A 56,561-nucleotide genomic window follows, 5' to 3' on the forward strand; every position below is an offset into this window, starting at 1 on the left:
TCGGCCCCAAGGGCAAGATGATCAACCAGATCCAGGAGGACACCGGCGCCGACATCTCCATCGAGGACGACGGCACGGTCTTCATCGGCGCCACGGACGGCCCGTCCGCCGAGGCGGCCCGTCAGGCGATCAACGCCATCGCGAACCCGCAGATGCCCGAGGTGGGCGAGCGGTTCGTCGGCACGGTCGTGAAGACCACCTCCTTCGGCGCCTTCGTCTCGCTGACCCCGGGCAAGGACGGGCTGCTGCACATCTCGCAGATCCGTCGGCTCGTGGGCGGCAAGCGGGTCGAGGCCGTCGAGGACGTCCTGGGGGTCGGTGACAAGGTGCAGGTCGAGCTCGCCGAGATCGACCAGCGCGGCAAGCTGTCGCTGCACGCCGTGGTCGACGACGAGGACGAGGGCGCGGCGGCCGACTCCGGCGCCGACTCCGGCGACGGCGAGGCCGGTGCCCGTGAGGACCAGCCGCGCCGCGAGGGTGGCCGGCGTCGCCAGCGCACCCGCACCCGGCGGGGTGGCTCGGACGACGACGCCGCGGTCGGTGAGACCTCCGGTGGCGGCGACGCCTGAGGGATGCCGCATCCGCTGACCCTGGGCCCGGCCGGCACGCCGGGCACGGAGCTGCGCGCCGAGCAGGACGGCAGCGTCGTACGACGCTCCGTCCTGCCCGGCGGCATCCGGGTGCTGACCGAGGCCATGCCCGGTCAGCGCTCGACCGCCGTCGGGGCGTGGGTGGCGGTCGGCTCGCGTGACGAGACCGACGGCCACCACGGCTCCACCCACTTCCTCGAGCACCTGCTCTTCAAGGGCACGCCGAACCGGTCCGCGCTGGACATCGCCGAGGCGTTCGACGCCGTCGGCGGGGAGGCCAACGCGGCCACCGGCAAGGAGCACACGGCCTACTACGCACGCGTGCTCGACGACGACCTGCCGATGGCCACCGAGGTCATCCTGGACATGGTCACCTCGGCACTCCTGGACCCCGCCGAGCTCGAGACCGAGCGCGGCGTGATCCTCGAGGAGCTCGCCATGAACGACGACGACCCGACGGACGTCGCCCACGAGCGGTTCGCGCTCGCCGTGCTCGGGGACCATCCGCTCGGTCGCCCGATCGGCGGAACCCCGGAGACCATCCGCGCCGTGCCGCGGGACGCCGTCCTCGAGCACTACCGGCGGACCTACGTCCCCTCCGAGCTGGTCGTCACGGCAGCGGGCAGCGTCGACCACGAGAGGCTCTGCGCCCAGGTCCTCGACGCCGTCCGGCAGGGCGGGTGGGAGCTCGACCCGCAGGCCGCGCCGGTGCCGCGCCGCCTCGGCGCCGCCGACGCGCACGCCCGCGGCGTGGACGTGCCCGGGTCCGGTGCCGTGGTGCTGCCGGGGCCGGAGTCGGTGCTGTTGCCGACGACCGGTTCCGCGGTCACCGTGCACCGGCCCATCGAGCAGGCCAACGTGCTGCTGGGCGGGCCGGGTCTGGCGGCCGGCGACGAGCGGCGCTACGTGCTCTCCGTGCTGACGACCGTGCTCGGCGGCGGGATGAGCTCCCGGCTGTTCCAGGAGGTTCGCGAGAAGCGCGGCCTGGCGTACGCCACCTATGCGTTCGCGTCCTCCTACGCCGAGGCCGGCACCTTCGGCCTGTACGCCGGCTGCGCGCCGGACAAGGTCGAGGAGGTCACCACCTTGCTCGGCACCGAGTGGCAACGCCTCGCCGAGGAGGGGATCTCCGAGGAGGAGCTGCGCCGGGGGATCGGTCAGCTCCGGGGCAACATCGTCCTCGGGCTCGAGGACAACGGGTCGCGCATGTCCCGGCTCGGCCGCGCCGAGATCGTGCACGGCGAGCTCGTCGGGCTCGACGAGCTGATCGCACGCATCTCCGCCGTCACCGCGGACCAGGTGCGCGAGCTCGCGGCAGAGCTGGCCGCCACGCCGCGCTCGCTCGTCATCGTGGGGCCGTACGAGGAGGACGTCGCCGCTCGGCTGCTGGGCTGAGACGCGGCGGCGTCGGTCGGGTCGGGGAACCTCGTCGCACCTCTTGCCGTCCGGCTGATCCTTTCGGGGTGTCAGCCGGCCCGGCCGACCACCGTGGGCAACCACGCCTCGATGGTCGCGCGGATGCGCGCCATGTCCTTCTTCAGCGAGTGGTCCCCGTCCACCACGACCACCTGGCGTCCCGGTGCCTCGGGCGGCATCCCGAAGGTGTCCCTCTCGCCCTGGACCACGAGAGTAGGCACCCCGGCGCCGTCGAGCTCCTCCAGCCTGGACGGCTTCGGTTGTCCGTCCTTCGTCCGGCCCGGGGGACGCAGCGGGAACGCCAGGCAGAGCACGGCGACGGCGCCGACACCGATCGCCGTGCGGCAGGCGACGCGAGCGCCGGACGAACGCCCGCCGGTGACGATGTCGAGGCCCTTCATCGGTCCCGCCCGAAGCTGCTCGACGACGGCGTGCCAGGCGGCGTCGAGCTGCTTGGCGGGGGCGGGGGAGCGGCGACCCGCCACGCGGTAGGGCTGCTCCACCAGGGCGACCACCAGCCCCAGACCGGTCGCGACCTTGGCGGCGGCCTGGAGGTCGGGCGCCGTGACCCCGCCACCGGCGCCGTGGCCGAGCACAAGAGCACCGATCGGCTCGTCCACGGTGGTCAGGTGCACCCGGGCCGGTCCGTGCGGGGTTTCGACGGTCTCCTCCTCCATGGTTCGGAGCCTACTGGCGGGGCGGCACCGACCTGCCTCTGCTGGGAGGCCATGTGCCTGAGCGTCGCGTGCTCGGTGAGCACCCAGGTGCCACGGTGTCCACAGGCCAGAGGCGCTCGCCCGTCCGTGTCAGGCCCTCGGTCTAGAGTCGTACGCATGTTCGACACCGAGGGTCGGGGTTCCGATGGCGGGCACGCGCGCCGTGCCCGACCTGCCGGTGAGCAGGCCGGGAGCTTCGGACTGGTGGACGCCACCGCACGGCACCTGGAGAGCCTGCCGGGCGGACCCGAGCTGGCGAACCAGCTGTTCGCGGTGGAGCTGTCGGAGGTCTCGGACCAGGCTTTGATCGAGGTGGTGGCGGGGTTCGAGCGGGTGGCCTCGGCCGCGCAGGCCGGCCAGGGCCGCGCGATCTCGGAGTTGCTGGCGCGGCGGGGCTCGTCCAGCTGGGCGTTCGACGATGTGGTCGACGAGCTGAGGGCCCGGCTGGCGATCACCGGGCGGGCCGCGGAGGCCAAGGTCGGGCTCGCCGCGGCGTGCGAGTCCTACCCGGAGGTCGCCGACGCGTTGGCGGTGGGCAGGATCGACGTGCGCAAGGCCACCGTGCTGAGCCAGCGTCAGCCCGGGGTGAGCGAGGCCCAGCACCGGGACCTGACCCGAGAGCTGCTCGCCATCCCCACGAGCACCGGTGTTCCTGGCGGAGACGACGGCGACGCTGCTGCAGCCGACGCTGGGGATGCGGTCACGGATGGTCAACCGGACACGGCTGGCGCGGACGACGATCCCGCTGCCGGTGCGGATGCGGGCGAGGCCGGCCCGGCGGCCGGTGCTGTCGGTGTCGGTGAGGTGGAGCGGACCGCGCCGCAGCTCAAGGCGGACGTGCGGCGGCACGCGTTGCAGGTGGATCCCGAGGCCGGTGCGCTGCGACGGGAGGCTGAGTACGGCGAGCGGCACGTGCGCTTCGAACCGTTGGCTGACGCGATGGCCAGGGTCACGGCGTATCTGCGGGCGGACGACGCCCGCACGGTGGCCTCGTGCCTGGACGTGCTGGTCGACGGGACGCGGACCCCGACTGACCGGCGCACCATCGACCAGCGACGCGCGGACGCGTTCGTGGATCTGTTCGCCACCACCTTGGACGGCAGCCGGACCACCGCAGCCGCCGCGGCCGCTCCGGCCCGGACGACCGGCACTCACCGACCGCGCGACGGCGCCGAGGTGCCCGGCTCGACCGGGGGCGCCGCGGGCGGCGACACGCACGCCGCGGGCGGCGGCGCGCACGGTGCGGGCTCGACGCGTCGGCGGGCCCGGGCCCAGGTGCACGTGACGGTCGCGGCGGGAACCCTGCTCGGCCTCGACGACGAGCCCGCCGAGATGGCCGGATACGGGCCGATCCCGGCCGAGCTCGCGCGCCGGATCGCCCAGGACGCGACCTGGAGGGGCCTGTTCACCGACGCCCGCGGGGAGTTCGTCGCGCTGGGCACCAAGGCCTACCGGCCCGGAGCGGTCCTGTCGCGTGCCGTACGTGCCCGGGACGTCCGGTGCACCTTTCCGGGTTGCCGCCAACCCGCGGTCTACTGCGACCTGGACCATCTCGACGCCTACGACCCGGCCCTGGCGGACCGGGCCCAGCAGACCACCGAGTCGAACCTGCATCCGCTGTGCCGGCGCCACCACAACCTCAAGACCAACGGCACCTGGGCCGTGCGCCGCCAGGACGGTGGAGGCCGGGTCTGGATCGCGCCGACCAATCACACCTACACGCGGCGCCCCGAGCCGCCGACCGGTGCACCGCGGAGGCGCTCCGGCGGCAGCATCAGCCGCGGCAGCGCCCCACCATCGAGTCCGAACCGCAGAGCAAAACGGGGGAGCGGAGATCCTGGGCCACGCCCGAGCCCCACGGCCGGTGACGACGACCAACCCTCCTGACCCAGATCCAGCGAGGTGCCAGCGAGCACACCCCCGCCCGCACCAGGCACCGGACCGGCAGATCTCGCCCGCACCAGGCACGGGAGGGGCCGATCTCGCCCGCACCAGGCACCGGGGTCGCGGATCCCACGCGCCCGGCAGCTACCGGTGCCGACAGCCCTCCCTCCGTCGTCCGCCGCGGGACGCACCGGTCCGTCGGTACAGTGCCCGTCGTGAGTGCGATCGGCGTTGCGGTGATCGGTGCCTTCGGGCGCATGGGGCGGACGGTGTGCGAGGCGGTCGATGCGGCCGAGGACCTCGAGCTCGTCGCGCGGGTCGGCGAGGAGGACGACGTCGAGGCGCTCGCCAGCACCGGTGCGCGGGTCGGCGTCGACTTCACGGTGCCGGCGGTGACCGAGGCGAACGTCCATGCCCTGCTCGACGCCGGACTGCACGCCGTCGTCGGGACCACGGGCTGGACCGAGGAGTCGCTCGGTCGCGTCCGGGAGCACCTCGAGCAGGTCAACGCCCACCGCAGCGAGCCGCTCGGCGTCGTCGTCGCGCCCAACTTCGCCCTCTCCGCAGTGCTCGCGATGCACTTCGCCGCGCAGGCCGCGCGCTACTTCACCTCCGCCGAGGTGATCGAGATGCACCACCCCGACAAGGTCGACGCCCCGTCCGGCACCGCCCTGGCCACGGCGCGCCATATCGCCGCCGCACGCCAGGAGGCGGGCCTCGGGCCGGTGCCTGACGCGACCGAGACCCAGGTCGACGGTGCACGGGGCGCCGTCGTCGACGGCGTCCACGTGCACGCGGTGCGGCTGCGAGGACTCGTCGCGCACGAGGAGATCCTCCTCGGCAACCCCGGCGAGCAGCTGACCATCCGGACCGACTCCTTCCAGCGAGACAGCTTCATGCCGGGCGTGCTGCTCGCGGTCCGGCAGGTGCTCGGCCGCCCGGGGCTGACGATCGGGCTCGAGCACCTGCTCGACCTGTAACCGCCGTCACCCGGCTCCGGATGCACCCGGTCAGGTCGGCTGGTTAGGCTCGCCCGCGTCCCACCGCCGTCCATGGGGGAAACGCGTGAGCCTGCTCAACCGCGTGCACGACCGGCTCGGTCTGCGCACCAGCCCGACGATCTTCTTCGGGGCCGCCGCGGTCATCGTCCTCTTCGTCGTCCTGACCATCACGTTCACCGAGGCGGTGGACGCCGCCTTCAAGGTGGCGTCGGGCTGGGTGCTGGCCAACCTGGGCTGGTTCTACATCGCCGGCGTGACGATCTTCCTCATCTTCCTAGTCGCCCTGGCCACCAGCCGGTTCGGCAGGGTCCGGCTCGGCCCGGAGGACGAGGCGCCCGAGCACTCGGGCGCCTCGTGGTTCGGGATGCTCTTCGCCGCCGGCATCGGGACGATCCTCATGTTCTGGGGTGTCGCAGAGCCGGTCAACCACTTCGCGAACCCGCCGATGCAGGACGTCGAGCCCCGCAGTGCCGCGGCCTTCCAGGAGGCGATGGCGTTCACCTTCTACCACTTCGGCCTGCACACCTGGACCATCTTCAGCCTGCCCGCCCTGGCGTTCGCGTACTTCATGTACAAGCGCAACCTGCCGCCGAGGGTCAGCTCCGTCTTCCACCCCATCCTCGGTGACCGCATCCACGGGCGGCTGGGGGCGACCATCGACACCGTCGCCGTCGTCGGGACGATGTTCGGCGTCGCCGTGTCCGTCGGGCTCGGCACGCTCCAGATCAACGGAGGCCTCACGCGGCTGTGGGGGATCGAGGCCTCGCGCGGCGTTCAGGTGCTGCTCATCGCGGTCGTCACGTGCGTCGCCCTGGTCTCCGTCATCGTCGGCCTCGACCGTGGCATCAAGCGGCTCTCGAACCTCAACATCCTGGTCGCCGTCGGCCTGCTCGTCTTCATCCTGGTCACCGGCCCCACGCTGCTGCTCCTCAAGGGCACCATCGAGTCCGTCGGGCACTACGTGTCGGCCCTGCCCGAGCTGGCGTTCTGGAACGACACGATCAACGACAGCGGCTGGCAGAGCACCTGGACCGTCTTCTACTGGGCGTGGACGATCTCCTGGTCGCCGTTCGTCGGCATCTTCATCGCCCGGATCTCCCGCGGTCGCTCGATCCGGCAGTTCGTCATCGGCGTGCTGGCCATCCCGGTGAGCTTCTCCGTGATCTGGTTCGGGGTCTTCGGCTGGGCGTCGTTCGACATCGAGCGGAACGCCCCGGGGACGCTGGTCGATCCCGTCGTCGAGCAGGAGGACGTACCCGGAGCGCTCTTCGTCTTCCTCGAGAGCTTCCCCCTCAGCAGCATCGTGTCCGTCGTCGCGATCCTGCTCGTCGTCATCTTCTTCACCACCTCGGTGGACTCCAGCGCCCTGGTGATGGACATGATCAGCAACGGCCACGAGGAGCAGGCGCCGACGCGGCAACGCGTGTTCTGGGGCCTCGGCGTCGGCGTGGTGGCGGCGACCCTCCTCGGGGCGACCGGCGAGGGCGGGCTCACGGCGCTCCAGGAGGTCATCATCGTCGTCGGCCTGCCGTTCTTCGTCCTCGGGTACTTCATGATGTTCAGCCTGCTGCGGGCGCTGAAGGAGGACGCCGGCGAGCGTCCGCCGGTCCGCACAAGACGCTGGAAGAAGGTCCTGCCGCCCGAGGAGGCGCAACGGCGCGTGGAGGAGGCCGGCGGCACCCCGGAGCAGGCGGCCCTGCTCACGAAGACCGGCACCGTCCCGATGTCGCAGCCCTCACCCCAGCGCGGCTCGCTCGTGGGCCCGCCGACGGCGGAACCAGGGCGGACGGAACCGGGTGCGGACCCGTTGACGGGCGGCGATCCGGTGACCGGTGAGCCCACCGCGGCCGAACCGCACGCGGGCGAGGACGGCGATCGGCGCTGAGAGCTCGGCCGGCGGGTTCGGCGGGCCGCTCGCACGGCGGCCGGCTGCCGGATGGCTACAGGTCGGCGTACCAGCAGACCTCGGCGACCTCCTCGCCCGCCACATCGAGCGTGCGGCGCAGCCCGGCCGGGGCGAACCCGGCCTGGGCGAGGAAGCGGGTCCGTGCCTCGTCCGCCTGGACGACCCAGGCCTGCACGCGTCCGGTGCCCTGCTGGCGCAGCAGGTCGGCGCAGGCTGCGAGCAGGCGTGACCCGTGGCCCCGGCGCCCCTCCGCCGCCGGGACCTCGAGGGCGAGGATCTCGGCGACGTCGCCCGGTTCCGGCTCTCGTGACGCATCCGCGCCGCCGCCGGGTCCCTCGCCGCCGTCCCCACGGACGTCCACGGGCACCTCGGCCGGGGCGAACGCGGCGAAGCCGACCACCCGGGCCCCGTCCAACGCCGTCAGCACCCGATGACGAGGGGACGGCGGTGCGGTGATCGCCGCACTCCACTGCTCGGCGAGGGCCACCGCGTCGATCGCCCGCGCGACCGCGTCCCCGAGGTCGTGGCCCACCCCGGCGGCGAGCGTGGCGCGCAGGGTGCGGGCGTGGACGTCCCCGAGCGTGGCCGCGTCCTCCGGGAGCGCCGGTCGCACCGAGACGTCTGGCCGGTCATGGGCATGCCCGGTGCCCGGGTACGCGGAGCTCACCGCCCCAGGCTAACGGCGCACGCGACCGCGACACGGGCCCGCGGAACGCGGATGCAGTGCACCGGAGGCCTGTCCGGGGCTACCGTCTGGGCATGAGTACCAGCCCGCGCCTCCCGTCGCGCACCTTCGGCTCGGTCGCCGTCGCCATGGTGACCCCGTTCCGCGAGGACAGGACAGTCGACGTCGACGCCGGCGTCGCGGTCGCCGTCAAGCTGGTCGAGGACGGCTGCGACGCGCTGGTCATCCATGGCACCACCGGGGAGTCCTCCACCACGCACCAGCCCGAGAAGGACGAGCTGATGCGCGCCGTCGTCGACGCGGTGGGCGACAAGGCGATGATCATCGGCGGCGCGGGCTCCAACGACACCGCCCACGCGGTTCGCATCGCGCAGGGTGCCCAGCGGTGCGGTGCCCAGGGCCTACTCGTCGTCTCCCCGTACTACAACCGGCCCTCGCAGGAGGGCGTCTACCAGCACGTCCGAGCTGTCACCGACGCCGTCGACCTGCCTGTCATGCTGTACGACATCCCCGGCCGCACCGGGGTCGCCTTCGGTGACGAGACCCTCGACCGGCTGGCGCAGCACCCACGGATCCTCGCCGTCAAGGACGCCACCGGCGACGTGCCCACCGGCTTCGAGCGGATCGCCCGCACCGGTCTCGAGTACTACTCGGGCGACGACGCGCTCAACTTCGACTGGCTCGCCCACGGGGCTTCCGGCGTGGTCTCGGTGGTCGGGCACGTCACGGCGGCCGACTACGTCGAGATGGTCCGGGCGGTCGACGACGGTGACCTGCCCGGCGCCCGTGACGTCGCCGCCCGGCTGCGCCCGGTGGTGGCCGCGCTCATGGGCACCGGCCAAGGGGCCGTGATGGCCAAGCACGCGCTCCACCTCCAGGGCGTCATCCCGACGCCGGCCGTCCGCCTCCCGCTCGTCACGGCCCCGGAGGCGGACGTCGCCGAGCTGGCGGCCGCCCTGCGCGAGCACGGCTACCTCGAGCGCGCGCCGCTGCCCGCCTGAGGACTTCACCGGCGTCGGGGCCTGGCAGGATGGGGGCGTGAGTCACCCGCATCCCGATCTGTCCGTGCCCGGTCCCGTCCCGCAGGGAGGGCTGCGCGTCGTCCCGCTCGGCGGTCTCGGCGAGGTCGGCCGGAACATGACCGTCTTCGAGCACGCGGGCAAGCTCCTCATCGTCGACTGCGGCGTGCTCTTCCCGGAGGACCACCAGCCCGGCGTCGACCTGATCCTGCCGGACTTCGACTACATCGAGGACCGCCTCGACGACGTCGTCGCCCTGGTGCTCACCCACGGCCACGAGGACCACATCGGCGGCGTCCCCTACCTGCTCCGCCGGCGCCCCGACATCCCGCTCCTCGGCTCCCAGCTCACCCTTGCGTTCATCGAGGCGAAGCTCAAGGAGCACCGCATCACACCGACCTCCGTCGCCGTCCGCGAGGGGCAGACCGAGCAATACGGCCCGTTCGGGCTCGAGTTCGTCGCGGTCAACCACTCGATCCCGGACGCCCTGGCCGTGATGATCCGCACCGGTGCCGGCAACATCCTGCACACGGGTGACTTCAAGATGGACCAGCTTCCGCTGGACCACCGCATCACCGACCTGCGGGCCTTCGGAAAGCTGGGCGAGGAGGGCGTCGACCTGGCTCTCGTCGACTCGACCAACGCCGAGGTGCCGGGCTTCACCGCGCACGAGCGGGACATCGGTCCGGTGCTCGACAACGTCTTCGCCCAGGCCGACGGTCAGATCGTCGTGGCGTCCTTCGCCTCGCACGTCCACCGTGTCCAACAGGTGCTCGACGCCGCGGCGCTGCACGAGCGCAAGGTCGCTCTCGTGGGCCGGTCGATGATCCGCAACATGGGCATCGCGGCCGACCTCGGCTACCTCAAGGTGCCCCCGGGCACGCTGATCGACGTCAAGTCGATCGACGAGTTCCCGCCGTCGCGGACGGTCCTCATGGCGACCGGCTCGCAGGGCGAGCCCATGGCGGCCCTGAGCCGCATCGCCAACCGGGACCACCGGGTCTCCGTCGGCCCCGGCGACACCGTGATCTTCGCGAGCTCGCTGATCCCGGGCAACGAGAACTCGGTCTTCCGCGTGATCAACGGCCTCATGCGCCTCGGCGCCAAGGTCGTCCACCAGGGCAACGCCCGCGTCCACGTCTCGGGACACGCGTCGGCCGGTGAGCTGCTGTACGTCTACAACATCCTCCGGCCCCGCAACGTCATGCCGGTGCACGGCGAGATCCGGCACCTGGTGGCGAACGGCGCGCTCGCCGTCCAGACCGGGGTGCCCGCCGAGCGGGTCGTGCTGGCCGAGGACGGTGTGGTGGTCGACCTGGTCGACGGGCGGGCGCGTATCGCCGGCGCCGTGCCGTGCGGCTACGTCTACGTGGACGGCTCGTCCGTCGGCGAGATCACCGACGCCGAGCTGAAGGACCGGCGCATCCTCGGTGAGGAGGGCTTCATCGCCATCTTCGCGGCGGTCGACGCCTCGTCCGGCAAGGTCATCACGGGCCCGCACATCCAGGCGCGTGGCATGGCCGAGGACGACTCGGTGTTCGACGACATCCTCCCGGACGTCACGGCTGCGCTGAACGAGGTCGTCGCGCGCGGCAACGCGGACACCCACCAGATGCAGCAGGCCATGCGCCGCGTGGTCGGCCGATGGGCCGCCAAGCGGCTGCGTCGCAGCCCGATGATCATCCCTACGGTTGTGGAGGCCTGACGACGGCGCTGCCGAGCCGGGGTCGACCGGCGGGCGGGGCCGAGCGGAGGCGGGCCGAGGGCCCGCGTCAGGCGCGCGGGCGGTGCGTCTGCGCGGCGCGCGGGCGGATCTCCGGCTCCCCGCGCAGCGCCCGGACGTACGCCTCCTCGCGCTGCTCCGCCGGCCCGGGCAGCAGCCCGGCCAGCTCGAGGCTGACCAGGCCGTGGGCGAGTGCCCACAACCGCACGGCCACCGCGGTCGCCTCCTCGTCCCCGCCCCCGGTGGCGCGCACGACCGCCTCGCGAAGGACGCCGAACGTCGGGTTCCGCACACCCCGGTCGCCGTCACCGACGGCCCGGTCGGGCTGGAACAGCACACGGTAGAAGTGCGGGTTCTCGACGGCGTTCCGCCGGTACGCGAGTCCGAGCGCCAGGAGGTCCGCGAGCGGCTCGTCGGTGCGCGGCGCGGCAGCGAGGTGGGCGGCGAAGCGCCGGAAGCCCTCGGCGACGACGGCGTCGACCAACCCCTTGCGACCACCGAACAGGGTGTAGACCGCCGCGGTCGTGGTGCCGGCGGCGGTGGCCACGGCCCGCAGGGACAGCCCGCCGCCCCCGCCCTCGGCCAGGGCGGTGGACGCCGCCTCGAGGAGGCGTTGCCGCAGGGCGTCGTCGTAGCTGCGCGGACGGGGCATCCGGTCATCGTAAGGCCTTGTGGCGCGTTCGCTGACGGTGTTAGATAACACTGTTAGGAAACTGGTCGGAGCGAGCGCCCCGGCCGACGCCGGACGGAGACCACCCATGCTCGAGCTCTCGGAGGCCGCCCGCACCACCGCGGGCCTCGTCGTCCTCGCCGCGATCACCGTGACCACCGGCGGGCACTTCCTCACCCGTGTGGTGCGCGGCGCCGTCCCCGCCACGGACTTCCAGATGTCCTTCTTCCGGGCCGGTCACGCGCACGCCGGCGTCCTCATCGTCTTCGGCCTGGTCTGCCTCCTGCTCACCGAGTCCACCGCGCTCACCGGACCGTGGCAGTGGCTCGCCCGCACCGGCGTGCTCATCGCCGCGATCCTCATGCCGGCCGTGTTCTTCCTCTCGGCGCTGGGCCGCGACCGGACACGCCCGAACGGGCTCGTGGCGCTGCTGTGGGTGGGCGCCGGCTTCCTCGTCGCGGGCCTGGCCACCCTGGGCGTGGGCCTGCTCACCGCCTGAGCGCGCGCCTCCCGGCGGCGCGCCGGGCCCGCCGTCCGCGCGGATCCGCCCGTCCGCCGCTAGGTTGGGTGTGACATGGCTACCCGTACGACTTCCCCCGGACGGTCGGCCTCGACGGCACGTGGCTCCCGGAACAGCAAGCGCAGCAACCTCCGGACACGTGGCGGCGGGCGGTCGGCGGCATCCGCGCGCCCGAAGCAGGCGAAGCGATCTCCGCTCCCGGTGCGCGTGGTCAGAAGCATCTGGATGACAGGAGCGCACCTGGTGGGCGGCACCGCACGCAGCGTCGGCAAGAACACCCGGGACGCGGCGAAGGACATGGATCCGGCGCTGCGTCGGGACGGGGTCGCCTTCCTGCTGCTCGGCCTCGCCATCGTCATCGCCCTTCGCGAGTGGTTCGGCCTGTCCGGCGTGGCCGGTGCCGTCATCCACCACGTCGCGGCCGGCGTGGTCGGCGTGCTCGGCGTGCTGCTCCCGGTGGTCCTCGTCGTCATGGCCGTCCGGATGATGCGCCATCCCGAGCGTGTCCAGGCCGACGTCCGCGTCTTCGTCGGCGGCACCGCGGTCATCGCGGCGGTCTGCGGCCTCATCCACATCGCCTCGGCGTTGCCGGACCCGACCGCCGACTTCGCCGCAGTCGAGCGTGCGGGCGGCCTCCTCGGCTGGCTCTTCGGCACCCCGCTGACGATCCTGCTCAGCGCGTGGGGGGCCGTCCCGATCCTCGTGCTCTTCGGCCTCTTCGGCGTCCTCGTCGTGACCGCGACGCCGGTCGCCGCCGTCCCGCAGCGCCTGCGCGCCGGCGCCGACTGGCTGCTCGGCCGCTCCGGCGGCGAGGACGAGCCCACCGAGGAGCTCGTCGCGGCCGACGGCACCCAGCGTCCCCCGGCGCCACGTCGTCGCCGGAAGAAGCGCGACGAGTCCGCGGAGGCCGTCGTGCCCGGCGAGTACACGGGTGACGAGGCGTTCGCGCGCGCCGCCGAACGGGCGCCCGCGGACGAACCTGGCGCGAAGCCGGGGCGCAAGAAGGGCAAGGGCACCGCGGCCACCGCCGCGTCGGCGGACTCGGCGGCGGAGGAGAAGCAGGAGAAGTCGGAGGCGCAGCTCACCGCCCCGCCGACCCAGCCGCTGCCCGCCCGAGCCGAGCAGCTCGAGCTGGCCCCCGACGTCGTCTACACCCTGCCGTCGGACGACGTCCTCGTGAAGGGTGCTCCGCACAAGGTCCGGTCCGCGACCAACGACCGCGTCGTCGAGGCGCTCACGCAGGTCCTCACCGACTTCTCCGTGAACGCCACCGTGACCGGCTTCTCCCGCGGACCGACGGTCACCCGCTACGAGCTCGAGCTGGGCGCCGGCGTGAAGGTCGAGCGCATCACGGCGCTGAGCAAGAACATCGCGTACGCCGTCGCCAGCGCCGACGTGCGCATCCTCTCGCCGATCCCGGGCAAGTCGGCGATCGGCGTGGAGATCCCGAACGCGGACCGCGAGACGGTGGTGCTCGGGGACGTCCTGCGCTCCTCCGTGGCACGCCGCACCGAGCACCCGCTCGTCGTGGGCGTCGGGAAGGACGTCGAGGGCGGGTACGTCGTCGCGAACCTCGCGAAGATGCCGCACCTGCTGGTGGCCGGCGCCACGGGCGCCGGTAAGTCCAGCTTCGTGAACTCGATGATCACCTCGGTCATGATGCGCTCCACCCCCGAAGAGGTGCGCATGGTGCTCGTCGACCCCAAACGGGTCGAGCTGTCGATCTACGAGGGCATCCCGCACCTCATCACGCCGATCATCACGAACCCGAAGAAGGCTGCCGAGGCGCTGGAGTGGGTCGTGCGCGAGATGGATGCCCGCTACGACGACCTGTCGACCTTCGGCTTCAAGCACATCGACGACTTCAACACCGCCGTGCGCGCCGGGAAGGTCAAGCCGCCGCCCGGCAGCGAGCGGAAGATCGCGGCCTACCCGTACCTGCTGGTGATCGTCGACGAGCTGGCCGACCTCATGATGGTCGCCCCGCGCGACGTCGAGGCATCCATCCAGCGCATCACCCAGCTGGCCCGCGCGGCCGGGATCCACCTGGTGCTCGCCACCCAGCGGCCGTCCGTGGACGTCGTCACCGGGCTCATCAAGGCCAACGTGCCCTCGCGGCTGGCGTTCGCGACGTCCTCGCTGGCCGACTCCCGCGTCGTGCTCGACCAGCCGGGGGCGGAGAAGCTCATCGGGCAGGGTGACGCGCTGTTCCTGCCCATGGGCGCGGCCAAGCCGATGCGTGTCCAGGGCGCCTGGGTCACCGAGTCGGAGATCCACGCCGTCGTCAGCCACGTCAAGGACCAGCTGCAGCCGGTCTACCGCGAGGACGTCATCGCGCCGACGCAGAAGAAGCAGATCGACGAGGACATCGGCGACGACCTGGACCTCCTGCTGCAGGCCGCCGAGCTCGTCGTCACGACCCAGTTCGGCTCGACCTCCATGCTGCAGCGCAAGCTGCGGGTCGGCTTCGCCAAGGCCGGACGGCTGATGGACCTGCTGGAGTCTCGTGAGGTGGTGGGTCCGTCCGAGGGCTCGAAGGCCCGCGACGTGCTCGTGCAGCCGGACGACCTCGCCGCGACGCTCGCCCGTATCCGCGGCGACGACCCGCCTCCGGCCGACGGCGACGACGTCCCGTACGACGGCGAGGCGGAGGAGGACCGCTACGCCGACGGGATCGAGGGGCACCTTCCCGCCGCGGCCGAGTCGTACGACGACGAGGACGGCGGCGAGGTCGACGACGGCGAGGACGCCTGGCAGCTCACCGGCCGCTGACCCGCTCCCCGGACGCGGTCACCGCTCACGCGGCACGACCGTCGGCTCCGGTCCCGTCGGTCGCGGCGGCCCCTGGCGCTCCCGCCCGGTGCCCATCACCTCGGTCACCCGGGCGCGGCGCTCGGCGAGCGTGGCGTCGTCGAGCGTGAGCCCCTCCGGACGGTTCCCGCCGAGCAGGTCCTCGAGCGGCCAGATGCGCTGACCGCCCGCCCGGTCCACGGTGACCGGGGCCCAGTCCAGCCCCGTGACCCGGGCAGGGGCGCCGGCCGGTGCCGCGACGGTCGCGTTCACCATGACGCCGGTGCCGGTCTCCATCGTGCAGCACTGGTCGTCCTGGTTCGAGAGGAAGTTGCCCATGGACCAGGCCACCCACATCCCCGTGCCCGCCGGCCCGCCGTCGAGCCGCTCGAGCGGCTGCGGCGTGTGCGAGTGGTTGCCGAAGATCACGTCGATCTGGCCGCCCTCGGCCAGGGCGTCGGCGATCTCGAGCTGCTCCTCGATCGGCTCGTGCACGTACTCGGTGCCCCAGTGGATGGAGGCCACCACGATGTCGGCGCCGGCCTCCCGCGCGGCGCGCGCCTGCCGGTTCAGGGCCTCGGGGTCCGCTGCCGTCACCGCCCACGGTGTCGCGGCGGGCGGCGGCAGGCCGTTGTCCACCGTCGTCGCGGCGAGGTGAGCCACGGTCAGCTCGCGACCGCCGCGCTGAAGCGTGTACAGCTGGGGCTGGGCGGACTCCCGCTGCGTGCGGGCCGTGCCCACGTGCCCCATGCCCGCCTCGTCGAGCACGTCGAGGGTGTGCTCGAGACCGGCCACCCCACGATCCATCGAGTGGTTGGTCGCCAGGTTGCAGCCGTCCCACCCGAGCTCGCCCAGACCGGCCACGAGCTCCTCGGGGGCTCCGAAGACCGGGTACGCGCTGATCTCCTCGCCCGGTGGGGCGAGCGGCACCTCGAGGCTGCACAGCGCCAGGTCGGCACCGGCGGTCCACTCCTCGACACCGGACATCAACGGCACGAAGTCCCACCCGCCACCGGGTAGCTCGGCCGCCCGGTTGACCGACTCGTGCGGCAGGACGTCGCCCGCGGAGAGGATCGTGAAGGTCGCGTCGCTCACCGTCGGGGTCGGACGAGGCGTCGGGCTGCCCCCGCCCGCCGTGCCCGACGGACCGGTCGGCTCGGTGGGGGCGGGCGTGGGGTCCGGGTCGAAGGGCTCAGCACCGAGCGCGAGCCCACCGACGACGGCGCCGACGGTCAGCGCGGCACCACCGAGTGCCAGGGCGGCCCTGCGGCGTGAGCGTCGTGCTCGCAGCTCGCGCCGGGTGGTCATGGGAGCAGGGTACGGCGCGCGTGCGCGCAGGCCCGGTCCCGTCCGGCCTCTATGGTGGTGCCGTGACGACCGAGACGACGCGGGACGCCGCCGGACCCTCACCGGTGCCGCTGTGGAACATCGCCAACGTCCTGACGATGATCCGTATCGTCCTCGTGCCGGTCTTCATCGTGCTGTTCCTCCAGGACACGACGGCGATGCGGGTCGCGGCCGCGGTGGTCTTCGCCGTCGCCGCGGCGACGGACAAGCTCGACGGCACACTCGCGCGGCGCCGCGGCCTGGTGACCAACTTCGGCAAGCTCACGGACCCGATCGCGGACAAGGCCCTCGTCATCTCGGCGCTCGTCCTGCTCTCCGCGGACGGTCTCCTGCCCTGGTGGGCGACCATCGTCATCATCGTGCGTGAGCTCGGCATCACGCTGCTGCGGTTCCTCATGGTCCGGCGCGCCGTCATGGCGGCGAGCCGGGGCGGGAAGCTCAAGACCGTCCTGCAGATCATCTTCATCCTCATGCTGCTCCTGCCCTGGCAGGGGTTCCTCCCGAACGCCGTCGTGGACGCGATCCTCCTGGTCGCGTTCCTCGTCGTCCTGCTCGCCGTCGCCGTGACCGTGGTGACGGGCCTCGACTACGTCGTCAAGGCTCTGCGCATCGTCCGGGGCCAGGGCCGGGAGCGGGACGGCGCAGCCTGAGCACGCCAGGTGCGCCGCACGCCCCCGCGCCGCAGGCCGGCGCGGAGGGGGCTGTCGCAGCCCTGGCGGCGCGCGGCGGGACCCTCGCCGTCGCGGAGTCCCTCTCCGGCGGTGCCCTCACCGCGGCCCTCGTCGCCGTGCCGGGGGTCAGCGCCGTGCTGCGCGGAGGTCTCGTCGCCTACGCCACCGAGCTGAAGCGGGAGCTGCTCGGCGTGGACGCGGACCTGCTGGCCCGGCACGGCCCGGTCCACCCCGAGGTGGCGCGTCAGATGGCCGCCGGCGCCGCCCGGCTGCTCGGCGCCGACCACGCCCTCGCCACCACCGGCGTCGCCGGGCCCGGGCCGGCGGACGGGCACCCCGCCGGCACCGCGCACGTCGCCGCCCTCGGGCCGCGCGGCGTCGTCGTCCGGTCCCTCCTGCTGGCCGGTACCCGGCCGGCCGTACGGTCGGCGACGGTCGACGTCGCCCTGGCGCTGCTGATCCAGGTTCTCGACGACCCGGCGTGAAGCCACGCACACGGGGAACAACCCCGGCGACGGCGGCGTTGACCGAAGTGATGATGACGACCAGGTACATCGACAGCGGCGGGGAGCGCAGCCTGCGCCGCCCGCACGGACGTCCCACCCTTCGGTCCGCGACCCCGTCCGTGGGGCGCCCGACCCCTCGGCCGGGGTACGGTAGGACGACATCGCCCAGCAGGGCAGGGGAGGAGGGCAGCACGATGATCCTGCTTCGCCGCGAGATCGGTGACGTTCTTCGCGAGGCGCGCCAGCGTCAGGGCCGCACCCTGCGCGAGGTCTCGTCCGCCGCCCGTGTCTCCCTCGGCTACCTCAGCGAGGTCGAGCGCGGCCAGAAGGAAGCCTCCTCCGAGCTGCTCGCCTCCATCTGCGAGGCCCTCAACGTGCCGCTCAGCTTCGTGCTGCGCGCCGTCTCCGAACGCATCGCCGTCGCGGAGGGCGTGCACGTCCCGGACACCGTCCCGGACGAGCTGCTCCACCGCGAGCAGGAGCTGCTCTCTCCGGTCGGCTGAACGGATCGACCACCTGCCGAGCCCCGGACCTGCGTCCGGGGCTCGCGCACGTCATCCGGGCGGCTGGCAGGCCGGGCAGAAGAACATCTGCCGCTCGCGGGTGCCCGACGCTGCCGTGCCGCGCTCGACGGGTGTGCCGCAGCGCGGGCAGGGCCGGTGCTCCCGGCCGTGCACGTTGCTCGTGCGGCGCAGGTCACCGGTCGCGGTCGGTGTCCGGGCCCGGGCGGAGCGCAGCATGAGGTGCCGCGCCGTGCGCACCAGCTCGGGCGCGAGACCGCCGAGCGCGGACGCCGGCGTCCACGGCCAGGTCCGGTGCGCCCACAGCGTCTCCGCGGTGTAGATCGTCCCGAGACCGGCCACCACCGTCTGGTCCAGGAGCACCTCGGCCACCGGCCGGTCGCGCTGGGCCAGGATCCGCGCGGCGGCATCCGCCACGTCGAGGTCCTCGGCGAGGACGTCCGGGCCCAGGTGCCCGATCACCCGGTGCTCCTCGGCCGTGGCGACCAGGTCCACCATGCCCAGGTCGCGGCCCAGCGCCGTCCAGGACGGGGTCGCGAGCACGACCCGCACCTGCGGGGCGCGGTCGGCACGAGTCCGGCCGGCGCGCAGCTCGGCCGTCCGCACCAGGCGCCACGTGCCTTCCATCCGCAGGTGCGTGTGCATGGTCCGCCCGTCCTCCAGACGGGTCAGCAGGTGCTTGCCGTACGTGGCGTTCTCCGTGACGAGGCAGCCCGCCAGGTCCACGCCGCCCAGGTCGCCCCAGCGCAGCTCGCCCCGGGTGAGCCGGCGCCCGGCGAACGCCGCGTCCAGACGGCGGGCCACCCGCAGCAGGATGTCCCCCTCGGGCACCTCAGCCCCCGGCCGGGCCCGTGACCCGGGCGACGGCGTCCAGGACGGCCCGCAGGTCGGCGAGGTCCGGCTGCCCCGGGGCCGAGGCCCGGCCGGCCGTCGCGAACGTCGCGACCGACCCGAAGAGGTGACCGACGAGCCGTGTGACGACACCGAGCCGCCCCATCGCCATGGTGATCGCGGGCGGGCCGGGTTCTGCCGCGAAGGTGGCCGTCGCCTCCAGCAGCGCGACGACGTCGGCCGTGCGGTGCGGGGTGACGGCGAGCTTGACGACGTCGCCGCCCGCCGCACGCATGGCACGCAGCAGGTCTGTCATCGCCTCGGCCGAGGGTGTGCCGACGACGTCGTGCGCGCTGAGGACCACGGGCAGGCCCGAGGCGCGCGCCGCCGCGATCGCCTCCCCGGCGGACGCCCGGCCGTGCTCGACGTCCAGCAGGTCGGCCGCACCGGACCGGGCCAGCGCGGAGATCACGGTGCCGTACTCGGTGTCCGTCAGCTCGGCCGCCCCGCCCTCGACGGCGGTCCGGACCGTGGCGAGCAGCGGGCGCCCGGTCAGCCGGTCCACGTCCGCGCGGACGGCGGCCAGGTCGGCGACGACGTCGCGCAGGTCGGCGAGGTGGTCGACGCGCCACTCGAGCAGATCCACCGGGAGGCCGGCGACGCCCGCGACCTGCCCACGCACCTCGGCCGTCGTGCGCCCCAGGACGGGCACGATCACGGCCGGTGACGCCGGCGGAGGACCGAGGACGAGCTCCTTGACGGTGACGGGGCGCGTGCTGCTCACCTCGGCAGGGTAGAGCAGCGCTGCAGCCGAGCGGACGGGTTAGGTGAACCTAAGCGAAATACACTAAGGTGCGCTTGACTAAATCGATCATCGGGTCGGTACCCGCTCCCGCCGCCCGGTCACGAGAGGAAGACGCCCGTGCGTTCACGACTCCTCGCCACCGCGCTCGCGGCAGCCGCGGCACTGCTGCTCACCGCCTGCGGCGCCGAGCCCGACGCGGGGGCCACGCCCCCGCCCGCGACCGGGGGTTCCGCCCCGGACGGTGACTTCCCGCTGACGATCGAGCACGCGCTCGGCACCACCACCATCGAGGCCCGGCCCGAGCGGGTGGCGACCGTGAACTGGGCCAACCACGAGGTCCCGCTGGCCCTCGGCGTGGTGCCGGTGGGCATGGCCGCAGCGAACTTCGGCGACGACGACGGCGACGGTGTGCTGCCGTGGGTCCAGGAGCGGCTCGACGAGCTCGGCGCCGAGACGCCGGTGCTCTTCGACGAGACCGACGGCATCGACTTCGAGGCCGTCTCCGACACCGCTCCGGACGTCATCCTGGCCGCCTACTCCGGCCTGACCCAGGAGGACTACGACACCCTCAGCCAGATCGCGCCGGTCGTGCCGTACGAGACGTCGCCCTGGGCGACGCCGTGGCGCGAGATGATCCGCCTCAACAGCGAGGCGATGGGCATGGCCGAGGAGGGCGAGGAGCTGATCGGCGACATCGAGGGGCAGATCGAGGCGGTGGTCGGGCAGCACCCGCAGCTCGAGGGCCGCGCCACCATGTTCCTCACCCACGTGGACCCGACCGACCTGAGCCAGGTCAGCTTCTACACCGCGAACGACACGCGCTCGATGTTCTTCGAGGACCTCGGCCTGACGACGCCGGGCAGCATCGCGGAGGCCTCCGAGCCGGGCCAGTTCTCCGGGACCATCAGCGCCGAACGCGTCGACACCTTCGACGACGTCGAGATCATCGTCACCTACGGCGGTGAGGAGCTCGTCGACGTCCTGGGGTCGGACCCACGGCTGTCGCAGATGCCCGCGGTGGCCGACGGCGCCATCGTCTCCCTCCCCGACAGCCCGCTCGGGACCGCCGCCAACCCGACCCCGCTGGCGATCCCGTGGGTGCTCGAGGACTACGTCGGCATGCTCGCCGAGGCGGCCGACGCGGCACGGTGACCACGCTCGAGGCGCCGGCGGGAGCCGCCGTCCTGCGCCGTCCGAGACGGCTCCGCGCCGTCTGGCTGGTGCTGGTGCTGGCCGCCTTGGTCGGCCTCATGGCGCTGTCGGTCGGGACCGGGTCCCGCGAGGTCGGGTGGACCGACGTCCAGGCCCTGCTGGGCGGTCCGGTCGAGAACCTCGACGAGGCGGCCGTCGTCACCCGCCTGCCGCGGACGCTGCTGGCCGTCGCCGTGGGCGCCGCGCTCGGGCTGGCCGGCGCCGTCATGCAGGGGGTGACCCGCAACCCGCTGGCCGACCCCGGCATCCTCGGCGTGAACATGGGTGCCTCGCTCGCCGTCGTCGCCGGGATGGCGTTCTTCGGGCTGCGCTCGGCGACCGGCTTCATCTGGACGGCGATCGCCGGGGCCGCCGTGGCAGCCGTGTTCGTCTACGCCGTCGGGTCCCTGGGTCGAGGCGGCGCCACCCCGCTGAAGCTCGCGCTCGCCGGCGCCGCCACGTCGGCCGCGCTGTCCTGCTTCGTCACCGCGATCGTGCTGCCCCGCAACGACATCGCCGGCGGCGCGCGGTCCTGGCAGGTCGGTGGCGTGGGCGGGGGAACCTACGCCTCGCTCGGACACCTCCTGCCGTTCCTCGCGGTCGGGCTCGTCGTCTGCCTGCTCTCGGCCCGTGGCCTCAACTCGCTGGCCCTCGGCGACGAGGTCGCGGCCGGCCTCGGCGAGCGCGTCGCGCTGACGCGCGCGGTGGCCGCCCTGGGCGCGGTCCTGCTGTGCGGGGCCTCGACCGCGGTGGCCGGCCCCGTCGGCTTCGTCGGGCTCGTCGTGCCACACGTGTGCCGGCTCCTCGTGGGCGTCGACCACCGGTGGCTCCTGCCGTTCTCCGCGCTCACCGGGGCGTGCCTGCTGACCGGATCGGACGTCGTCGGCCGGGTGGTGGCGCGGCCGGCCGAGCTCGAGGTCGGGATCGTGACCGCGCTGATCGGTGCGCCCTTCTTCATCGTCATCGTCCGCCGCCAGAAGGTGCGGGCACTGTGAGCGTCGCGACCCTGGCGGCCGTCAGCGAGGCTCGCCACCGCCGGGCGGGGCACCGCAGACTCGTCATCGCGGTGCTCTCGGTCGCGACCGTCGTGACCTTCGTGACCACGCTCATGGTCGGTCAGACCTTCTACCCGCCCGGTGACGTGGTCCGCGTGATCCTCGGCCAGGAGGTGCCGGGGGCGTCCTTCACGGTCGGCACCCTTCGGCTGCCGCGGGCGGCGCTCGCCGTCGTGGCGGGAGTGTGCTTCGGGCTCGGCGGCACGACGTTCCAGACGATGCTGCGCAACCCGCTGGCGAGTCCCGACGTCATCGGGATCAGCTCGGGCGCCAGCGCCGCGGCCGCCCTGTCGATCGTGCTGATCTCCCTGGACGGGCCCCAGGTCTCCGCGGTCGCGATCGCCGCGAGCCTCGCCGTCGCGATGCTGATCTACACGCTGTCCTTCCGTGACGGCGTGGTCGGCACCCGCTTGATCCTCATCGGGATCGGGATCGCGGCCATGCTGGAGAGCGTCACCGCCTACGCGCTGAGCCGGGCGCCGGAGTGGGAGCTGCAGGACGCGATGCGATGGCTCACCGGCAGCCTCAACGGCACCCGGTGGGGCGACGTGGTGCCGGTGGTGCTGGCACTCGTCGTCCTGGGGCCGGTGCTGCTGAGCCAGGCGCGCAACCTGTCGGTGATGCAGCTGGGCGACGACGCCGCCGCGGCCCTCGGCGTCCGCCTGGAGCGCACCCGCCGGTCCGTCATCGTGGTCGCCGTCTGTCTCATCGCGTTCGCGACGGCGGCCTCCGGACCGATCGCGTTCGTCGCATTCCTCGCCGGCCCGCTCGCCGCGCGGCTGGTCGGCCCGCGGGGCTCGCTCCTCGTCCCGGCTGCGCTCGTCGGGGCCCTGCTGGTCCTCGTCGCCGACCTTGCCGCCCAGTTCGCCTTCGGCTCCCGCTACCCGGTCGGCGTCGTGACCGGGGTGCTCGGTGCGCCGTACCTCGTCTACCTCATCGTCCGCACGAACCGCGCGGGAGCCTCCCTATGACCAGCTCGCAGACCGGCCCGCACACGCTCACCACCGAGGACCTCGCCCTCGGCTACGGCGACCGGGAGGTGTTCGCCGCGCTCGACCTCGATGTCCCGAGCGGCCGGATCACCGCGATCGTCGGGGCCAACGCGTGTGGCAAGTCCACCCTGCTGCGATCGATGTCGCGCCTGCTCACCCCGCGCCGGGGGCACGTGCTGCTCGACGGGAGGCAGGTGCACCGCATGCCGGCGAAGGCGCTCGCCCGCACGCTGGGCCTGCTGCCGCAGTCCCCGATCGCGCCGGAGGGCATCACGGTGGCCGACCTGGTCGGACGCGGGCGCCACCCGCACCAGCGGCTGCTGTCGCGGTGGAGCAAGGAGGACGACGTCGCGGTCGCGGCCGCCCTGGACGCCACGGCGACGGCGGACCTCGCCGACCGGCCGGTCGACGAGCTGTCCGGCGGGCAGCGCCAGCGGGTGTGGATCGCCATGGCGCTCGCCCAGCAGACCGACGTGCTGCTGCTGGACGAGCCCACCACGTTCCTCGACGTGAGCCACCAGATCGAGGTGCTCGACCTGCTGACCGACCTCAACCGGCAGCGCGGCACCACCATCGTCATGGTGCTGCACGACCTCAACCTCGCCGCCCGGTACGCGGACCATCTGGTGGCGCTCGCCGGCGGCGGCCTGCACGCGGCGGGGGCCCCTGGTGAGGTGCTCACCGCCGAGTGCGTCCGCGCGGTGTTCGGTCTGGACAGCGAGATCATCGTCGACCCGGTTTCGGGACGTCCGCTGATGCTGCCGCTCGGCCGCCATCACACCCTCGACGACGCCCGGGAGCGGCACAGGACCTGACGCCGGACCGGCTCGAAGCGGTCCGGCTCGGTCATGAGGTAGCCCTCGCCGCGCGTCAGCCCGGGCAACCGGGTCTGCAGCTCGGTGATGCTGCGGGCCGGGAGGTCCCCGGTGACGACCGCGATCGCACGGTCCACCCGCGTCTGCAGTGGCACGCCGCCGAGCGTGACGACGGCGCCCGACACCGGTCCCAGGCTGTCCTCCGGCACCTCGAGCGTGAAGGTGTGGATCGGCTCGCACACCGCCGTCCCGGCCTCCGCCAGCGCGGTGGCCAGGACACGTGGGGTGAGCCCTCGGAAGTCCGCGCCGGTGGAGGACATCGCCTTGTTGAACTTCTGGTGCCGGTGGCTCTGGCGTGGCGAGTAGCCCGAGTGGGTCATGGTCACCACGACGTCCGGGACCGGCCAGCCGTGCGGCCCGCGCCCCAGGGAGCGGCGGACGGTGTCCTCGACCGCGACGAAGAAGGCGCGCGGCATGGCCCCTGGCTCGACCTCCAGCGCGAAGGTCACCCCCGCACCGGCCGGCGCAGGCTCGACACGGAGCCCCACGGTGGCCAGGAACTCGTTCGGGGCGACCTTGTTGAACTCGACGGCGTGCCCGGTGCCGGTGAGCCGTTCGACATGTGCCGTGGTCACCGGCGCGAAGGCCACCTCGAGGTCGTACTCCCGGCGGAGGGTCTCCTCGAGCACCTCGCGCTGCACGTCCCCGTACAGGGCGACCGTGACGGCCGGCGGGTCGTCATCGCGTGGCTCGACGACGTGCACCGCGATGAGGGGATCCTGCTCGGCGAGCTCGGTCAGCGCGGCGTAGACGGCGCCGCGCCGCTCCGGCGCCGAGTCGACGACCGACGTGAACGGCGGGTGGGGGAGGTGCGAGGTCGGCCGGGCGGGGTCGTCCTCGGCACCGACGACGTCGCCGACACGGACCGAGTCGAGCCCGCGGAGCTGCGCGATCTGCCCCGCGGCGACCGACCGTGCCGGAGTCGTGCCGCCGCCGGCGAAGGTCCGGATGCCGGTGACCCGTTCGGGCGCGCCGCGCACGTCGACCCGGTCCCGCACCCGCAGCGTCCCGCGGCGCATCCGCACGTACGCGAGGCGGCGGCGGCCGTCGTCGCGCTCCACCTTGAAGATCACGCCCGACGGCGGGCCCGTCTCGACCCCGGGAGCCGGAGGCAGGTGCGTCGTCAGCGCCGCCATGAGCTGGGGCACGCCGGCGCCGGTCACTGCGGAGCCCAGATGGACCGGGTGCACGGTCCCGGCTCGCGCGCCCTCGACGACGTACGCCTCGAGGTCGGCGTCGCCCGGCGGCTGGCGCACCACGGCGGCGTCACGACCACCCTCGCGCTCCACTCTCGCCATCGGGACGGCGTCGGGCGTGAGGCGCCGGGTGATCTCCTCGACGACCTCCGCGGAGCGGGCACCCCGCCGGTCCACCTTGTTCACGAAGATCAGGGTCGGCATGGCCAGCCGCTGCAGTGCCCGCATGAGCACCAGCGTCTGGGCCTGCACGCCCTCGACCGCCGAGACCACGAGCACCACGCCATCGAGCACGGCCAAGGCCCGGTCCACCTCCGCGATGAAGTCGGGGTGGCCGGGGGTGTCGATCAGGTTGATCGTCCGGTCCCCGACGTCGAAGGAGACGACGGCGGAGCGGATGGTGATGCCGCGTTCACGCTCCAGCTCGAGCGTGTCGGTGACGGTGGTACCGGCGTCGACCGCGCCGGCACGGTCGAGGGCGCCCGACTCGACGAGGAGCCGCTCCGTCAGGCTGGTCTTACCGGCGTCGACGTGCGCGACGATTCCGAGATTGAGATACGACACGATTCCTCACGTCCATGGGCTGGTTCAGGGCACAGGTGGGCGTGGGGTTGCGCCGCATCTCGGTTCCTCCTCTCGGCTGCTCGCGCGGTCGGTCCGCCGAAGTCAACCGCACGTCCCCGTGCCGGGCGAACGAATTTCTGCCCGACCGGATGACCTGTCGATCGTGCTGTTCCCCGGCCGTCATCCAGGTGCCACACTCTGACCACCCCGGCGCAAGGAGATGCCATGTCCGACACGACCAGTGCGCAGCCACCCGTCAACACCGTGACCTGGTGGGAGATCCCGGTGCGCGACATCGCTGCCGGCAAGACGTTCTACTCCGCCGTCTTCGGCTGGACGTACGCCAGCTTCGGCGACGACGCCGCCTACACCGGCATCGTCAACGACGGCGGTCTGATCGGCGGCCTGTACCGCGCCGAGCCGGACACGCCGACCCAGGCCTCCGTCCGCGTCTACGTCAACGTGGACGACCTCGAAGCGGCGCTCGACGCCGCGGTGGAGGCCGGCGGCGCGGTGGCAGTGGGACGGACCGAGATCGGTGGCGACATGGGCTGGTGGGCGGAGATCACCGACCCGGACGGACGCTGGCTCGGCCTGTGCACCGGGAACCCGCCGCCGGCCGCCTGACCGGCCCGTCGCCTACCGCCGTGCCGGCGGGGTGCGCAGCCGCAGGCCCTGCGGCACCGGTCCGAAGCCGGCGTCACGCAGGGCGGAGGCGAGCGCACCCTCGTGCCGCAGGGCCTCCTCGCCGTCGAGCCGTCGCAGGGTGAGCGGGCCGAGCCGGCCCGCGGCGCCGGCCTCCGCGAGGGCGGCGGCAGCGGCCGCCAGCACCACCGGGGAGTCCTCGAAGGACAGCAACGTCCGCCCGCCGCGCTCCACGTACAGCACGAGCGCGCCGTCCACCAGCACGACGACGGACCCCGCCTTGCGGCCGGGACGGTGCCCCTCACCCTCGCGCGCCGGCGGCCAGGTGAGCGCCGCGCCGTACGGGTTCGCCGGATCCGTGGCCGCGAGCAGGTGGACCCGTGGCTCGCCACCGGCCTCGCGGCGCGCTGCCAGCGCCGCCGCGTCGGACCGCAGCCGGTCGACGACCTCGGGCAGTGCGAACTGCGCGGCCCCGAGCCCTTCGACGAGGTAGCCGCGCCGGACCTGACCGGACTCCTCGAGCCGCCGGAGGACCTGGTAGGCCGCGCCGAAGCCGACGTCCTCCAGCCCGGCCGCGCCGCGCACGAGCAGGCCGTGCCGCTCCAGGAGCGCCGCCGTCGCCGCGGCCACCCGATGGGTGCGCGTCTCGGGCGTGCCCGCACCGTCCGCGGCCGCTACCGGCAGGTCGGGCACGGGAAGCAGCGACCACCGGCCCGCCGCGGCCGGCGGCGTGACCGACGACGGACGCACCCCGGTCGTGAGTCCCGCCCGCGTCAGCGCACCGCGGCGCAGGCCCGATCGCACTGACCGGGGCCGCGCGGACGGCGTGCGCGAGGCATGCGTGGGACGGCCGGCTCCCAGCCGCGCCCGTGCCGGGGCCAGGGTGTCGTTGGTGACGAGGCCCGCCCACACGAGATCCCACAGCGCCTCGAGGACCTCCTCCGGCCGGGTGCGGTCCGGGCGGCCCTCGGAGGTCACCTGATCGGGCGGCAGCAGGTCACGGAAGAACCGGCCACCGCCGGAGCGCAGGGCGGCGAGCAGGTGCTGGTGGAGCGGGGTGTCCGGTGCGTCGGTCACCGGCGGGGCGAGATCGGGCACGGCGTCGGCGGGCAGCAGCGTCACCAGTCCGTCGACGCCCGGCAGGGCCCCGCCGCCGGCCCACACGACCTCGCCGGCCGCGGTGAGCTCGTCGAGCATCTCGGGCCGGTAGTCACGCACCCGCGCCGGCAGCACCAGTGACTCCAGCGCCGAGGCGGGCAGCAGGGCGCCCGCGAGCTGATCGACGACGGTCAGCAGGCCGTCGGACCCGCGCAGCTCCGGTGCCGAGCCTGCCGCGGCCACGTGCTGCCAGCGCGGCGCGAACACCCCGAGCGTGGCGGGTGGCACCGGCTCCACCTCGCTGCGCAGCCGGGAGAGGGACCGACGGCGGATGCGGCGCATGACCTCGGCGTCGCAGTACTCGACGCCCTCACCGCTGCCGGCCGGGTCGAGGCGCCCCTCCACCAGCAGGCCGGTCCGGACGAGCTCGGCGAGCGGCGCGTGGACGGCCCCGACCCCCACGCCGAACCGGTCGGCCACCTGCTGGGCCGTGAACGGCCCGTTCGTGCGGGCGTGCCGTCGCAGCAGGTCTCCGAGCGGGTCCGGGACGGGCTCCAGCACCGCCTCCGGGAGGCCGGGAGGCAGCGCCGTGCCCAGCGCGTCCCGCAGCCGTGCGGCGTCCTCCAGCACCGCCCACTGCTCGTGCCCGGCCACCCGCACGGGGAGGATCCGCCGGCGGGCGGTGAGGTCGTCGAGCCAGGCCGGCACCTGCTGCGGCTCGGTGCACCGTTCGGCGAGCTCCGCCGTCGGGAGGGGACCGAGGCGCCGCACGAGGTCCACGACGCCCTCGTCGTCACTCACCCGGGACGCCTCGGTGCGCAGCCCGACGCTCGCGGCGACCTCGGTCACCGCCTCGGGGTCGAGGAGGTCCGCCAGGTCACCCAGGTCGGAGCCGACCAGCTCGGCGAGCAGGGCGGGGTCCAGCGCCAGGGCGGCGGCGCGCCGTTCGGCGAGCGGAGCGTCGTCGTCGTACAGGAACTGGGCCATGTAGCCCATCAGCAGCGTGCGGGCGTAGGGCGACGGCGCGTTGGTCGTCACCTCCACGAGCCGGATCTCGCGACGGCCGATCGCCGTCATGAGGTCCGTCAGGGCCGGCACGTCGAAGTCGTCCTGCAGGCACTCGCGCACCGCCTCGAGCACCACGGGGAAGTCGGGGTGGGCGGAGGCGACCGAAAGCAGCTGGGCGCTGCGGTGCCGCTGCTGCCACAGCGGCTGACGCCGGTCGGGGCGGCGGCGGGGCAGGAGCAGGGCCCGGGCCGCGGCCTCGCGGAACCGGGCGGCGAAGTGTGCTGAGCCGGCCAGTGCCTCGACCACCAGGCCGGAGACCTCGCTCGGCTCGAGGACCAGCGCGGCGGGGTCGAGCGGGCCGGAGTCCTCCCCGGTGTCCGGCATCCGCAGCACGATGCCGTCGTCGCTCGGTGCGGCCTGCACGTCCATACCGGTCTGCTCACGCAGCCGGGCGGCGAGCACCATCGCCCACGGGGCATGGACCGGGGCGCCGAACGGGGAGTGGAGCACCACGCGCCAGTCGCCCAGCTCGTCCCGGAACCGTTCGAGCACGATGGTGCGATCGTCCGGGAGACGGCCCGTGGCCTCGCGCTGCGACGCGAGGTACCCGAGCAGGTTGGCCGTGGCCCAGTCGTCCAGGCCGGCGTCGCGCAGTGCCGCGGCCGCGCCGGAGGGTGCACCGTCTTCCCGCGCCGCCTCTTCGTCTCCCGCGCCGTCGCCCCGCCCGTCTTCGGGCAGCCTCGCGAGAAGCTCGCGCGTCGTCGCCCCGAGCGCCCGGCCCAGCTCGACCGGCCGCCCGGGTGCGTCCCCCTTCCAGAACGGCAGCCGTCCCGGTTGGCCGGGGGCGGGACTGACGAGCACCCGGTCCGGGGTGATCTCCTCGATGCGCCACGTCGAGGTGCCCAGCGTGAAGGTGTCCCCGACCCGCGACTCGTAGACCATCTCCTCGTCGAGCTCACCCACCCGACGTCCGCCACGGCCGCGGGAGGCGGCCGTGACCGCGCCCGTGCGCGCCGCGGCGAGCCCGTCCCGGTCTCCATCGGACGTGACCGGGCCACCGGCCAGGAAGACCCCGTACATGCCGCGGTCCGGGATCGTGCCACCGGACGTCGTGGCCAGGCGCAGGGCACCGGGCCGTGCGCTGAGCCGGTCGGTACTGCGGTCCCACACGATGCGCGGCCGTAGCTCGGCGAAGTCCTCGCTCGGATAGCGGCCCGCCAGCATGTCCAGCACCGCGGTCAGGGACCGCTCGCCGAGCGAGACGTACGGCGCGGCCCGCCGGACCCGTGCGGAGAGCTCCGCGACCGTCAGGTCCTCCACGGCGAGCATCGCCACGACCTGCTGGGCGAGGACGTCGAGCGGGTTGGCCGGGATGCGGACCTCCTCGATGAGGCCCTCCCTGGCACGCACCGCGGCGACGGCGGAGGGCAGCAGGTCGCCCCGGTGCGTCGGCAGGACCACGCCGTGGCTCACCGCGCCCACCTGGTGGCCCGCCCGCCCGATGCGCTGCAGTGCGGCGGCGACCGACGGCGGGGACCCGACCTGGACCACGAGGTCGACGGCGCCCATGTCGATGCCGAGCTCGAGCGAGGACGTGGCGATCACGGCACGCAGGCCTCCGGTCTTCAGAGCCGACTCGGTGCGGACGCGCTCCTCCCGGCTCATGGAGCCGTGGTGGGCGCGTGCCACGGCGGCGTCGTCGACACCCAGCCCGGTGCCGGACTGGCCGGGGATCGCGGCCGCCCAGGCCGAGCCCGCCGCGTCCAGGACCGCGGCTGCGGAGGTCTCGGCGGAGCGCGCCTGCCACTCCTCGTTGATGCGGGAGGTGAGCCGCTCGGCGGTGCGCCGTCCGTTGGTGAAGACGATCGTCGAGCGATGCTGCTCGATGAGGTCGACGAGGCGCTCGGTCAGGTGCGGCCACACCGAGGGCTGGCGGTGCCCCTCGTCGTCGGCCAGAGCGCCGGCGGCGTCCCCGGAGAGGTCGGGCCCCTCGTCCGCGGCGGGGCGTTCGCGGCCGACGGCGCGCAGCGGCGTCGCGGACGGGTCGGCGAGGTCCTCGACGGGCACGACGACGTCGACCCGCAGCTCCTTGCTGGAGGGCGGCTGCACCACGCGGACGTGCCGTCCGCCGTCGGCCGGTGGGCGGTGGCCGGCAAGGAACGTGGCGACCGTCGGGACGGGGCGGACGGTGGCCGAGAGCCCGACCCGCTGCGCCGGCCGGGGGAGCTGGGCGTCCAGCCGTTCGAGGCTGACCGCGAGGTGCGCGCCGCGCTTGGTGCCGGCCACCGCGTGCACCTCGTCGACGATGACGGTGGTGACGCCACGCAGCCCCTCCCGGGCGGCCGACGTCAGCACCAGGTAGAGCGACTCGGGGGTGGTGATGAGGATGTCGGGCGGGTGGGTCGCCATGCGGCGCCGCTCGCTCGCGGGAGTGTCCCCGGTGCGGACCCCCACCCGGACGTCGTTGACCGCCGCGCCGAGCCGTCCGGCGGCCTGCGTGATGCCGACCAGCGGGGAGCGCAGGTTCCGTTCGACGTCGGCGGCGAGGGCCTTGAGCGGGGAGACGTAGACCACCCGGCAGCGCTCCTCGGGCTGTGGGACCTCGCCGGTGAGCATCTGGTCCACCGCCCACAGGAAGGCGGCGAGGGTCTTGCCGGACCCCGTCGGGGCGACGACGAGGGCGTGCTCACCCGAGGCGACCGCGTCCCAGGCACCCGCCTGGGCGGCCGTCGGCTCGGCGAAGGCGTTCTGAAACCACGCCGTGGTCGCCTCGGAGAACGGGAGCACCCGGCCATTGTGCCGTCGGGGGCCGACATGGTGACGTCTCGGCAGTCTCGGCCGGGCCCGGCCGGCTCGTCAGGGCCCGACCGGGACCTCCACCTGCCAGGTCGCGGTGACCGATCCGGGCTCACCGCTGTCCGGGCGCTGGACGGGCAGGTCGTACTGCAGCTCCGCATGCGGCCGTTCCGCGTCCTCGGGGATCGGGACGACGATGACCCACTCGGACGACCAGGGATCGGCCTGCATGCCCCAGTCCTGCGCCGTGGCGGTGGCGAACACGGTCGCGTCCTCGCCGCCGGTCCGTGCCCGCACCTCGCCCGACTCGTCGTCCACGATCTCCCACTGCACCGAGCGGTCGTCGGCGTCGACGAGCTGGTCGTCGGCGATGTCGAGACGCAGCCCCATCGTCAGCCACCTGCTGCCCTCGGGCGCCCAGCCGAGGCCGGCCACCCACGGTTCGGTGTCGATGCCGTTGAGGAAGCAGTTGCCGAGCCCGCGGTCGTACGGGCTGCCGTAGAAGAAGACCCCGGAGTCCTCGGGGATGTACGTGACGAGACCGTCGAGCGGCTGCTCACCCCTCTCGCAGCCGGACGAGCGAGGCTCCACGGACGGATCGATCGTCTCGAAGCGACCCGCCTCGAGCGTGCCGTCGGCACGGAGGGTCTGGCTCTCGCCGTCGAAGGTCACGGTCACGGTGGCGTCCGAGCCCGGCCCGTCCACAGCAAGGTAGACGCCGAGGACCGGCAGGATCGGGACGAGCAGCCCGGTGGAGCGTGCCGGCAGCACCCGTGCGACCTGCGACGACAGGTCGAAGCGCTGCCCGCCGGACTCGATCACGACCTCCGGCAGCACCTGCTCGGCTCCGGGCATCCATGCCGAGGGGACCATGCTCTCGGTGCCGATCACGACGGGCAGGTAGGCACCGCCCTCCGGGGCCAGGAGCGGCCCGGCGTCCTCCGACGCCCCCGCCGCGTCCGCCGGCAGCTGCTGGACGGGTTCGCCGAGGTGGATCCCGAGCTGCGCCGTGGGCAGCGTGACGATCTCGGCGTCCCCCGGGACCTGCGTGGTGTAGACCTGGAAGACCTGCCCGGCCTCCGCCCTCGGTTCGGGTGTGACCGCCTCGACGATGTCCTCGCGCCACACCAGCGCCGCCACCAGGGCCACCGCCACGAGTGCAACGGCGAGCGACCAGTACCGCCTCCGGGGCGAGGTCGTCGTGCCGGTCGGGGTCACGCTCTGCGTCATCGCGTCTCCAGGTCGAGGGTCCAGGTCGCCGGGACGTCGAGGCTCGGGTCGGCGAACGGGGTGGGGTAGGTCACGGACAGCTCGGGCATCGGCGCGTCCTCGCGCACCAGGTGGACGGCCCGCCACGGGTCGTCCACGTGCCGGATCGTATGGGTGCCGGCGGCGTCGTTGAGACGGTGCACGTTCGTCGCCTCCGTGCCGCCTACGGTGACCGTCGGCGGCGGTTCGTCCTCGGCGCCGATCTGCGGGTGCAGCTCGACGCCGCCGGGTCCCCGCAGCCGCCACGCCGGCTCCAGCACCAGGCTGAGGACCAGCCAGGTGCTGCCCTCGGGCGCCCAGCCGAGCCCGCCGACCCAGGGCAGGGTGGCCGGGGTGCTCACCCGGCACGTGTACCGCCCGTCCGGGGGCAGGCTCGGGTCGACGTGAACGCCGTCCGGCAGGGTGGGCGGCCCGCAGTCGTGCTGCCGTGCCGGCGCCGGTTCGCCCAGAACCGCGAAGCGGCCGTCCTCGAGCGTGCCGTCGGGACGAAGCGTCTGAGACTCGCCGTCGAAGGACACGGTGATCGCCGCGCCGTCCGGCTCGTCGTCGACCGCGAGGTAGAAGCCGCGCTCCTCGAGGACGAGCGTGCCGTCGGCGCCGAAGGACCGCTCGAGCTCGTCGGTGAGGTCGAAGCGGGTGCCGGCGGCCTCGACGACGAGGCCCGGTTCCACCTGGTCCGCGCCCGGCAGGAGGGTGGCGTGGAGCGTCTGAGGCATGAACGTCTCGATGCTCACCGGCAGGTAGGACCCGCCGCGGGGTGGGGGCGGCGGACGGTCCTCGGCGTCGCCGTCGCCGATCCAGTGGTCCGGTGCCACGGTGACGGGATCCCCGACGACGACCCGGAGCCCGGCGAGCGGCAGCAGCAGCTCGGTGGGCTCGCCGGTGACCAGGTTCGCCGGCACGGCGACGACGTCACCAGCGTCCGCGAGCTCCTCCCACGGCCGCATCCAGGCCAGTACGCCCGCCACGACGACGACCGCGACGACACCGGTGAGAACGGCAGGTCTCATCGCAGCACCTCCAGGGGCACTGTCCAGGAGGCGTGCTCGTGCTCGTCGAAGTCGTCGACCGGGAAGGGACCACGGGGTTCTTCCACCGGGAAGCCGTAGGTGATCTCGGCGTCCGGAAGTGGCTCGTCCGCGTCGACCGCGGCGACGAAGCGCCAGGGGTTGCCGGCCGAGGTGAGCGGGTCACCGAGGGTGTCGTCGGCCGGGAACACCGTCTGCGCCTCCGTCCGGCCCAGGTGGACGATGGGAGGCGGAGTGTCGTTCGCGTCCAACCGGTCGCGTGCGATCTGCACCGCCGCCTCCCACGTGACCGGCGCCAGGGGGCCGGCGGAGGTCACCTCGCGGAAGTAGAAGCTTCCCCGCACGGTGGGGTCGACGTCGCCGACCAACCAGGCCTGACCGGCGGGTGCCCAGCCCAGCCCGTGCACCCACGGTGAGAGGCGCGCGGCGAGCACGGTGCAGTCGAAGGGTGGCGGCTCGACGACGTCCGGGGCGCCGCCCCGGACGCTCTCGGCCACCCGCGCGTCCCCGCACTCGAACGTGCGTTCCTCGAGCGTCCCCTCCAGCGCGTTGCCGACGTCGGCGAACCGGCGCGCGTCGACCTCGGTGCCGTCCGCACCGACGGTCAGCGTCTGGGACTCGCCGTCGAACCTGACCGTGATCGTGACGTCGCTCGACCGGTCGCCGGTCACCAGGTAGTAGGCGCCGTCGTCCGAGCCCGACAGGGTGAACCGCGAGCCACCGGCCGAGACGCCGACGCGGGCCGCCGGTACCTCGCCCGCCCCCGGCACCGAGAGCACGGCTCGGGCCGACGCCGAGATGGACACCGGGACGAAGGACCCACCCAGCGGCGGGAGGGCCCCGTCGTCGGGGAGACGGTTCCGGGGCTGCCCGACCCGGATCTCGATCTCCCCGGTGGGGAGGGTGAGCGTGGTGCCGCGTCCGTCCACGTCCGAAGGATCGCCCCGCAGCACCTCCCCGGTGGCTGCCCGGTTCCAGGGCTGCCACCACGCGAGGCCCCCGACGACGGTGACGAGGAGCACGGCGACGGCGACGACGGCCGTGGTGCGCCCACGGCGCGGTCGTCGGGGCGACTCGGCCGTCATCGCATGTCCTCCAGCGGTTCGGTCCAGGTGGCCCGCAGGTACCCGTCCCGGTCGCCGCCGGCGCCCATGATGGGGAAGCCGTAGGTGATCTCGGCCTCGGGCAAGGGCTGCGCGGCGTCGACCGCGGCGACGAAGCGCCACGGCAGGTCGGAGTCGGCGTTCAGCTCGTCGTCCCGGGTCGCGAAGGCGGCGGCGTCGGCGCCGGCGACGCGGACCTCGGGCGGCGGGGTGTCGGTGCCCTCCACCGCGTCCCAGTCGAGGGTCACCGCCTCCGTCCTCGCGCCGTTCCGCCGCTCGAGCTGCGCGCTGAGGGCGTGGAAGTCCACGTGCCCGACCGCCCACACCTGCCCGTCCGGTGCCCAACCGAGCCGGTTGACCCACGGCGTCCGGTACACCTCGGCCAGGCGGCAGGCGAGGACGGCCGGACCGCCGTCCTCGACGCGGTGGTAGGTGCCGTCCAGCTCGGGCTCGCCGCAGTCGTGGTCGAGGTCGTCCTCCCACGCCTCGAGCTCGACGTCGGGTGTCACCTCGGCGAACCTCCCGGCGTCGACGCTCACCCTGCCCGCGCCGTCCCAGATGGCCGTCTGGGACTCACCGTCGAACGTGACTGTGACGCTGGCTCCGCCCGAGGCACCCGCGACCGCCACGTAGTACAGCTGACCGTCCCGGGGGACCGGGACCGGGACGTCACCTGCCGTCACCCGCACCTCGAGCGACGGCGTGCCGCCGTCCGGCACGTCGAGCTGCCCGGTGGTGAGGTGTGGTTCGAGGGGAAGGCCCACACTGATCGGGAGGAAAGAACCGCCGCGGGGCGGCGCCTCGTCCCCGGCATGTTCCGGAAGGCGTTCCTGCCGCCGGCCGACCTCGGCGTCGACGGTCGCGCCGCTGGGAAGGACGAGCTCCACGCGGTCTCCGAGCGCCTCGCTGACCTCGGCCGACCCGGACGCGACGTCGAACACCTGGCCCGGCTCGGCCCGCTCCACCCACGGCTGCCACCAGGCCAGCGCGGCCACCAGCGGCACCAGGACCACGAGCACGACCACGGTGGTCGTGCGTCCTCGTGAGGTCCCGGTGCGGCTCATGGTCGAGGAGAGTAAGGAGCGGCGACGGCGCGGGGTAGGGGCAGAGCTCCCCATCCGGACGCCGTCCGCCACCAGGTGGCAGGCTGGGCACGTGAGGCACTCGGAGTTCTGGCAGGTGGTCGACGAGGTGCTGGGCGAGACCTACGGGCGGTCGGTGGCGCAGGACCTCGTGCTCCCGGGTGCCGGAGGCCGGACGGCGGTCGAGGCGCTCGACGCCGGTGTCCCGCCACGCCGCGTGTGGGACGCGGTGTGCGACGAGCTGGAGCTCGGCGAGACCGCGCGGTGGCACCACCGCATCGATCCGCGGCGACGTCGCTGAGTCTCTTCACCCGACCGACGTTCTCGATCGCGGCGTGTCGCACCCGTGATCGAACATCCGTTCGTCGTAGTGTCGTCCACAGGTGACGACGTCGGCACCTCCTCGTCCACAGCGGCGAGAGAGTGCCCGGCGGATGTCTGTGGTCGGGCATAGCGTCACCTGCAGGTAGCCGTCCGGAGAGGGCGGGCCCTGCCAAGAGACCAGCCCTGTCCGTCCGAAGGGCCGCGCGGCGGCCCAGGGAGAAGATGATCCACATGTCCGTTGCCGCGTCTCAGACCGCCGACCGCAGCAAGGCCCTCGAGGCCGCCCTCACCCAGATCGACCGTCAGTTCGGCAAGGGGTCGATCATGCGCCTGGGGGACGACTCCGCCCGTCCCAAGGTCCAGGTGATCCCCACCGGCGCCGTCGCGCTCGACGCCGCCCTCGGCATCGGCGGCCTGCCGCGCGGCCGGGTCGTCGAGATCTACGGGCCGGAGTCCTCCGGCAAGACCACCGTGGCGCTGCACGCCGTCGCCAACGCGCAGAAGGCGGGCGGCATCGCCGCATTCATCGACGCCGAGCACGCGCTGGACCCGGAGTACGCCAAGAAGCTGGGCGTGGACATCGATGCGCTGCTCGTGTCCCAGCCGGACACCGGTGAGCAGGCGCTGGAGATCATGGACATGCTGATCCGCTCCGGCGCGCTGGACATCGTCGTCATCGACTCCGTCGCCGCACTCGTGCCGAAGGCCGAGATCGAGGGCGAGATGGGCGACTCGCACGTCGGCCTGCAGGCCCGGCTGATGTCCCAGGCGCTGCGCAAGATCACCGGTGCGCTCTCCGCGGCCGGCACCACCGCGATCTTTATCAACCAGCTGCGCGAGAAGGTGGGCGTGTTCTTCGGATCCCCGGAGACCACCTCCGGCGGCAAGGCCCTGAAGTTCTACGCCTCCGTCCGGCTCGACGTCCGCCGGATCGAGACCCTCAAGGAGGGGGCCGACTCCGTCGGCAACCGGACCCGCGTCAAGGTCGTCAAGAACAAGATGGCCCCGCCGTTCAAGCAGGCGGAGTTCGACATCCTCTACGGCCAGGGCATCTCCCGCGAGGGTGGCCTCATCGACCTCGGCGTCGAGAACGGCATCGTGCGCAAGTCCGGTGCCTGGTACACCTACGAGGGCGACCAGCTCGGCCAGGGCAAGGAGAAGGCCCGGCAGTTCCTCAAGGACAACCCGGAGCTGGCCGAGGAGATCGAGCGGAAGCTCCTCACCCGCCTCGGTGTGCTCCAGGACCCCGCGGAGGAGCCGGCCGACGTCACGGTGCCCGACGAGGTCCCGGTCGACTTCTGACATGACCACCCGAGGACCCGGGCGGCGGCGCAGCGGGCGCCGCCGCCCGGACCTGGAGCCACCGGAGGCGGGCGCCGCTGCGGAGGACGAGGAGCCCGACCACGAGCAGGTCGCCCGGACGATCGCGCTGAACCAGCTGAACGCGGCGCCCCGCAGCCGCGCCCAGCTCGAGGAGGCCCTCGCCCGGCGGGACGTCCCCGACGACGTCGCCGCCGAGGTGCTCGACCGCTTCACCGAGGTCGGGCTGGTCGACGACCAGGCCTACGCGGACATGCTCGTGCGCACCCGGCACGGCGAGCGCGGGCTCGCCCGGCGTGCGCTAGCGGTGGAGCTGCGCCGGAAGGGCATCGCCCCCGAGGTCGCCGAGGTCGCCCTGGAGCAGGTCGACGGCGACGACGAGCGGGACGCCGCGCGGCGGCTCGTGGAGAAGAAGGCCCGCTCGACGCGCGGGCTCGCCCCGCAGGTCCGGCGCCGTCGCATGGCCGGCATGCTCGCCCGCAAGGGCTTCGGCGCGGGTGTCGCCATGCGCGTCATCGACGAGGTGCTCGCCGAGGACGGCGTCGACCCGGCTGCCGAACCGGGGGAGTGGGACGCGCTCGACTGAGCTCGCGTTACGGTCGCGCGGCCTCGGGTCCGGCACTGCCGCCCAGACCGGCGGCCGCCGTCCCGACCGCGGCCGGACGAGTCGTCCCCGCCGTGCGGCGGTCCAGGCGCCGGGCCAGCCGTCCGGCGAACGACGTCAGCCCGAAGTTGATGACGATGTAGATCAGCGCCGCCACGATGAAGGCCGGGATGACGTTGCTGAAGGCCGTCGAGGCGATCTGGGTGGACCGGAGCAGCTCGCTGTAGCTGATAATCTGGCCCAGAGCGGTGTCCTTGAGGATGACGACGAGCTGGCTCACCAGCGAGGGCATCATGGCGATGAGGGCCTGCGGCAGCTCGACGATCCGCCGGCTGCGGGCGGGGGTCAGCCCGATCGCGAGCCCCGCCTCGCGCTGGCCCTTCGGGAGGTTGTGGACACCGGAGCGCACGAGCTCGGCGATCACGGAGCCGTTGTAGAGGGTCAGGCCGAGCACGACGGCGACGAACGGCGCCTGCGCGGGCTCCACGATGTCGAGGCCGGCCAGGAACCCGTAGAAGAAGATCATCATGACGAGGACCGGGATCGAGCGGAAGAACTCGACGACGACCCCGCAGAGCCAGCGCACCGGCGCCAGGTGCGTGAGCCGTCCCAGCCCGAAGACGAGGCCGAAGACGAGCGAGGTGACGACGGAGATCGCCGCAGCCCGGACGGTGTTCCACAGGCCGAGGGCGAGGTAGTCGAGCCAGATCGACGTCTCGAGGAACGGCTGCCACCGCTGCGGGGTGAACTGGCCCTGCCGTGCCAGCCCCGCGACGACCCATGCGAGGACGCCGAGGACCACGAGGGCGCCGACGAGGTTGACGAGCCGGATCCGCCGTCGCGCCCGCGGACCGGGCGCGTCGAAGAGCACGCTGCTCATCGGGCCACCCCCAGCCGGCGCGAGAGGTAGGTCGTGAGCATCCCGATCGGCAGCACGACGATGACGAACCCGAGTCCGATCACGAGGAAGATCGCGATGCCGGTGTCCGGCCTGATCTCGATCATCTGGCGCATCACCGAGGCGCTCTGCACCACGCCCGCGGCCGTCGCGACCGTGCTGTTCTTCGTCAACGCGATGAGCGTGTTCCCCAGCGGGGTGATCGCGCCGCGGAGGGCCTGCGGAAGGATGATCAGGCCGATCGACTGTCCGAACCCGAGTCCGATGGCCCGTGCGGCCTCGGCCTGACCGACGGGCACCGTGTTGACGCCCGAGCGCAGTGCCTCGCACACGAAGGCCGCGGTGTAGGCGGACAGGCCGATCACCGCGAGCCAGAAGCCGTTCTGCTCGATCGACACCCGCCCGGCCTCGTTGCGGACGAGGATGATGCCCAGCTGTCCCCACAGGACGATCGAGCAGGCGAGGATGATCAGGGTCAGCGGCGTGTTGCGGAAGACGTTGACGTAGGCGGCGCCGGCCCAGCGCAGGCTCGGCGCGGGCGAGACGCGCATGACGGCGAGCACGAGTCCGACGACGAACGACACCACGGCCGCCCAGAACGTCAGCTGGATGTTGACCCAGAACGCGCCGATGACGTCGAACTGCCCCAGGAGGTCGCCTATGTCGGCGAGGTAGCCCACTCGGATCTCCTTCGGTGTGCGGGAGGGACGCGGTCCGCTTTGCGGGCGCGCGGGCGCGCGCGGCCGGGCCCGGCCCGGGGCCGGGTCTCGGCCCCGGGCACTCAGGTCAGGCGCAGGCCTCGGGCGTCGGCGGGTTGAGGTCGGGGTTCGGGGTGTAGTTCTCCCCGAAGTTGTCCGCGACCATCTGCTCCCACGTCCCGTCCTCGATCATCTGCTCGATCGCGGCCGTGATGTCCTCGCACATGTCCGACTCGGGCGGGAGACCGACGCCGTAGTTCTCCTCGGAGAACGGGTTGCCGATCAGCTTGAACTGGCCCGCGTAGGTCTCCTGCGCGGCGTAGCCCGCGAGGATCGCGTCGTCCGTGGTGACGGCGTCGACGGTGCCGGCGGCGAGCAGCTCGACGCACTCGGAGTAGCCGGATGCGGGGTACAGCTCGACGCCCTCGGAGTACTCGTCGCGGATGCGCTCCGCGGACGTGGACCCCTCGGCCGAGCACAGGACCTTCCCGTCCAGCGCGTCCGGGCCGGTGATCTCGTTGTCGTCGGCAGCGACGAGCAGGTCCTGTCCGGCCACGAGGTACGGTCCCGCGAACGTGACGAGCTCGGCCCGCTCCGGGGTGATCGAGTAGCTCGCGACGATCATGTCGACCGTCTCGTTCTGCAGCATCGTCTCCCGCTGGGCGGAGACCGCCTCGACGAACTCGATCTGGTCCGCGGAGTAACCGAGGTGCTCGGCGATGTAGGTCGCGACGTCGACGTCCATGCCGGTGAACTCCGAGCCCTCCTGGAGCCCGACACCCGGCTGGTCGTACTTGATCCCGACGGTCAGGCCTTCGCCGCCTCCGCCGCCGCCGTCACCGCCGCCACCGTCGCCGCCGGCTCCCGGCTCGCCTGCCGAGCAGGCCGTCAGCGCCAGCGCCGCCGCCAGCGTCAGGGCGGCACCTGCTGTACGTGTGCGTCGCATGTCGTTCTCCTTCGAGTGGTCCCCCATGCCGGGAGTGTTGAAAGGTTTCTCAGTGCGTGAGCAGCTTGGACAGGAAGTCCTTCGCGCGGTCCGAGCGAGGTGCCCCGAAGAACTCCTCCGGAGCGTTCTCCTCGACGACCTGCCCCGCATCCATGAAGACGACGCGGTTCGCGGCGCGCCTCGCGAAGCCCATCTCGTGGGTCACGACGATCATGGTCATGCCCTCGCGGGCCAGGGAGGTCATCACGTCGAGGACCTCGTTGATCATCTCCGGGTCCAGCGCCGAGGTCGGCTCGTCGAAGAGCATGACCTTCGGCTGCATCGCCAGCGCACGGGCGATCGCCACGCGCTGCTGCTGTCCGCCGGAGAGCTGGGCAGGGTACTTCTCCGCCTGGTTCGCGACGCCTACCCGCTCGAGCAGCGCCATCGCCTGCTCCTTCGCCTCGGCCGGCCGGACGCCCTTGACCTTGATCGGCCCCAGCGTGACGTTCTCGAGGATCGACTTGTGGGCGAAGAGGTTGAACTGCTGGAACACCATGCCGACCTCGGCCCGCAGCTGCGCCAGCGCCTTGCCCTCCTCGGGCAACTCCTTGCCGTCCACGGTGATCGAGCCGGAGTCGATCGGCTCCAGGCGGTTGATCGCCCGGCACAGGGTCGACTTGCCCGACCCGGACGGGCCGATGACCACGACGACCTCACCGCGCGCGACGGTCAGGTCGATGTCCTGCAGCACGTGCAGCGAGCCGAAGTGCTTGTTGACACGCTCGAGCACCACGAGCGGAGATCCGGGTGCGGCCGTGGCGTAGGCGGCAGCCGGCCCTGACGCCGGTCCGACGGTCTCGTCCGTTTCTGTCATGGAGGTCAACCTAACGTGCTCATGATTTCCGGGTCGCCCACGTCGGTAACAGTGTGGACACAGAGCCGGGTCGGAATCCGCACGGTTCCGGCTGCGGAGGAACGTAGAATTCCGGGCGATGTCCACCACCACGACCGCCGCGTCGGCCGCCCGGGCCGCGGACGGCGCGCACCGCACCTACCTCGTGCGGACCCTCGGGTGCCAGATGAACGTGCACGACTCCGAGCGCCTCGCCGGGCTGCTCGAGGAGCGCGGCTACCGACCGGTCTCCGAGGTCCCCGAGGCGGCCGCACGGGCCACCGACGCCGGTGACGGGGGAGCCGACGTCGTCATCATCAACACCTGCTCGGTGCGGGAGAACGCGGCCACTCGGTTGTTCGGCAACCTCGGTCAGCTCGCCGCGGTGAAGCGAGATCGGCCCGGCATGCAGATCGCCGTCGGCGGCTGCCTCGCGCAGCAGATGCGCAAGGGCATCGTCGACAAGGCGCCCTGGGTCGACGTGGTGCTCGGCACCCACAACCTCGACGCCCTGCCCGCGCTGCTGGACCGCGCCCGGCACAACCGGCGCGCCGAGGTGGAGATCGAGGAGTCCCTCAAGGTCTTCCCGTCGACCCTGCCGACCAAGCGGGAATCCGCCTACGCGGCATGGGTCTCGATCTCGGTCGGCTGCAACAACACGTGCACCTTCTGCATCGTCCCGCACCTGCGGGGCAAGGAGCGCGACCGGCGGCCGGGCGACGTGCTCGCCGAGGTCGAGGCCGTCGTCGCCCAGGGCGCCATCGAGGTGACGCTGCTCGGGCAGAACGTCAACAGCTACGGCGTCGGTTTCGGCGACCGCGGGGCGTTCGCCAAGCTGCTACGCGCGTGCGGCACGATCGAGGGTCTGGAGCGCGTGCGGTTCACCTCGCCTCACCCGGCGGCCTTCACCGACGACGTCATCGCCGCCATGGCGGAGACTGAGAACGTCATGCCCAGCCTGCACATGCCGCTGCAGTCCGGGTCGGACACGATCCTGCGGGCCATGCGCCGCTCATACCGCCGCGCGCGTTACCTCGGGATCATCGACCGGGTGCGCGCGGCGATGCCCGATGCGGCGCTGACCACGGACATCATCGTCGGGTTCCCGGGGGAGACCGAGGCAGACTTCGCCCAGACCCTCGAGGTCGTCGAGGCCTCGCGCTTCTCCTCGGCGTTCACGTTCCAGTACTCCCCGCGGCCCGGCACCCCGGCCGCGGACCTGCCGCAGGTGCCCGCCGACGTCGTCGCCGACCGGTACCAGCGCCTCGTGGCGCTGCAGCAGCGGATCTCCACCGAGGAGAACGAGGCACAGGTCGGCCGGACGGTCGACGTCCTGGTCGCCGAGGGGGAGGGACGCAAGGACGAGGTCACCCACCGGGTCACCGGACGCGCCGCCGACAACCGGCTCGTGCACGTCGCCCTGCCGCCGGACCTTCCCGACGGCGAACGGCCCCGGCCCGGCGACATGGTCTCCGTCGAAGTCACCCACGGCGCCCCGCACCACCTGGTCGCCGACTCGGCCCTCACCGGGGGGACCTACCGGCTGCGCCGGACCCGTGCCGGTGACGCCTGGGCCGCTGCGCAGGCCCCCGACGCCCAGACGCACGGCGCAGCCGAGCAGAGTGCCGGCGGGCCGGTCTCGCTCGGCATGCCGGCCGTGCGGCGGTAGTCAGGGCTCCTCTGCCGCCGGCATGGAGCCCCCGAGCGCCTGGAAGAACTGCACGCCCGCCGTCAGCCCGGCCTCGACCAGCTCCACCAGCTGCCGGTCGGTGGCGCCCGCCCCGACGTCGGCGTGCACCTCGGTCCGGACCGTCGTCCCGGTCGGGTCGGTGACGGTGAAGACCGTGGGCCAGATCTTGTCCCGGTTCCAGTCGTTGACCGCCTGGGCGACGGCCCCGCGCAGCTCGTCCGGCACCGTCCGCCCCCATGTCCCCAGCACGCTGAGGTTGTGCTGCCCCTCGCCCGCGAGGCGCAGCCGGAACGGGTAGCCGTCCCACAGGCCTGTCAGCGACGCGTCCGGCTCCACCCGCACGTGGTAACCGCGGGCGGTCACGATCTCCCGGAGGCGTCGGGAGGTCACCGGCGAGGCGTTCTCCGGACGACGGCGCAGCAGCGAGTTCGCGCGGGTCAGCATCTCGCGCGCGTCCGGTCGCGCCGCGGCGCGACGCCGGACGAACCGCTGCACCCAGCTCACAGCACGTCCCGAGGTGCGTGGGCGGCCGGGTCGGGGTAGCGCTCCTCCAGGGCGCGCATGACGCGCAGCCCGTGCCCCACACCACGCTCGACGAGGCGCATCAGCTGCCGGTCGCTGACCCCGGCCGCGAGCGGCGTCGAGGTCTCCGCGACGACGGACAGGAACCCGTCGTCAAGGACCCGGACGTAGCACTTCGGGCCCATGTAGTCCCGGTTCCACGCGTCGAGCAGCGCCAGCACCTCGCCCAGGCGCTCCAGCGCGAGCCGGCGGTGCCAGGCGCCGCGCACCTGGAGGACCGACTCGTCGTCGCCGAGCAGGTAGACGTGGAAGGCCGCCTGCGACCACAGCACGCCCAGGTCGCCGTTCGCGTCATGGAACAGCGGATACTCCAGCTCCAGGAGGGCGTCGGCCACACGGGCGCGCGTCAGCGGTGCGACGGTGTCGAGCACCTCGTCCTGCGCCGCACGCCCCGTGTGTCGGCGGCCGTCACCGAACGCCCCGGTCCGCGCCATGGCATCGAGACTATCGGTCGGGCCCCACCGCGCCGAAGAGCGGTCCCACCGGTCGGTACCGTGACCGGGTGCGAACGCCGGAGCCACTCGTCGCGGTCGTGGGGATGACCGCCAGCGGGAAGTCCGACCTCGCGCTCGACCTCGCGGACGCCCTCGGTGGCCCGGATGCCGTCGAGATCGTCGGCGCGGACGCCATGCAGCTCTACCGCGGCATGGACATCGGCACGGCCAAGGTGCCCCCCGAGCAGCGCCGCGGCATCGCCCACCACCAGCTCGACGTCCTCGACGTCACCGAGGAGGCCGCCGTCGCCGCGTACCAGCGGCACGCCCGTGCCGACGTCGCGGCGATCCGTGACCGCGGGCGGACCCCGATCCTCGCCGGCGGGTCCGCCCTGTACGTCCGGGCGGTGCTGGACCGGCTCGAGTTTCCGGCGACCGACCCGTCCGTTCGCGCCGAGCTGGAGGATCGCGCCGACCGCCTCGGGGCACGCCACCTGCACGACGAGCTCGCCGTTCGCGACCCCGCGGCGGCGAGCCGGATCGACCCGCGCAACACCCGTCGCGTGATCCGGGCGCTCGAGGTCGTCCGGGTCACCGGCCGCCCCTACGCCGCCTCCATGCCCGAGCAGGTCTACGTCACGCCCACGATCCAGATGGCCATCGACATCCCCCGCGACCAGCTCGACGCCCGGATCGGCGCGAGAGCGCGGACCATGATGGACGGCGGCCTCCTGGAGGAGACCGAACGGCTCCTTCAGGCGGGCCTGGCCCGGGGCGCGACCGCCTCCCGCGCCGTCGGCTACGCGCAGGCGCAGGACGTGCTCGCCGGCCGCATGAGCGCCTCCGAAGCCGTCGAGTCCGTCGCGCGGGCAACGCGCCAGCTCGCCCGTCGCCAGGAGAAGTGGTTCCGTCGCGACCCTCGGATCCACTGGCTGCCGGGCGGGGAGGACGTCGACCCTGCCGACACGCTGGCCGCCGCGCTGCGTACCCTGCGGGCATGACCATCTCGCACGCACTGGCCGGCACCACGCTGACCACGGGGCACGGCACCGAGAACGACTTCGTGCTCGTGCCCGACCCCGACGGCGCCCTGACCATCGCCCCGGAGGACGTGCGCGCCGTCTGCGACCGGCACGCCGGCGTCGGCGCCGACGGCATCCTGCGCGTCGTCCGGTCCCGGGAGATCACGGCGGGCGCCGAGGTGCTGCGGGAGAGCCCCGAGGCCGAGTGGTTCATGGACTACCGGAACGCCGACGGCTCCTACGCCGAGATGTGCGGCAACGGCATCCGCGTCTTCGTGCACTACCTGCGTGCCGCGGGCCTCGTCGACCTGCCCGACGGCGAGTCCGTGGTCGTCGGCACCCGTGGCGGTGCCCGGCGGGTCACCCGCGAGGGCGAGCAGTACACCGTCGACATGGGCACCTGGTGGCTGCCCGGCGGCGCGCGGGCCGCGGCCGAGGGCCACGACGTCGTCGTCGAGATCCCCGGCCTGGACGGGCCGCGCGGGGGGCTACGGGTCGCCGTGCCCAACCCGCACACCGTCGTCGCCCTGCCCGACGAGGCGTCGCTCGGCACCGCCCACCTCACGCTGGACGGGCCGCTCGCCCCCACCTACGAACCGGTGCCGCCCGAGGGGACGAACCTCGAGCTCGTCGTGCCGCTCGGCGAGGGCGTCCAGGACGGGGCGCCGGTCGGCACCGTGCGCATGCGGGTGCTGGAGCGCGGAGTGGGAGAGACCCGCTCCTGCGGGACCGGGACGTGCGCGGCCGCGCTCGCCGTCCGGACCTGGGGCGGCACCGGCTCGCCGAATCTCTGGCGGGTCCTCGTGCCCGGCGGCGAGGTGCGGGTCCGCGTGGAGCCCGACACCGACGGCGGTGAGCGGGTCTTCCTCACCGGGCCCGCCGAGCTGACCGCCGACGTCGTCCTGCGCTGAAGCGGGCCGGTCCTCGGTCTGCCGGGCCCTGCGGGGACTCAGCGCGTGGCGGAGCCCTGGACGCTCAGCACCCGATAGCCCTTCGAGCTGGCCGTGCGGGTCACCTCGAACCCCTCGTCGGCGAGCCAGCGGTGAAGCGAGTCCGCGCCGAGGTTGCGCTGCACGACCAGGTGCGCCCTCCCGGTCGGTGCCAGCCGCCCCAGCCACGTGGTCAGCAGCGCGTGCAGCGGGCCCTTGCCGATCCGGATCGGCGGGTTCGACCAGATCTCGTCGATGCCGCCCGGGCCGCCCGCGGGATCCCCGAGGCGTTCCAGCGCCTGCTCGGGCGACATCGTTGTGACGTTCGTCAAGCCCAGTCCCGCCGCATTCCGGGACGTCAGGTCCCGGGCGCGGGCGTTGACGTCCACGGCGAGCACGTCCGCGCCGGGGGAGGCCTGCGCCATCGCCAGTGCGAGCGGCCCCCACCCGCAGCCGACGTCGACCAGGGTGCCCTCGGGCGGCGGGTCCTCGACCGCGTCGAGCAGCACCCGCGTCCCCGGGTCCAGCCGGTCCCCGGAGAAGACCCCGGACGCGGTGTGCACCGCGACCTCGCGGCCGCGGAGCCGCACCCGGAGCGGCCGCAGGTCGCCGGTGGAGGCGGGCTCGCCGGAGAAGTAGTGCTCCTGGGTGCTCACGCACGCAACGCTAGCGCGGGGAGGGGCTCGCGCCGGCTGTGCAAAGGGATGGCAACGCCACAGCCGACGTGGGATCCTTGGGGCAGGCGACGGAAGGACACCATGGCACGCACCGACCACCATCTGCCCACCAGGGACGGCGGCGTCTCGCCCGCCGACCAGCAGGCGGCGGAGGACGTGGTCGCTCGCATCCTCGCGCGTGCCCCGTCGGTGACGTCGGCCGACGGCACGGCGCTGCAGGGACGTGAGGCCGACGGGTCCGAGCTCGACGGCGACCAGCTCGACCGGGAGGAGCGCGCGGCCCTGCGGCGCGTCGGCGGACTGTCCACCGAGCTGCAGGACGTCACGGAGGTCGAGTACCGGCAGCTCCGGCTCGAGCGGGTCGTCCTCGTCGGCCTGTGGTCCACCGGCACCGCCGCGGCCGCCGAGGTCTCCCTGCGCGAGCTCGCCGCGCTCGCCGAGACCGCGGGGTCGCAGGTTCTCGACGGCCTCCTCCAGCGGCGCACGGCACCGGATCCCGGCACCTACCTCGGGTCCGGCAAGGCGGCCGAGCTGGCCGACCTCGTCCGTGCCGTCGGCGCCGACACCGTGATCGTCGACGGCGAGCTCAGCCCGTCCCAGCGGCGTGCCCTGGAGGACATCGTCCAGGTCAAGGTCATCGACCGGACCGCCCTGATCCTCGACATCTTCGCCCAGCACGCCAAGTCCCGCGAAGGCAAGGCACAGGTCGAGCTCGCGCAGCTCGAGTACCTGCTCCCGCGCCTGCGCGGCTGGGGTGAGTCGATGTCGCGGCAGGCGGGCGGACGCGTGGCCGGAGGTGCGGGGATCGGGTCCCGCGGCCCCGGTGAGACCAAGATCGAGCTGGACCGCAGACGCATCCGCACGCGCATGGCCCGGTTGCGTCGGCAGATCAGGGAGATGGCGCCCGCCCGCGAGGCCAAGCGCGGGATGCGGCGGCATCACCAGATCCCGTCCGTCGCGATCGTCGGCTACACCAACGCCGGCAAGTCCTCGCTGCTCAACCGGCTGACGGGGGCCGGCGTGCTCGTGGAGAACGCGCTGTTCGCCACGCTGGACCCGACGGTCCGGCGGGCCTCGACGCCGGACGGGCGGCTCTACACGATCGCCGACACCGTCGGGTTCGTCCGGTCGTTGCCCACCGAGCTCGTCGAGGCCTTCCGGTCGACCCTGGAGGAGGCGGCCGAGGCGGACCTGCTCCTGCACGTGGTGGACGCGTCCCACCCGGACCCGGAGAGCCAGGTCAAGGCGGTCCGGTCCGTCCTCGCCGACCTGCCGGGTGGCGCCGACCTGCCCGAGCTCGTGGTCCTCAACAAGGCCGACCTGGCCGACCCGGAGGACCTCGTCGCCCTGCGCACCCGACTGCCGGACGCGGTCGTCGTCTCCGCGCGGACCGGGCAGGGGGTGGCTCAGCTCCAGGAGCAGATCGCCGAGACGTTGCCGCGCCCCACGGAGGAGATCGACGTCGTCGTGCCGTACGCACGGGGCGACCTCGTCTCCCGCACCCACTCGGTGGGCGAGATCCTCACCGAGGAGTTCCTCGACGTCGGCACCCGCCTGCACGCCCGGGTCGGGCCCGAGCTCGCCGCGGCGCTGCGCGACGTCGACGCGACCGCGGCCGGCAGCGCACGCTCGGCGTCCTGAGGCCCGGGTGGGCAGCGCACAGGTCGAGGGCGTCCTCGGCGACGCCGTCACCGCGGTCGGGGGCGCGCCGCGCGAGGGACAGGAGCGGATGGCCCGGGCGGTCGCCGACGCGCTCGAGAAGGGCAGCCACCTCCTCGTCCAGGCCGGGACGGGCACGGGCAAGTCCCTGGCTTACCTCGCGCCGGTCCTCACCGACGCGGTCGAGTCGGGGCGTCGGGCGGTCATCTCGACCGCCACCCTGGCGCTGCAGCGGCAGGTCCTCACGCATGACGCACCCGTCGTGGCGGAGGCGGTGCGGGCGCGCACCGGGACACGGCCCGACGTCGCCCTGCTCAAGGGCTGGAACAACTATCTCTGCAAGCACAAGGTCGCCGGCGGCTACCCGGCGGAGGAGGAGCCCGGCCTCTTCGAGGTCTCCGCGGCAACCGGCGGCCTGGCGGGTGGCGAGCCGCCCGCCGTCGGCGAGCGCGGCAGCCTCGGCGAGCAGATCCTCCGCCTGCGCGGCTGGGCCGAGGAGACCGACACCGGAGACCGGGACGATCTCGTCCCCGGCGTGAGCGAGCGTGCCTGGCGGCAGGTCTCGGTGACCAAGCTCGAGTGCCTCGGCGGACGCTGCCCGATGCTCGAGGAGTGCTTCCCGGAGCAGGCCCGTCGTGCGGCGCACGGCGCGGACGTGGTGGTGACCAACCACGCGATGCTCGGCATCGCTGCAGCCGGTTCGCCGAACGTCCTGCCCGAGCACGACGTCCTCGTCGTCGACGAGGCGCACGAGCTCGCGGACCGCGTGACCGCCCAGGCGACCGGTGAGCTGAGCGCCGGCGTGGTCGAGCGCACGACGCGTCTCGCCCGGCGGCACCTCTCGGGTGCGTCGGACGCACTGGAACGGCTCGACGCAGCCACGGAGGCACTCCGCGGCCGGCTCGAGGTGGTCCCGGACGGGCGGCTCGCCGACGGGCTGCCCGCCGCGCTGCGCGACGCCGTCGTGCTCCTCGAGGCGGGCACGCGTGAGGCGATGAGCGCCATGAAGGGCGAGCCCGGCGGGACCGAGGAGGCGGGCGCCGTCGCCACCGCCCGGTCCGCGATGCTGACGCTGCACGAGGTCGCCGAGCGGCTGCTGGGCGACGGGGTGCCCGCACGGCGCGACGTGCTCTGGTGCGAGCGACCCCGCGGTGGCCTGGAGCAGCCCCGGCTGCGCATCGCGCCCCTGGACGTCGCCGGACCCGTCGCCAACCACCTGCTCACCGGCCGCACCGCCGTGCTCACCTCGGCCACCCTCGCTCTCGGCGGCACCTTCGACCCGATGGCCCGGTCCCTCGGCCTGACGCTCGGCGATGACGGCGGGTGGACCGGTCTCGACGTCGGCTCCCCGTTCGACTACCCGCGCCAGGGCATCCTCTACCTCGCCCGCCACCTGCCACCGCCGGGGCGGGACGGCCCGTCGGAGGAGGCCCTGGGGGAGCTCGTCGAGCTGGTCCGTGCGGCGGGAGGGGCGACCCTCGGCCTCTTCTCCTCCCGCCGGGCCGCGGAGGTCGCCGCCGAGCGTCTGCGGGCGGAGCTGGACACGCCTGTGCTGTGCCAGGGCGAGGACCAGCTCCCGTCGCTGGTGCGTGCCTTCGCCGAGGACGAGGCCACGAGCCTCATGGGAACGCTGTCCCTGTGGCAGGGCGTGGACGTGCCCGGCCCGACGTGCCGGCTCGTCGTCATCGACCGGATCCCCTTCCCGCGGCCCGACGACCCGGTCCGTTCCGCCCGGTCCGAGGTGGTCGCGGCGGCCGGCGGCAACGGCTTCATGACCGTCGCCGCCACGCACGCCGCGCTCCTGCTGGCGCAGGGGTCGGGCCGGCTGGTACGGACCACGCAGGACCGGGGCGTCGTCGCCGTGCTCGACCCGCGTCTGGCCACGGCGAGGTACGGCAGCTTCCTCGTCCGTTCCATGCCGCCCCTGTGGCGCACGCACGACGGCGAGGTCACCCGGGCGGCGCTGCGCCGCCTCGGCGCGACGGCGGATAGCGCGCCGCCGCAGCCGGCGCGGTCGTAGCCTGGGCGCCATGACCGAGCCGACCGACGCCCACGTGCCCGGCCCCCGCCCGCCCGGCGGGGATCGGCGCCGCAGCAAGGTCGCCGTGGTCGGGGCCGGCGCCGTCGGCTCGACCCTGGCCTACGCGTGCCTCGTGCGCGGTGCCGCCCGCGAGGTCGTCCTCTACGACGTCGACCGGGCTCGGGTCGAGGCCGAGGCCCTCGACATCGCGCACGGGGTCGCGTTCACCCCGATGGGCACGGTCGACGGGTCGGACGACGTGGAGATCTGCCGGGACGCGGACGTCGTGGCGATCACGGCCGGTGCCAAGCAGAAGCCGGGGCAGTCGCGCCTCGACCTCGCCGGCGCCACGATCGGGATCATGCGCGACCTGGTGCCCAGGCTCGTGGCGGTCGCGCCCGAGGCCACCGTCGTCATGGTCGCCAACCCCGTGGACGTCGTGACCTACGCGGGTCTGCAGATCTCCGGCCTGCCCGCCACGCGCTTCTTCGGCTCGGGCACCGTGCTGGACAGCTCACGACTGCGGTACCTGGTCGCCCGGGAGTGCGGGGTCGCGGTCCAGAACGTCCACGCCTACATCGCCGGTGAGCACGGGGACTCCGAGGTGCCGCTGTGGTCCTCCGCCGTCATCGGGGCGGTCCCGCTGCTGGAGTGGGGGAGGCGGACAGGTGCCGAGGGCGTCCTCGACCGGGCGGTGCGGGAGCGGATCACCGAGGAGGTGGTCAGCTCCGCCTACCGGATCATCGAGGGCAAGGGTGCGACCAACTACGCGATCGGACTCGCGGTGACACGGATCATCGAGGCCGTCCTGCGCGACGAGCGCAGCATCCTGCCGGTCTCGACCCGGCTGGAGGACTACCTCGGGATCTCCGGGGTGTGCCTGTCCGTCCCCTGCATCGTGGGCAAGGACGGCGTGCTGCGCAGGCTGGAGCCCGACGTGAGCGACGACGAGCTCGCCGCCCTGCGCCGCAGCGCCGAGAAGGTTCGCGCCGTCAGCGCGCAGTTCGGATTCTGACCGGCTCCGGCTCCGGGGCCGTCACAGGCTGCGCAGGACCGTGACGACGCGGCCCAGCACCTGCGCGTGGTCGCCCGGGATCGGCTCGAACGCCGGGTTCTCCGGCAGCAGCCAGACGTGCCCGTCCTTGCGCTGGAACGTCTTCACCGTGGCCTCGCCGTCGATCATGGCCGCCACGATCTGACCGTTCTCGGCGACGTTCTGCTGCCGCACGACGACCCAGTCACCGTCGCAGATCGCGGCGTCGACCATCGACTCTCCGACCACCCGGAGCAGGAACAGCTCGCCGTCGCCGACGAGCTGTCGCGGCAACGCGAAGACGTCCTCGACCGTCTGCTCGGCGAGGATCGGGCCGCCGGCGGCGATCCGGCCGACGACAGGCACGAAGGTCGGTGCGTCGCCCGAGCGACTCTCGGTCGTGGGTGTCTCGCCGGTCTCGAGGGGACCGGCCTCCGCGTGGGTCAGCTCGATCGCGCGGGGTCGGTTCGGGTCGCGCCGGAGATAGCCCTTCCGCTCGAGCGCGCCGAGCTGGTGCTTCACGGAGGACGGGCTGGTCAGGCCGACCGCCTCGCCGATCTCCCGCATGCTCGGCGGGTATCCACGGCTGGCCACCGCCTCGCGGATGGTCACGAGAATCAGGCTCTGCCGCTCGGTCAGGTGGTGGGGGCCCGGGAGCCCACCGCTCTTGTCGGGCCTGGAGACGGTGCTCACGGCTGGGTCCCTTCGTCGAGAAGTCCGGCGCCGGGGTCCTCCCGGCCGACGTCCGTGTCAGTGGTCGGTGATGTGCTCTCGAACGTCAGCGTAAGAGGCGCGGACCACAAGATCAAACAGCTGTTCGACGGCGTGTCGGGAACAGATGTTCGACAGATGTGGGCGAGGTCCTCTACGGTGACGCACAGACGTTCGACGAACACGCGTTCGACAAGATCGGAGTTCACGCATGAGCGCACTGACCGTCCACCCGGTGGCGCCCTTCCCGTCGCGCGCTCCGCGGCGCAAGCACCTGCAGCTCGTCGGACCGGGCTTCGTGCCCCGTCCCGCGCCGGCACGGGCCCCGAAGGACCTGGCCGAGCCGGGGCGTGCGCGGTGCGAGGCCCCCTCCACCGGCCTGCGCCTGACCCGCCGCGGCCGCCGTGCCGTCGCCACGCTCGCCCTGCTCGCCGCGGGATCGGTCTCGGTGGCCGTGGGCAGCTGGGCAGCGCTCGCCACGCAGCCGGCCGGTCTCGGCGAGACCGCCACCGTGACGGTGGCGCCGGGCGAGAGCCTGTGGAGCGTCGCCCAGGCCGAGGCGGACCCGGGCGAGGACGTCCGGGACGTCGTCGCCCGGATCGCCGAGCTCAACGGCCTGTCCTCCTCCGGCGTGCACGCCGGGCAGCAGCTGCAGGTGCCGCGGGGCTGATTCGGTTGCGCCCGCGCGGAGTGCCGACCTACCGTGCCTCAGGCGTCCGCACGGCCGGGGACCTTCCGGCCCTGGCGACCGGGAACCACCGGCGGCCACGACGTCCAGGGAGGAGTTCCACGGTGCACTGTCCGTTCTGCCGCCGCGCGGACACGCGTGTGGTGGACTCGCGCACGGCGGACGACGGCTCGGCCATCCGGCGCCGCCGCCAGTGCCCGGCGTGCGGTCGGCGGTTCAGCACGGTCGAGACCGCCAGCCTGACGGTGGTCAAGCGCTCCGGTGCGTCGGAGCCCTTCAGTCGGGACAAGGTGATCGCAGGCGTCCGCAAGGCCTGCCAGGGCAGGCCGGTCTCCGACGACGACCTCGCGCTGCTCGCCCAGCAGGTGGAGGAGAACGTGCGCGCGACCGGCGCCGCGCAGGTCGAGGCGGACGAGATCGGCCGTGCCATCCTCGAGCCGCTCCGCCGGCTCGACGAGGTGGCCTACCTGCGGTTCGCCAGCGTCTACTCGGCGTTCAGCAGCCTCGAGGACTTCGAGGCGGCCATCGCGAACCTCCGCGCCGACCACGCCGAACGGCCGGACGCTGCGCACGGGCCGGCGGTGGACGGATCCGAGCCGTCCGCTACGCTGGACACAGCCGGTCAGGCCGAGGAGGCCACGGCCCACTGACTGCCGTCGGTGGAGGCGGAGGGGAAGCCGCCTCCGCCGACGGCCACCATCTCTCCGATGCCCCGACCGACCTACAGGTCGGAGGATCGCGGCGCCCATATGTTGATGCCGGCCTCGACGGCATGCTCGTCGATCGCGGCCAGCTCGGACTCGCTGAAGTCGAGGTTCTCCAGCGCCGCCACCGAGTCCTCGAGCTGCGCCACGCTGGATGCCCCGACGAGCGCTGTCGTCACCCGTGGGTCGCGCAGCACCCAGGCGAGCGCCATCTGGGCGAGCGACTGGCCACGGCTCCCGGCGATCTCGTTGAGGGCGCGCACTCGGTCGAGGACCTCGGGTGCGAGGAAGTTCCGACGGAGCGAGGCGTCCTGGGCGGCCCGGGAGTTCTCGGGGACGCCCTCGAGGTACTTGTCCGTCAGCATGCCCTGTGCGAGCGGGGAGAAGACCACCGCACCCATCCCGGAGCTCCCCAGGACGTCGAGCACGCTCGGGTCGCCGTCCTCGACCCATCGGTTGAGCAGGGAGTACGAGGGCTGGTGGACGAGGATGTCGAGGCCGATGTCGTCCGCGACCTCGAGCGCCTCGAGGGTGCGCTCGGCCGAGTACGACGAGATGCCTGCGTACAGAGCCCGCCCGGAGTCGACCGCGGTCTTCAGCGCGCCGAGAGTCTCACGCAGCGGCGTTGTCGGGTCGAACCGGTGGCTGTAGAAGATGTCGACGTAGTCCAGTCCCATCCGCTCGAGCGACTGGTCGAGCGAGGCCAGGAGGTACTTCCGCGAACCGCCCTCGCCGTAGGGGCCGGGCCACATGAGGTACCCGGCCTTGGTGGAGATCACCAGCTCGTCGCGCAGGCCCGGCAGGTCCTCGGCGAGCATGCGTCCGAAGTTCTCCTCGGCGGCCCCCGGCGGCGGTCCGTAGTTGTTGGCGAGGTCGATGTGGGTGATCCCGAGGTCGACGGCGCGCAGCACGATCTCGCGCTGGGTGCCGTACGGGGTCGCCCGGCCGAAGTTCTGCCACAGTCCCAGGGCGATCGCAGGGAGGTCCAGGCCGCTGCGGCCGCACCGGCGGTAGGTCATCGACTCGTAGCGGTCGGCGGCGGGGACGAACATCCGGACTCCTTGTGTCGTTGTGCGGGTGGGCTGCGGCCGGCGGGGCCGCCGCCGGGCGGGGCTCGGGCTACCGCTTCGTGCTCGTGCTCTGCGCGGCAGGCGGCCGCAGCACACGCAGACGGATCGTGTCCTCCATCTCCTCGACCGCCGCGACGGCCTCTGCCGGCAGCTCCGAGCCGATGTCGGTGATGACGTAGCCGATCTCGCCCAGCGTCCCGAGGATCTGCCCTTCGATGTTCGCCCCGTGCTCGGCGAACGTCTGGTTGACCAGGGCCAGGACGCCGGGGGTGTTCCGGTGCACGAACGCGATGCGGTAGCGCGCCGCGTCCGAGGGCGGCAGCGTGAGGCGGGGGAGGTTGACCGACAGGTCGCTCGACCCGGCCCGTGCGTAGGACGCGAGCTTGCCGGCCACGAAGTGGCCGATGTTCTCCTGAGCCTCCTGGGTGGAGCCGCCCACGTGCGGGGTGAGGATGACGTTGGGCAGGTTCCGCAGCTCGGACTCGAACGGCTCACCGTTGCGTCGCGGCTCGTCCGGGAACACGTCGACGGCGGCACCCGAGATGGACCCGTCGAGGATCTTCTCGCGCAGCACGCCGTAGTCGACGACGAAACCGCGGGAGAGGTTGAGGAAGGCCGCCCCGTGCTTCATCTGCTCGAACTGCCGTCGACCGAACATGCCGGCGTTCCCGGCGCGACCGTCCACGTGCAGCGTCACCACGTCGGCGACGGCGAGCAGCTCGGCGAGCGAGCCCATCCGCCGGGCGTTGCCCAGCGCGAGCTTCTCCGCGGTGTCGTAGAAGACGACGCGCATGCCGAGCGCCTCGGCCACGACGGACAGCTGGGTGCCGATGTTCCCGTAGCCGATGATCCCGAGGGTCTTGCCCCGGACCTCGCGCGAGCCGGTCGCGGTCTTGTCCCAGGTGCCGCCATGCAGGGCCTTGTCCCGGACGGTGAGCCGCCGGGTCAGCGCGATGATCTCTCCGACCGCGAGCTCGACCACCGAGCGGGTGTTCGAGAAGGGGGCGTTGAAGACCGCGATGCCGTGGCGGGCGGCCGCGCGCAGGTCCACCTGGTTCGTGCCGATGCCGAAGACCCCGACCGCCAGCAGGTCCGGCCGGGCCTCCAGCACGCGCTCGGTGACCTGCGTGCCGGACCGGACGCCGAGGACGTCGACGCCGTCGAGCTCGGCGACGAGCTCCTCCTCCTCGAGGGCCCCGGGGTGCCGAACCACCTCGAACCCGGCGCGGGACAGGATCTCGTCGGCGTCGTTGTGGGGATTCTCGAGGAGTAGAGCGCGCAGCACGGAGCCTATGCTCAGCCCCGCCCGTCGGCGGCGGCAAGTCGGTCCACCTGTCGGTCGCCCCGGTCCGGCGTGCTCACGCCTCGAGGCCCGGCGGAAGCTCCTCGGCGTGGACCACGTGCAACCGGCGCGTCGGCCTGGTCATCGCGACGTACAGGTCGCCGGTGCCCGGCTCGAGGATCGCGGCGGGCTCGACCAGCGCGACGACGTCGTACTCGAGTCCCTTGGCCTCCACCGGGCTGACCACGGCGACGCGCGCCCCGAGCGGATCTCCGTCCGCGTGCTCGGTCGCGGCACGCAGGTCGTCCCGGCCGGCCAGGGCGGCGGCCACCTCGGCGCGAATCTCGTCGGGGACGATGACGGCCAGCCGGCCGGCACCGGCACCCACCTCACCGTCGAGTGCCGCGAGCTCACCGGCCACGACGTCGCAGACCGTCTCGGCGAGCGCGCCCACCGTCGTGGGCGAGCGGTGCAGGGCGTCCGGCAGGTCGCGCGCGGCCCGGACCGGATACGCCGGCTCGGCACCCAGCCGGGTCATCACGGTCGTCGCCGTGTCCATGACGGTCGCCGGGGTGCGGTAGCTGACGGTGAGCACGGCCTCGCGGACGTGCTCGTCCGCCGCCCCGCCGAGCACCTCGGACCAGGACCTGGCCGGGTGCGGACCGCTGCGCTGGGCGAGGTCGCCCACCACGGTCATCGACCTCGACGGGCACCGGCGCAGCAGGGCGCGCCACGCCATGGGGGAGAGCTCCTGGGCCTCGTCCACCACGATGTGCCCGTAGGTCCACGTCCGGTCCGTCGCCGCACGCTCCGCGGTGGTCAGCCGTGGGCCCGTCGCGGCGAAGCGGGCGGCCAGCGTCTCGGCGTCCACGAGACCGTCACCGAGGCCCTGG

51 protein-coding genes (2 of these 51 running past the window's edge) are annotated in these 56,561 nt (G+C 73.4%); 28 read left to right on the forward strand and 23 right to left on the reverse strand.

All coding sequences use genetic code 11. The features are described 5' to 3' along the window. Positions 1–569, forward strand: partial view of a polyribonucleotide nucleotidyltransferase gene (locus tag ACFQQL_RS09265; RefSeq protein WP_382393490.1) — the end only. It extends 1,789 nt beyond the left edge of the window; 569 of the gene's 2,358 nt are visible here — the last part of the coding sequence; its start codon lies off the left edge, out of view; its stop codon occupies positions 567–569. Positions 570–572: 3 nt separating this feature from the next. Next, on the forward strand, positions 573–1,985 hold the full coding sequence (locus ACFQQL_RS09270; RefSeq protein ID WP_382393492.1) for a M16 family metallopeptidase: 1,413 nt from the start codon (positions 573–575) through the stop codon (positions 1,983–1,985). Positions 1,986–2,056: 71 nt separating this feature from the next. Here the strand turns inward: ACFQQL_RS09270 and ACFQQL_RS09275 are convergent, their stop codons facing one another. After that, complete coding sequence (locus ACFQQL_RS09275) at positions 2,057–2,683, reverse strand: alpha/beta hydrolase family protein (protein WP_382393494.1); 627 nt, start codon at positions 2,681–2,683, stop codon at positions 2,057–2,059. A gap of 156 nt (positions 2,684–2,839) precedes the next feature. Here ACFQQL_RS09275 and ACFQQL_RS09280 point away from each other — a divergent pair, with 156 nt between their 5' ends. The 3 genes from ACFQQL_RS09280 (at position 2,840) to ACFQQL_RS09290 (ending at position 7,492) form a co-directional block, all read left to right on the forward strand. Next, positions 2,840–4,609: an HNH endonuclease signature motif containing protein gene (locus tag ACFQQL_RS09280; RefSeq protein ID WP_382393496.1), complete on the forward strand. Its 1,770-nt coding sequence runs from the start codon at positions 2,840–2,842 to the stop codon at positions 4,607–4,609. A 212-nt stretch (positions 4,610–4,821) separates the two neighbouring features. Next, positions 4,822–5,586 carry a 4-hydroxy-tetrahydrodipicolinate reductase gene (gene dapB, locus ACFQQL_RS09285; protein WP_382393498.1) on the forward strand — a complete coding sequence of 255 codons (765 nt, stop codon included), beginning with the start codon at positions 4,822–4,824 and terminating at the stop codon, positions 5,584–5,586. A 91-nt stretch (positions 5,587–5,677) separates the two neighbouring features. Continuing rightward, the gene (locus tag ACFQQL_RS09290) at positions 5,678–7,492 is read left to right on the forward strand and encodes a BCCT family transporter (protein WP_382393828.1); all 1,815 of its coding nucleotides are present in this window, start codon (positions 5,678–5,680) and stop codon (positions 7,490–7,492) included. Between the two features lie 55 nt (positions 7,493–7,547). Here ACFQQL_RS09290 and ACFQQL_RS09295 read toward each other — a convergent pair whose 3' ends face one another. After that, entirely contained in the window at positions 7,548–8,180 is a 633-nt protein-coding gene (locus tag ACFQQL_RS09295) for a GNAT family N-acetyltransferase (RefSeq protein ID WP_382393500.1), read from the reverse strand. 92 nt (positions 8,181–8,272) lie between these two features. Here ACFQQL_RS09295 and dapA point away from each other — a divergent pair, with 92 nt between their 5' ends. Beyond that, on the forward strand, positions 8,273–9,199 hold the full coding sequence (gene dapA, locus ACFQQL_RS09300; RefSeq protein WP_382393502.1) for a 4-hydroxy-tetrahydrodipicolinate synthase: 927 nt from the start codon (positions 8,273–8,275) through the stop codon (positions 9,197–9,199). A 37-nt stretch (positions 9,200–9,236) separates the two neighbouring features. Then, on the forward strand, positions 9,237–10,922 hold the full coding sequence (locus tag ACFQQL_RS09305; RefSeq protein WP_382393504.1) for a ribonuclease J: 1,686 nt from the start codon (positions 9,237–9,239) through the stop codon (positions 10,920–10,922). 67 nt (positions 10,923–10,989) lie between these two features. Here the strand turns inward: ACFQQL_RS09305 and ACFQQL_RS09310 are convergent, their stop codons facing one another. Beyond that, positions 10,990–11,592: a TetR/AcrR family transcriptional regulator gene (locus ACFQQL_RS09310; protein ID WP_382393506.1), complete on the reverse strand. Its 603-nt coding sequence runs from the start codon at positions 11,590–11,592 to the stop codon at positions 10,990–10,992. Between the two features lie 106 nt (positions 11,593–11,698). Between ACFQQL_RS09310 and ACFQQL_RS09315 the strand changes: the two genes are divergently transcribed. Both ACFQQL_RS09315 and ACFQQL_RS09320 read left to right on the forward strand, forming a co-directional pair. Further along, positions 11,699–12,109, forward strand: coding sequence for a hypothetical protein (locus tag ACFQQL_RS09315; RefSeq protein ID WP_382393508.1), 411 nt, complete (start codon positions 11,699–11,701; stop codon positions 12,107–12,109). 246 nt (positions 12,110–12,355) lie between these two features. Then, positions 12,356–14,902, forward strand: coding sequence for a DNA translocase FtsK (locus ACFQQL_RS09320; RefSeq protein WP_382393510.1), 2,547 nt, complete (start codon positions 12,356–12,358; stop codon positions 14,900–14,902). Positions 14,903–14,920: 18 nt separating this feature from the next. Here ACFQQL_RS09320 and ACFQQL_RS09325 read toward each other — a convergent pair whose 3' ends face one another. Further along, positions 14,921–16,228, reverse strand: a complete 1,308-nt coding sequence (locus tag ACFQQL_RS09325) for a CapA family protein (protein ID WP_382393512.1) — start codon at positions 16,226–16,228, stop codon at positions 14,921–14,923. A gap of 62 nt (positions 16,229–16,290) precedes the next feature. On the opposite strand from ACFQQL_RS09325, the gene pgsA reads away from it, so the two are divergent. From pgsA to ACFQQL_RS09340, 3 genes are all read left to right on the forward strand, one after another. Further along, entirely contained in the window at positions 16,291–16,917 is a 627-nt protein-coding gene (gene pgsA, locus ACFQQL_RS09330) for a CDP-diacylglycerol--glycerol-3-phosphate 3-phosphatidyltransferase (protein WP_382393514.1), read from the forward strand. Continuing rightward, positions 16,914–17,423: a CinA family protein gene (locus ACFQQL_RS09335; RefSeq protein WP_382393830.1), complete on the forward strand. Its 510-nt coding sequence runs from the start codon at positions 16,914–16,916 to the stop codon at positions 17,421–17,423. The genes pgsA and ACFQQL_RS09335 overlap by 4 nt, the downstream gene beginning before the upstream one ends. 215 nt (positions 17,424–17,638) lie before the next feature. Continuing rightward, positions 17,639–17,947, forward strand: coding sequence for a helix-turn-helix domain-containing protein (locus ACFQQL_RS09340; protein WP_382393516.1), 309 nt, complete (start codon positions 17,639–17,641; stop codon positions 17,945–17,947). 51 nt (positions 17,948–17,998) lie between these two features. Here ACFQQL_RS09340 and ACFQQL_RS09345 read toward each other — a convergent pair whose 3' ends face one another. Both ACFQQL_RS09345 and aroD read right to left on the reverse strand, forming a co-directional pair. Next, the gene (locus ACFQQL_RS09345; protein ID WP_382393518.1) at positions 17,999–18,796 is read right to left on the reverse strand and encodes a DNA-formamidopyrimidine glycosylase family protein; all 798 of its coding nucleotides are present in this window, start codon (positions 18,794–18,796) and stop codon (positions 17,999–18,001) included. 1 nt (position 18,797) lies between these two features. Then, a complete protein-coding gene (gene aroD, locus ACFQQL_RS09350) occupies positions 18,798–19,580 on the reverse strand; it encodes a type I 3-dehydroquinate dehydratase (protein WP_382393520.1) in 783 nt (260 codons plus the stop codon). Between the two features lie 138 nt (positions 19,581–19,718). Between aroD and ACFQQL_RS09355 the strand changes: the two genes are divergently transcribed. From ACFQQL_RS09355 to ACFQQL_RS09370, 4 genes are read left to right on the forward strand one after another with little or no spacing between them, the layout of a single operon-like run. Further along, a complete protein-coding gene (locus tag ACFQQL_RS09355) occupies positions 19,719–20,753 on the forward strand; it encodes an iron-siderophore ABC transporter substrate-binding protein (RefSeq protein ID WP_382393522.1) in 1,035 nt (344 codons plus the stop codon). After that, entirely contained in the window at positions 20,750–21,787 is a 1,038-nt protein-coding gene (locus ACFQQL_RS09360) for a FecCD family ABC transporter permease (RefSeq protein WP_382393524.1), read from the forward strand. Before ACFQQL_RS09355 ends, ACFQQL_RS09360 begins: the two co-directional genes overlap by 4 nt. After that, positions 21,784–22,818, forward strand: a complete 1,035-nt coding sequence (locus tag ACFQQL_RS09365; RefSeq protein WP_382393526.1) for a FecCD family ABC transporter permease — start codon at positions 21,784–21,786, stop codon at positions 22,816–22,818. The genes ACFQQL_RS09360 and ACFQQL_RS09365 overlap by 4 nt, the downstream gene beginning before the upstream one ends. Continuing rightward, the gene (locus ACFQQL_RS09370; protein WP_382393528.1) at positions 22,815–23,654 is read left to right on the forward strand and encodes an ABC transporter ATP-binding protein; all 840 of its coding nucleotides are present in this window, start codon (positions 22,815–22,817) and stop codon (positions 23,652–23,654) included. The genes ACFQQL_RS09365 and ACFQQL_RS09370 overlap by 4 nt, the downstream gene beginning before the upstream one ends. Here the strand turns inward: ACFQQL_RS09370 and ACFQQL_RS09375 are convergent. Continuing rightward, a complete protein-coding gene (locus ACFQQL_RS09375; RefSeq protein ID WP_382393530.1) occupies positions 23,615–25,474 on the reverse strand; it encodes a GTP-binding protein in 1,860 nt (619 codons plus the stop codon). The two genes, ACFQQL_RS09370 and ACFQQL_RS09375, sit on opposite strands and share 40 nt — an antisense overlap. A 225-nt stretch (positions 25,475–25,699) precedes the next feature. Here ACFQQL_RS09375 and ACFQQL_RS09380 point away from each other — a divergent pair, with 225 nt between their 5' ends. After that, a complete protein-coding gene (locus tag ACFQQL_RS09380; RefSeq protein ID WP_382393532.1) occupies positions 25,700–26,101 on the forward strand; it encodes a VOC family protein in 402 nt (133 codons plus the stop codon). A gap of 12 nt (positions 26,102–26,113) precedes the next feature. Here the strand turns inward: ACFQQL_RS09380 and ACFQQL_RS09385 are convergent, their stop codons facing one another. From ACFQQL_RS09385 to ACFQQL_RS09405, 5 genes are all read right to left on the reverse strand, one after another. Continuing rightward, positions 26,114–31,012 (reverse strand): Lhr family ATP-dependent helicase, encoded by a 4,899-nt coding sequence (locus tag ACFQQL_RS09385; protein ID WP_382393534.1) that lies wholly within the window; start codon positions 31,010–31,012, stop codon positions 26,114–26,116. Between the two features lie 69 nt (positions 31,013–31,081). Continuing rightward, a complete protein-coding gene (locus ACFQQL_RS09390; protein WP_382393536.1) occupies positions 31,082–32,251 on the reverse strand; it encodes a hypothetical protein in 1,170 nt (389 codons plus the stop codon). Further along, the gene (locus tag ACFQQL_RS09395) at positions 32,248–33,300 is read right to left on the reverse strand and encodes a hypothetical protein (RefSeq protein ID WP_382393538.1); all 1,053 of its coding nucleotides are present in this window, start codon (positions 33,298–33,300) and stop codon (positions 32,248–32,250) included. Before ACFQQL_RS09395 ends, ACFQQL_RS09390 begins: the two co-directional genes overlap by 4 nt. Beyond that, a complete protein-coding gene (locus ACFQQL_RS09400) occupies positions 33,297–34,403 on the reverse strand; it encodes a hypothetical protein (RefSeq protein WP_382393540.1) in 1,107 nt (368 codons plus the stop codon). Before ACFQQL_RS09400 ends, ACFQQL_RS09395 begins: the two co-directional genes overlap by 4 nt. Then, a complete protein-coding gene (locus ACFQQL_RS09405) occupies positions 34,400–35,485 on the reverse strand; it encodes a hypothetical protein (RefSeq protein ID WP_382393542.1) in 1,086 nt (361 codons plus the stop codon). The genes ACFQQL_RS09400 and ACFQQL_RS09405 overlap by 4 nt, the downstream gene beginning before the upstream one ends. Positions 35,486–35,576: 91 nt before the next feature. Here ACFQQL_RS09405 and ACFQQL_RS09410 point away from each other — a divergent pair, with 91 nt between their 5' ends. The 3 genes from ACFQQL_RS09410 (at position 35,577) to ACFQQL_RS09420 (ending at position 37,733) form a co-directional block, all read left to right on the forward strand. After that, the gene (locus ACFQQL_RS09410; RefSeq protein WP_382393544.1) at positions 35,577–35,804 is read left to right on the forward strand and encodes a DUF3046 domain-containing protein; all 228 of its coding nucleotides are present in this window, start codon (positions 35,577–35,579) and stop codon (positions 35,802–35,804) included. Positions 35,805–36,058: 254 nt separating this feature from the next. After that, positions 36,059–37,129, forward strand: a complete 1,071-nt coding sequence (gene recA, locus ACFQQL_RS09415) for a recombinase RecA (protein WP_382393546.1) — start codon at positions 36,059–36,061, stop codon at positions 37,127–37,129. 1 nt (position 37,130) lies between these two features. Then, positions 37,131–37,733, forward strand: coding sequence for a regulatory protein RecX (locus tag ACFQQL_RS09420; RefSeq protein WP_382393548.1), 603 nt, complete (start codon positions 37,131–37,133; stop codon positions 37,731–37,733). Positions 37,734–37,740: 7 nt separating this feature from the next. Here ACFQQL_RS09420 and ACFQQL_RS09425 read toward each other — a convergent pair whose 3' ends face one another. The 4 genes from ACFQQL_RS09425 to ACFQQL_RS09440 all read right to left on the reverse strand — a co-directional run bounded on the left by ACFQQL_RS09425 (position 37,741) and on the right by ACFQQL_RS09440 (position 41,149). Further along, complete coding sequence (locus ACFQQL_RS09425; protein ID WP_382393550.1) at positions 37,741–38,631, reverse strand: amino acid ABC transporter permease; 891 nt, start codon at positions 38,629–38,631, stop codon at positions 37,741–37,743. After that, on the reverse strand, positions 38,628–39,329 hold the full coding sequence (locus tag ACFQQL_RS09430; protein ID WP_382393552.1) for an amino acid ABC transporter permease: 702 nt from the start codon (positions 39,327–39,329) through the stop codon (positions 38,628–38,630). The genes ACFQQL_RS09425 and ACFQQL_RS09430 overlap by 4 nt, the downstream gene beginning before the upstream one ends. A 106-nt stretch (positions 39,330–39,435) precedes the next feature. Continuing rightward, positions 39,436–40,293, reverse strand: a complete 858-nt coding sequence (locus tag ACFQQL_RS09435) for a glutamate ABC transporter substrate-binding protein (protein WP_382393554.1) — start codon at positions 40,291–40,293, stop codon at positions 39,436–39,438. A 49-nt stretch (positions 40,294–40,342) separates the two neighbouring features. Next, positions 40,343–41,149, reverse strand: a complete 807-nt coding sequence (locus ACFQQL_RS09440; protein WP_382393556.1) for an amino acid ABC transporter ATP-binding protein — start codon at positions 41,147–41,149, stop codon at positions 40,343–40,345. Positions 41,150–41,267: 118 nt separating this feature from the next. Between ACFQQL_RS09440 and miaB the strand changes: the two genes are divergently transcribed. After that, entirely contained in the window at positions 41,268–42,836 is a 1,569-nt protein-coding gene (gene miaB, locus ACFQQL_RS09445) for a tRNA (N6-isopentenyl adenosine(37)-C2)-methylthiotransferase MiaB (RefSeq protein ID WP_382393558.1), read from the forward strand. Here miaB and ACFQQL_RS09450 read toward each other — a convergent pair whose 3' ends face one another. After that, positions 42,837–43,361 (reverse strand): type III secretion system chaperone family protein, encoded by a 525-nt coding sequence (locus ACFQQL_RS09450; protein ID WP_382393560.1) that lies wholly within the window; start codon positions 43,359–43,361, stop codon positions 42,837–42,839. Continuing rightward, positions 43,358–43,873 carry a type III secretion system chaperone family protein gene (locus ACFQQL_RS09455; RefSeq protein WP_382393562.1) on the reverse strand — a complete coding sequence of 172 codons (516 nt, stop codon included), beginning with the start codon at positions 43,871–43,873 and terminating at the stop codon, positions 43,358–43,360. The genes ACFQQL_RS09450 and ACFQQL_RS09455 overlap by 4 nt, the downstream gene beginning before the upstream one ends. Before the next feature lie 68 nt (positions 43,874–43,941). Between ACFQQL_RS09455 and miaA the strand changes: the two genes are divergently transcribed. Together miaA and dapF are read left to right on the forward strand one after the other, a co-directional pair. Beyond that, positions 43,942–44,874, forward strand: coding sequence for a tRNA (adenosine(37)-N6)-dimethylallyltransferase MiaA (miaA, locus tag ACFQQL_RS09460; protein ID WP_382393564.1), 933 nt, complete (start codon positions 43,942–43,944; stop codon positions 44,872–44,874). Then, the gene (gene dapF / locus ACFQQL_RS09465) at positions 44,871–45,806 is read left to right on the forward strand and encodes a diaminopimelate epimerase (protein WP_382393566.1); all 936 of its coding nucleotides are present in this window, start codon (positions 44,871–44,873) and stop codon (positions 45,804–45,806) included. The genes miaA and dapF overlap by 4 nt, the downstream gene beginning before the upstream one ends. A gap of 38 nt (positions 45,807–45,844) precedes the next feature. Here dapF and ACFQQL_RS09470 read toward each other — a convergent pair whose 3' ends face one another. Continuing rightward, positions 45,845–46,480 (reverse strand): class I SAM-dependent methyltransferase, encoded by a 636-nt coding sequence (locus ACFQQL_RS09470; RefSeq protein ID WP_382393568.1) that lies wholly within the window; start codon positions 46,478–46,480, stop codon positions 45,845–45,847. A 102-nt stretch (positions 46,481–46,582) separates the two neighbouring features. Between ACFQQL_RS09470 and hflX the strand changes: the two genes are divergently transcribed. The 3 genes from hflX to ACFQQL_RS09485 are packed head-to-tail and all read left to right on the forward strand — an operon-like array spanning position 46,583 to position 51,195. Further along, positions 46,583–48,142: a GTPase HflX gene (hflX, locus tag ACFQQL_RS09475; protein ID WP_382393570.1), complete on the forward strand. Its 1,560-nt coding sequence runs from the start codon at positions 46,583–46,585 to the stop codon at positions 48,140–48,142. A gap of 7 nt (positions 48,143–48,149) precedes the next feature. After that, positions 48,150–50,180, forward strand: coding sequence for an ATP-dependent DNA helicase (locus ACFQQL_RS09480; RefSeq protein ID WP_382393572.1), 2,031 nt, complete (start codon positions 48,150–48,152; stop codon positions 50,178–50,180). A gap of 10 nt (positions 50,181–50,190) precedes the next feature. Then, positions 50,191–51,195 carry an L-lactate dehydrogenase gene (locus tag ACFQQL_RS09485; RefSeq protein ID WP_382393574.1) on the forward strand — a complete coding sequence of 335 codons (1,005 nt, stop codon included), beginning with the start codon at positions 50,191–50,193 and terminating at the stop codon, positions 51,193–51,195. Positions 51,196–51,216: 21 nt separating this feature from the next. Here the strand turns inward: ACFQQL_RS09485 and lexA are convergent, their stop codons facing one another. After that, positions 51,217–51,906 (reverse strand): transcriptional repressor LexA, encoded by a 690-nt coding sequence (gene lexA, locus ACFQQL_RS09490; protein WP_382393576.1) that lies wholly within the window; start codon positions 51,904–51,906, stop codon positions 51,217–51,219. A gap of 229 nt (positions 51,907–52,135) precedes the next feature. On the opposite strand from lexA, the gene ACFQQL_RS09495 reads away from it, so the two are divergent. Together ACFQQL_RS09495 and nrdR are read left to right on the forward strand one after the other, a co-directional pair. After that, positions 52,136–52,594, forward strand: a complete 459-nt coding sequence (locus ACFQQL_RS09495; RefSeq protein WP_382393578.1) for a LysM peptidoglycan-binding domain-containing protein — start codon at positions 52,136–52,138, stop codon at positions 52,592–52,594. Positions 52,595–52,716: 122 nt separating this feature from the next. After that, on the forward strand, positions 52,717–53,262 hold the full coding sequence (gene nrdR, locus ACFQQL_RS09500; RefSeq protein WP_382393580.1) for a transcriptional regulator NrdR: 546 nt from the start codon (positions 52,717–52,719) through the stop codon (positions 53,260–53,262). A 71-nt stretch (positions 53,263–53,333) separates the two neighbouring features. On the opposite strand, the gene mgrA is transcribed toward nrdR, so the two are convergent. The 3 genes from mgrA to ACFQQL_RS09515 form a co-directional block, all read right to left on the reverse strand. Then, positions 53,334–54,368, reverse strand: coding sequence for an L-glyceraldehyde 3-phosphate reductase (gene mgrA, locus ACFQQL_RS09505; protein WP_382393582.1), 1,035 nt, complete (start codon positions 54,366–54,368; stop codon positions 53,334–53,336). Positions 54,369–54,435: 67 nt separating this feature from the next. After that, positions 54,436–55,671 carry a phosphoglycerate dehydrogenase gene (gene serA / locus ACFQQL_RS09510; protein WP_382393584.1) on the reverse strand — a complete coding sequence of 412 codons (1,236 nt, stop codon included), beginning with the start codon at positions 55,669–55,671 and terminating at the stop codon, positions 54,436–54,438. Positions 55,672–55,744: 73 nt separating this feature from the next. After that, positions 55,745–56,561 carry the final stretch of a HelD family protein gene (locus tag ACFQQL_RS09515; RefSeq protein ID WP_382393585.1) on the reverse strand. 1,478 nt of this gene lie beyond the right edge of the window, so the window shows 817 of its 2,295 coding nt (coding positions 1,479–2,295); the start codon falls outside the window, past its right edge; its stop codon occupies positions 55,745–55,747.

Origin of the sequence: Georgenia alba (genome assembly GCF_042665525.1) — a bacterium.
Classification (GTDB): Bacteria; Actinomycetota; Actinomycetes; order Actinomycetales; family Actinomycetaceae; genus Allobogoriella; species Allobogoriella alba.

Coding starts and splice junctions, on each gene's coding strand:
- ACFQQL_RS09270 (WP_382393492.1), top strand. CDS start 573: ATGCCGCATCCGCTGACCCTGGGCCCGGCCGGCACGCCGGGCACGGAG.
- ACFQQL_RS09275 (WP_382393494.1), bottom strand. CDS start 2,683: ATGGAGGAGGAGACCGTCGAAACCCCGCACGGACCGGCCCGGGTGCAC.
- ACFQQL_RS09280 (WP_382393496.1), top strand. CDS start 2,840: ATGTTCGACACCGAGGGTCGGGGTTCCGATGGCGGGCACGCGCGCCGT.
- dapA (WP_382393502.1), top strand. CDS start 8,273: ATGAGTACCAGCCCGCGCCTCCCGTCGCGCACCTTCGGCTCGGTCGCC.
- ACFQQL_RS09310 (WP_382393506.1), bottom strand. CDS start 11,592: ATGCCCCGTCCGCGCAGCTACGACGACGCCCTGCGGCAACGCCTCCTC.
- ACFQQL_RS09315 (WP_382393508.1), top strand. CDS start 11,699: ATGCTCGAGCTCTCGGAGGCCGCCCGCACCACCGCGGGCCTCGTCGTC.
- ACFQQL_RS09320 (WP_382393510.1), top strand. CDS start 12,356: ATGACAGGAGCGCACCTGGTGGGCGGCACCGCACGCAGCGTCGGCAAG.
- ACFQQL_RS09325 (WP_382393512.1), bottom strand. CDS start 16,228: ATGACCACCCGGCGCGAGCTGCGAGCACGACGCTCACGCCGCAGGGCC.
- ACFQQL_RS09340 (WP_382393516.1), top strand. CDS start 17,639: ATGATCCTGCTTCGCCGCGAGATCGGTGACGTTCTTCGCGAGGCGCGC.
- ACFQQL_RS09370 (WP_382393528.1), top strand. CDS start 22,815: ATGACCAGCTCGCAGACCGGCCCGCACACGCTCACCACCGAGGACCTC.
- ACFQQL_RS09380 (WP_382393532.1), top strand. CDS start 25,700: ATGTCCGACACGACCAGTGCGCAGCCACCCGTCAACACCGTGACCTGG.
- ACFQQL_RS09390 (WP_382393536.1), bottom strand. CDS start 32,251: ATGACGCAGAGCGTGACCCCGACCGGCACGACGACCTCGCCCCGGAGG.
- ACFQQL_RS09395 (WP_382393538.1), bottom strand. CDS start 33,300: ATGAGACCTGCCGTTCTCACCGGTGTCGTCGCGGTCGTCGTCGTGGCG.
- ACFQQL_RS09400 (WP_382393540.1), bottom strand. CDS start 34,403: ATGACGGCCGAGTCGCCCCGACGACCGCGCCGTGGGCGCACCACGGCC.
- ACFQQL_RS09405 (WP_382393542.1), bottom strand. CDS start 35,485: ATGAGCCGCACCGGGACCTCACGAGGACGCACGACCACCGTGGTCGTG.
- recA (WP_382393546.1), top strand. CDS start 36,059: ATGTCCGTTGCCGCGTCTCAGACCGCCGACCGCAGCAAGGCCCTCGAG.
- ACFQQL_RS09420 (WP_382393548.1), top strand. CDS start 37,131: ATGACCACCCGAGGACCCGGGCGGCGGCGCAGCGGGCGCCGCCGCCCG.
- ACFQQL_RS09425 (WP_382393550.1), bottom strand. CDS start 38,631: ATGAGCAGCGTGCTCTTCGACGCGCCCGGTCCGCGGGCGCGACGGCGG.
- ACFQQL_RS09435 (WP_382393554.1), bottom strand. CDS start 40,293: ATGCGACGCACACGTACAGCAGGTGCCGCCCTGACGCTGGCGGCGGCG.
- ACFQQL_RS09440 (WP_382393556.1), bottom strand. CDS start 41,149: ATGACAGAAACGGACGAGACCGTCGGACCGGCGTCAGGGCCGGCTGCC.
- miaB (WP_382393558.1), top strand. CDS start 41,268: ATGTCCACCACCACGACCGCCGCGTCGGCCGCCCGGGCCGCGGACGGC.
- ACFQQL_RS09455 (WP_382393562.1), bottom strand. CDS start 43,873: ATGGCGCGGACCGGGGCGTTCGGTGACGGCCGCCGACACACGGGGCGT.
- dapF (WP_382393566.1), top strand. CDS start 44,871: ATGACCATCTCGCACGCACTGGCCGGCACCACGCTGACCACGGGGCAC.
- hflX (WP_382393570.1), top strand. CDS start 46,583: ATGGCACGCACCGACCACCATCTGCCCACCAGGGACGGCGGCGTCTCG.
- ACFQQL_RS09485 (WP_382393574.1), top strand. CDS start 50,191: ATGACCGAGCCGACCGACGCCCACGTGCCCGGCCCCCGCCCGCCCGGC.
- ACFQQL_RS09495 (WP_382393578.1), top strand. CDS start 52,136: ATGAGCGCACTGACCGTCCACCCGGTGGCGCCCTTCCCGTCGCGCGCT.
- mgrA (WP_382393582.1), bottom strand. CDS start 54,368: ATGTTCGTCCCCGCCGCCGACCGCTACGAGTCGATGACCTACCGCCGG.